Raw genomic sequence first — 41055 nt, forward strand, 5'->3', positions numbered from 1 at the left:
GCTCATGGCGGCCTCCATCACTGCCGTGCGCGGCCGCGCTAGTCGCTGACCTTGCTGCGGGACTGGTACAGCAGGTCCTGGTACTCGGGATGACGAGAGATCCAGCCCGCAAAGAAGGGGCAGGTGGCCAACACCCGCAGTCCCGAAGCGCGCGCTTCGTCAAGAGCGGTGCGGACCAGCGCGGACCCGACTCCCCTGCCCTCGTATTCCGCTGCGACCTCGGTGTGTACGAACGCGACGAGTTCCGTCGTACGGATGTACTCCGCGACGCCCGCGACCTTGAGCTCTCCGTCAACCCGGGCCTCGTACCGCTTCGCGTCGGGCAGGTCACTCACTTCGACAGCCATACGTCCTCCTCCTGGAACCTGCCCCCGCTCCACTCGACGGGAGACTCGGTCGGCCAGGCCACACTAACCCCATCCGGTTGACGCATCAACTTAATCACCCCGCAAACGCTCTCACGTGGCCACCACGACGTCCGCACCTCGCCCTTCACGGATGGACCGCCCGTCCCTGACGGCGGCTTTGCGCGAGGGGGCCGACTCACTGGAAAGCCGGTAGGGCCTCCTTGATGAGCAGCTCCAACGACTTGCGCTTTCCCTCGTGCGACAGGCTGGTGTTGACCTGACGGGCCGACATGCCGGACGGACATCCCGTGCCGCGTATCGCCCATGCGGCGCCTCTGGTTTGGGCCGGCCTTGTTGGCACCCTCGATGCGCTCTCGTCACCCTCGGAACGCCAAACCCCGGACACCCCGCCGACCGAAAGCGCGAGGCCAGAGGCGGAGCCTCAGGGCTTGCGGCCGATGAAGGCGAGCAAGCGCGTCTGCACGTCGGCGCTGTCGGGCACCTCCACCCGTGGGCCGTACTGCCCGCTCTTGCGGAGCAGGTCGTCGATCGGCAGCATCCCGTCGAGCAACTGGGTGCACTTGTCGGGATCGAGGCGCTCGTCCTGGCCGGTGGCCCGGGCCAGGTCCCAGGTGTGCATGAAGACGTCGGCGGTATAGAACCGGTCGACCGCCTGGTCCAGTGGGACCTCTCCGATGTGCTGGTTCCTCAGCACCTTCTTCGCTGTGGCCGGATCCTCGAGGAGGGCCTGCACCCCGTCGCTGTGCACCGTCCAGGCCGCCACCGGGTCGTCGTCCACCGACGGCCCCTTCGGCAGTTCGACTCCGGCGCCGGCCTTCAGGAAGTCCGGGAACCACTCGACGAGGTGACGCACCACATCTCGGGCGACCCAGCCCTCGCACGGCGCCGGGTTGTCCCATGCTTCTGGAGGCACACCGCGTACGCGGTCGGTGAATCCACGTGCGACGGTACGGTGCTCGTCGGCTGCGCTCGTCATGACCTCAAGCCCCTGTCTCGGTATGTCGGTCGGTCTTTCCGCTCTCGCTGCCGCGGAGCAGCTCGTCGAGCCGTTCGTGGCCTTCCCGGACGCCGCCTCCCATGCCGCTCGCGATCATCGCGTCGCGGGCCTCGATGGAGTCCATGAGCGACTTGGTGGTGACCCGGGTGCGGCCGCCGAGGTCCTCGAAAACGGCCGTTTCCAGGCTGACGCCGTCCGGGAAGCCCTCGAAGGTGAAGGTCTGCACGATGCGTTCGTCGGGGCGCACCTCGTGGAACACGCCGTGGAAGCCGTACTCGGTCCCGTCGTCCGCGCGATGCACATAGCGGTACGACCCACCGCTCCGCGCGTCGTACCGGTCGATCCACATGGTGAGTCGACGCGGGCCGAGCCACTGGACGACCAGGTCGGGATCGGTGTACGCCCGGAACACGCGCTCTGGTGGAGCGTCGAACTCCCGGGTGATCAAGATGGTGGGCAGAGCCGGGTCGGCCACGATCTGCGTACCGTCGCGGTGGCCTGTGTTCGTCGTGCTCATGATGCCGCTCCCTTCGCCGGTCCGCCCGTCATCGGCTGCTCGTCCATCTGCTCGAGGACGGCATCGAGACGGCGGAAACGGTCCTCCGCCTCGCGCCGGTAACGCTCGATCCACTTCGTCATCAGGTCGAAGACCTCCGCCTCAAGGTGGCAAGGCCGCCGTTGGGCGTCCCTGCTGCGACTGACCAGACCGGCGTCTTCCAGCACCCTGATGTGCTTGGACACGGCCTGCACCGTGACGTCGTACGGCTCGGCCAGTTCGTTGACCGTGGCATCTCCTGCGGCGAGCCGGGCCACGATGTCGCGCCGGGTCGGGTCGGCCAGCGCGGAGAACACCTGGGACAGTCGGTCGTCGGTCACCTCACACCTCACGTCTTCAACCAATTGGTTAAATACAAACCTACGACCGGTCGCGGAGCATTGTCAACCGACTGGTTGAATAGCGGAGCGGCTGGGGCTTGGCGGTCAGGCCCCCAGCCCGGTGGTAAGCGAGCGCTGCGGTCAGCGCGCCGAGTTCAGCGGCAGGACCTTGCGGTACGTCATCACCGCGATCAGCCCGACCACGGCGTGCATCACGAGCAGCGCCACCACGCCAGTCACCTCGCCTTCGTCGACCAGGAAGAAGTCAGGGACGGAGGAGACTACGACGACGGCCGGGGCGAGCCACCGGACCAACCCCTCGGGATTCCGGGAGACCTTGCCGACGATGCCCCACCCGAGGGCACCCAGCACCACCCCGAGCGCGGTCAGGAAGGTGTACGACGACGGCTTCAACGGCTCAAAGTCCTCAGGCGCGCCCATCTCGTGTGCCAGGACGGCGATGACCGCGTTCACCAGTGAGGACAGCACGATGGCGACGAGTACACCTCCGGCCACGACGCCCGGACGACGGCGGACGGGGAGCGACCCGGGACAACGGACATGGCAACTCCAGCTTGAGTAGGGGTGGTTCTTGTCGGAGCGCAGGGGGATGCCCGCCCCGGCGCCACGGACAGGGCCGTCCGGTTCAGCTGCTGGTTCCGCCGGTGTCGGCGCCTTCTCGCTGAAGGGGACTGACGTCCTCGGGGTAACGGCCTCCGGTGCGGCGAGACTTGGCCACGAGGTAAGCGGCAGCGGCGGCGAAGACCAGCAAGGCCGTCCAGTCGTTCAGGCGCAGGCCGAGGACGTGGTGGGCCTCGTCCACCCTCAGGTACTCGATCCAGAAGCGGCCGGCGGTGTACGCGGCGGCGTACAGCGCGAACGTCCGGCCCCGGTCGAGGTGGAAGCGGCGGTCGGCCCAGACGACCAGGGCCACCACGCCGAGGCACCACAGCGACTCGTACAGGAACGCGGGGTGGTAGGTGGCCAGGTCGGAGGTGGCCTCGGGCCGGTACGCGGGGTCGATCTCCAGAGCCCAGGGAAGGGTGGTGGCTCGCCCATAGAGCTCCTGGTTGAACCAGTTGCCCCAGCGGCCGATGGCCTGACCCAGCGCGATCCCGGGCGCGACGGCGTCGGCGAACGCGGACAAGGGGATCCCGTGGCGGCGGCAGCCGATCCAGGCGCCCACGGCCCCACCGGCGATGGCACCCCAGATCCCGATGCCCCCGTCCCAGACGTACAGGGCCTTGACCGGGTCGCCGCCGTCACCGAAGTACGGCGCGCTGGAAGTGACCACGTGGTAGAGGCGGGCACCGACCAGACCGAACGGGACCGCCCACAGGGCGATGTCCGCCACGGCGGCCCTCTCGCCGCCGCGTGCGGCCCAGCGGCGGCCGCCCAGCCATATCGCGGCGGCGATGCCGAGGATCACCATGAGCGAGTAGCCGCGCAGCGGCATCGGCCCCAGGTGGATCTCGCCGACTGAAGGGCTGGGAATGTAGGCCAGATTCACCGGAGTTTCCTCACAGGTCGCGCAGGTCGTTTGGGGCGCGCGGGGCACGCGCGAGGCGGTGGTGCGGACGGGCGGTTCTCGATCACCGGCCGATCCTCGCCCCGCGCACCGTTCGCGCACATCGACCACTTGGTACATTCCGCGCCCACCATCCGGTGGATCCCGACCGCACCGGTCGGTTGATTCGCCCGAGCGGGGCTGCGCCTACGCTGGTGGCCATGGCGAAGCAGCGGGAGTGGGAACGGTGGAAGGCCGTCGGGCAGCACACGTTCTTTCTCACCGTGCTCGCCCTGTTCGTCGTGGGTGCGCTGGTCGGAGCGAGCGTGACGATGGGCGGGGCGTTGCTGCGGGTCGGCCTGGCGGTGGGGCTCGCGGCCTGGTACGGGTACTGGGTGGTGCTGCGCGGCCGCGCCGATCGCCCGCCGCTGCCCTACATCGTCGGGGCCGCGGTGGCGTGGGCGGTGATGGCCGCGGTGGATCCGGCACTGTTGCCGACGGGCCTGGCCGTGCTGATCCCGTACTGGCTGCGGCGGGCCTGGTGGTCGGCCGCCGGGGTGCTGGTGCTGGGCGCGGCCTGGATGTGGCAGCGCTTCACCACAGACGGGTCCGTGGATGTGCGGGAGTTCCTGAGCTGCACGCTCGGCATGGCGGCGGCGGTCACCGTCGTCGGCTACATCGCCACCCTCGACCACGAGAGCCACAAGCGCCAGCGGCTGCTGGACGAGCTCACCGCCACCCAGGCCGAACGGGCGGCCGCTGAACGCCAGGCGGGCACCCTGGCCGAACGCCAGCGCCTGGCCCGCGAGGTCCACGACACCCTGACTCAGGGCTTCGCCTCCATCGCCATGCTGCTGGACGCCGCACGCGACGACCTCCCGCCCGGCACTCCCGTGGCCCGCCGGGTCGAGCAGGCCATGCGCACCGCCCGGGACAACCTCGCCGAAAGCCGCCGCCTCGTGCATGCCCTGCGCCCCGCACCACTGGACGGCACACACCTGAGGGACGCGGTCCGCGAACTGACCGCCCGGCTGGCCGAAGAGACCGGCATCGAGGCATATACGACGGTGACCGGGCGCCCGGCCGCCCTGTCTCCCGGTGTGGAGGGCGAGTTGCTGCGCGTGGTGCAGGAGGCGCTGACCAACGCCCGCCGTCACGCGCACGCGGCCAGCGTGTCCGTCACCCTCTCCTACCTGGACGACGTGCTGGCCATCGACATCCAGGACGACGGCACCGGCTTCGCGCCCGCCGCCCGCCACGCCGGAGTCGGACTGGCCGCCATGCGGGAGCGCGTCGCCGTCCTGGGCGGCACGTTCGCGGTGGAGAGCGTGTCCGGCGAGGGCACCACCATCGCCGTCACGGTGCCTGTTCCGGTACCCGAGCCGACCGTCGCGCCTTCGCCCGGCACCCCTGCCTCCGGCGACGTCGTCGGCACTGACACCGACACCGACACCGGCGCCGGCTCAGACACCGACCGGATGGTCCCGGCGCGGTGACCCCCACTCCTGCGATCCGGGTCCTGCTCGTCGACGACCACCCTGTGGTGCGCGACGGGCTCGCCGCCCTGCTCGGCACCCAGCCTGATCTCACGGTGGTCGGCGAGGCCGCCACCGGCCCCGAGGCGCTGCGTCGGACCGCCGAACTGGCCCCGGACGTCGTCCTGATGGACCTGCAGCTGCCCGGCATGGACGGCGCGGCCGCGACCGCCGCCATCCGCACCGCCCACCCGGACGTACGGGTGCTGGTGTTGACCACGTACGACACGGACGCCGACATCACCGCCGCCATCGACGCCGGCGCGGTCGGCTATCTGCTCAAGGACACCGGACGGGAAGAACTGTGTGCGGCCGTCCGCACAGCGGCCCGGGGCGGCGCGGCACTGTCCCCCACGGTGGCCGCCAAGGTGCTCGCTCATATGCGCGGCGAGAGGGGCGCGGGCCTGTCCGGCCGGGAACTGGAGGTCCTGTCCGCCGTGGCTCGCGGGCAGAGCAACAAGCAGATCGCCCGCGCCCTGCGCCTGTCCGAGGCCACGGTCAAGACCCACCTGCTGCACATCTACGCCAAACTCGACGTCGCCGACCGCACCGCCGCCGTCACCGCGGCCCTGGGCCGGGGAATCATCCGTATCGACTGAGCCGGCTCGTTGCCTGCCGGAAGACGTTGATCGCGACGAGCCCGGTGAGCATGGCGACGATGGTGCCGATCTGAAAGTAGGTCAGCGCCTTGATGCCGGTGAGCCCGACCTTCTTCAGGTCCGCGACCCCTGCGATGCCGCCGATGATCGTCAGGAACACGATCGGCCCGATCAGCATCTTCATCGCGGTGATGAACGTCGTACCGATCGGCTCGCTCGTTGCCCGGGGTATGCGTCATTGCAGCCTCCCTGATCGCGCGACACCGAGCCCGATCGGCACGCGCTAGCTTGAGCGACAGTGAACCGGGCCCTCGATCAGGGGTCCACGACCAAAAAACGATGCCCCGTATAGGCGGGGCCTATCTGTTCCTCTCCCGGGCCCAGCCCGACGGGGACGCGGTCAGTGGGCGGAGGGCGAGGCCTGCACAAGCCCGGCCTGATAGGCGATGACGACGAGCTGGGCGCGGTCGCGGGCGCCGAGTTTGGTCAGGGCACGCTGGATGTGGGTGCGTACCGTCAGCACGCTGATGACCAGGTCGTCGGCGATCTCCGCGTTGGACTTGCCGTGCGCGGCGAGCACGGTGACCTCCCGTTCCCGCGGAGTGAGCTCGTGCATTCGCTCCGGCGGCGCCAGGAAGTTGCCCGGAGCGGGTGCGGCGAGGAAGCGGGTGATCAGGGCGCGGGTCGCCCCGGGTGACAGGAGCGCCTCGCCGGAGGCGACGGTACGGATACCCGCCAGCAGGATGTCGGTGGTGACGTACTTGCCGAGGAAGCCCGAGGCGCCGACCCGCAGCGCTTTGGCGACGTACTCGTCGGTCTCGAACATGGTGAGGATCAGCACGCGGGTGCCCGCCAGGTCGGGGTCGTCGCAGATAGTGGCGGTGGCGGCCAGGCCGTCCGAGCCGGGCATGCGGATGTCCATGAGCACGACGTCGGGGTGGTGGGCGCGGACGAGGTCCACCGCTTCGTTGCCGTTGGCGGCCTCCCCGACCACCTCCATGTCGTCGCAGGAGTCGATCAGGAGCCGGAACGTGCCCCGCAGCAGGGCCTGATCGTCGGCGAGCAGGACGCGGATGGTCACGGGGTGGCCTCGTTTTCTTTCCGGTCTTCTTCCAGGGCGCGCAAGTGCAGCTCTTCTTCCGGGGCGCGGGGGTGCAGCGGGAGTGCGGTGGCGACTTCGAAGCCGCCGTCGGGGCGAGGGCCGGCGTGCAGGTCGCCGCCGACGGAGTGGGCACGCTCACGCATGCCCATCAGACCGTAACCGCCGCCCGGGACGGACGAAGTGCCGGCGGTTGTGTCGTTGGTGACCGAGATCAGCAGGCGGGAGTCGGAGTACGTGAGCCGGACGCTCGCCCCTTTGCCGGCGCCGTGCTTCGTGACGTTGGTGAGGGCTTCCTGGATGATCCGGTACGCCGTCAGGTCCACGCCCGGCGACAGGGACCGTGGTTCTCCCTTCGTGGTGACGGTGACCTCGACGCCGGCGGTTTCGCATGTCGCGATCAGCTCGGGGAGGCGGTCCAGGCTGGGGGCGGGTTCCAGGGAGTCGGCGTCGGAATCGCCGCTCTGGCGCAACACCCCTACCGTGGCGCGGAGTTCGAGCAGCGCGGAGGATGTGGTGGCCGTCAGCTCGTCGAGCAGCTTCTGTGCCTGTTCGGGGTGGGTGGTCGCGAGGTGGCGGGCGGTGCCGGCCTGCGCGTTGGCGACGGCCATGTGGTGGGCCACGGCGTCGTGGAGCTCGCGGGCGATACGCATCCGCTCCTCGGCGACCCGCAGCCGGGCCTCCTCCTCGCGGGTGCGCTCGGCGTGTGCGGCGCGCGCCTGCACGGAGTCCGTGTAGTCGCGGCGCAGGCGGTCCCGGCTGCCGCCGACCAGGGGCAGCATGAGCCACAGCACGGGACCGAGGGTGCGCAGCAGGAGCATCCCGGTCGTGTGCGTGTCGAACACGGCGGTGGCGACCACCACGGCCATGGTCAGGGCACCGTACACACGTGTGGTCCTGGGGTCGGTGCCGGCGGCCAGCCGGTACAGGGCGATCATCAGGGGTGCGAGCAGCAGGGGTGTCACCAGGTAGCCCAGAGCCACCGTGATCACCGTGCAGACCGTGGCCACGACGAGAGCACTGCGCGGGTAGGTGCGTGCCCTCAGCTGGGCGAGGCAGGAAACGGCTGCGAGGGCTTCGGCGGGCCAGTCCTCGCGTGGTTGGCTGACACCAGGGATGGCGATCGACGCACCGAGGGTCACGGTGCCGAGCAGCCCCAGGACCAGGACTACGTCTGTGACGGTGAGCCGACGCCCCGGGTAGCGCGCTCCAGGCTGGTGGTCATCTGTCTCTCCGGGTGAAGGGCCTGAGCCCGTGGTGGACGACATGCGGCACACAATGCCGCACGGGTCGCCCGTGGCCTACGCCACGGGCGACCCTGGGACGGCAGGGGCCGGCCCGGTCAGACGCGCGCCTCGACCGGCTCGTCCGGGGCCGGGTCCGGCTCGGGGTGGCGGTCCGTGGCGTCGGCCGGGCGGCGGGTGAGGGCCTCGCCCTCGACGTCGACGCGGGGCAGCAGCCGGTCCAGTCGGCGGGGCAGCCACCAGGCCTTGTCGCCGAGCAGGGCGAGGACGGCGGGCACGAGCGCCATCCGTACCACGAAGGCGTCGAGCAGGACGGCGGTGGCCAGGCCGAACCCGATCATCTTGATCATGGAGTCGCTCTCACCGATGAAGCCGGCGAAGACCGCGACCATGATCAGGGCGGCGGCGACCACCACCCGGGCGCTGTGCCGGAACCCGGAGACCACCGCCTGCTCGGCCGTTTCCCCATGGACGTAGGCCTCCCGCATCCGGGAGACGAGGAACACCTCGTAGTCCATGGCGAGGCCGAAGACGATGCCCACCAGGAAGATCGGCATCAGGCTCATGATCGGTCCGGTCTGCTCCACACCGAACAGGCCGGCGCCGTGTCCCTGCTGGAAGACCACGACGACCGCACCGAGGGCCGCCAGCACGGAGAGCAGGAAGCCCAGGGCCGCCTTGAGCGGGACGAGCACGGACCGGAAGACGACCAGCAGGAGGACGACGGCCAGGCCCACGATGGTCACCAGGTAGGGAACCAGGGCGGCCTGGACCTTGGCGGCGATGTCGATGTTCAGCGCCGTGGTGCCGGTGACCTCGAAGGACGCCCCGGCCGCGGACTCGATGGCCGGCCGTTCGTCACGGATGGTCTTGACGAGGGTCTTGGTTTTCGCGTCGGTCGGGCTGGTGGACGGCGTCGCCGTGAACACCGCGGTGTCGCCCGCCTTGTTGAAGTGGGGCTGCGCGACCGAGACGACGCCCTTCGTGTCGCCGATCTTCTCGCTGATCGCCGTCACGGCCGCCTTCGCGTCGTCGGCCCCCTGCGCGTCCACGACGATGGTCAGCGGCCCGTTGAAGCCGGGCCCGAATCCCTCGGCGAGGGCGTCGTAGGCACGGCGTTCGCTGGTGGAGGTGGGCTTGGCCTCGTCGCCGGGCATGCCCAGTTGCAGAGACGCCATCGGCACCGCGAGGGCACCGAGGCCCAGGACTCCCAGGATCAGCACGGGAACGGGACGGCGCCAGACGAAGCGGGCCCAGCGGGTGCCCAGATTGTCCTTCGCGTCCTGCCCGGTGTCGGAGGTGCTCCGCACGGCCTCCAGGTGCGGCACGGTGCCCTGCGCCGGCTTCGCCCTCCTGCCCCACCTGGCCTTGACCAGCCTGGCTTTCGTGACCGACCGGGTGTTCCAGCCCGGCTTCGCCTGCTTGCGCGCGGCGCCGGACAGCACCGCGCCCGGCCAGAAACCAAGGAGGGCCGGGACCATGGTCAGCGCGATGAGCACGCCGACGACGACCGCCCCCGCAGCGGCCAGGCCCATCTTGGTCAGCAGCGGAATGCCGACCACCGCCAGCCCGGCCAGCGCGATCACGACGGTGAGACCGGCGAAGACCACCGCGGACCCGGCGGTGCCCACGGCCAGACCGACCGCCTCCTGCGGGTCATGTCCCTTGGCGCGTTCCTCGCGGTAGCGGGAGACGACGAACAGGGCGTAGTCGATACCGACGGCAAGGCCCAGCATCAGCGCCAGGGTGCCGGTGCTCGTGGACAGGCCGAGGGCGGCGGCCAGGGTCGTGATCGTGAACATGGTGATACCGACACCGAGGATCGCGGTCAGCAGCGGCAGCCCGGCGGCGGCCAGCGAACCGAAGGTGATCAGCAGCACGACGGCCGCCATCGAGATGCCGATGATCTCGGCGATGCCGCCGGGACCGCCGCCGCTGTCCATCGCGGACCCGCCGGCCTCCACGGTCAGGCCAGCTTCCCGTGCCGGGTCGGTGGCCTTCTCCAGGGCAGTCCGGCTGGTGTCGGTGAGGTTCTCGGCCTTCACCTTGTAGGTGACGGTCGCGTACGCCGTCGAACCGTCCTCGCTGACCGCCTTCGACTCGAAGGGATCGGCGACGCCGGCGACCTGCGAGCCGTCACCGAGCTCGTCCACCGTCTGCTCGATGGCCTTCTTGTTCTCGGTCGCGGTGACCTTCTGCCCGTCCGGGGCCACGAAGACCACCCGGGCCGTCGCGCCGTCGGCGGCCGCCCCCGGGAAGCGCTCGCCCATCAGGTCGAAGGCCTTCTGGGACTCGATCCCCGGCATCGAGAACTCCGAGTCGGAGGCTCCCTTCGCCTGCAGAGAACTCAGCCCGACACAGGCCAGCACGCCCACCCACAACAAGGCGACGTACCAGCGCCGCCTGAAGGCCAGACGACCCAGTCGATAAAGAAAAGTAGCCACGGCAGGGAACCTCACATCGGATCTCGGGTACCTGCCAAGGCTGTCCGGAGGAGGGCCGCTCGGTCGTCGTGCCACTGCTGGCAGTTGCTTCTACCGAAATCGCAGCAGCGCCTACTGAAACCGCAGTACATCCACGGCCGTCCCCGCCCTGATGGCAACTCAGCGACTTGGCGATTTGGAGACTTGTCCCTCCGCTTCAGCGCGCTGCCCTCACCGCCCGCAGCACGGCTCGCGCCATGCCCCGCTCGCCGCGCTCGTTGGGGTGCATGGAGGCCGCCGGGGCCGCAGGGATCAGGGGTTCGATCCAGCGCACGTCCTCGTCCGCGCAGGCGTCGCAGCCGACGGAGGGCGTATAGGTGTCGACGTACCCGGCTCCGGCGGCTTTCGCCCTGTCCCGCAGCATGGCGTTGAGCTGCCGCTCCTTCTCCCGCAGGAAGCTCACATCGCCCGGCGCCAGGCCCGTCGCGCGTCCGCAGCCGCGGCCGTCGTCCGGCAGGATCGCGGGATAGCCGACGACGTACACGCGGGCCTCGGGCGCCCGGCGCCTGATGTCGCTCAGCGCGGCGGACAGCCGCCCGCCTGCCGCGCTGATCCTCGCCTCCACCTGGTCGGTGCCGTCGGAGACGTACCGCTTCCGGCACGGGGCGTCGTTCACCGTGTCGTCCGCGAAACGGCTCTCCATCTGGTACCGGACGCCGTCCTTGACGCACGCGGTGATCACCGAGCCGAAGCCGATGTCGTTCCCGCCGACGCCGACGGTGACCAGGCCGGTCGCGGCGGTGACGGCCGCCAGTTGGGCCGGATTGACCCCGTCGTCCGTGGACTGCGAGGCGGACAGGTCACCGACGGTGGCCCCACTGCAGCTGACGTCACGGAACTCCGCCGCGGCGATGCCGAGGCCGTCGGCGACCAGCGCCGGGTAGTTCCGGTCGGAGCGGTCGCACCCCGCGGGCCTGCCGTTCTGGTCGGGGATCTTCGGGCCGGCCGTTTAGGAGTCGCCCAGGGCGACGTAGGGCCCGCGTGGCGGTGCCAGGAGCGCCGACGCGGCGCCGCCGTCGCTGTCCCTGCTCACGGCGACCGCTGTGAGGAGCGCGGCGCATGAGGCGACCGCGGCCAGTCCGAGCGTGGTCCGGATCTTCATCTGAGTCTGCTGCCTCCCGGTGCGGGAGTCCGGGAGGGAGGCGCGTCGTGCGGTTCGCGCAGGCGCGCGCGGCGCGGTCGGTCTTCCCCGTCGGACGCCAGGCGATGACCGGCACTCGGCGCCCTGACCGCGGACGCGGCGCAGCCGGTCTCGGATACCGCCTCAGGCTCCCCGCACAAGTCCCTCCGCGTCGTCGTGCCCCTGTTGGCACTTCGCCTACTGAGGGTGCAGTACGCCAGCCACGACATGTCCTTCGCGTGCAGGCCGGACATCTCTCGGAGGCGTCTTGTGTCCTGCTGACTCGGCGCGCTGCTCTTGGCAGGCGGCAGCGCGGCGGCCGGTCCCGGGCCGTCTGTCCGGAACCGGCCGTCGGAGACCTGGCTGTCGGCAGCCTCCGCTGATCGCCGCCCCGGCGGCGATCAGCGGAGGCACCACGGCCTCGCCCCCGTCAGGCGCCCAGCGCCGCGAGCACCACGGACCTGGCCTCCTCCTGGACCTGGCGCAGATGGTCCGGACCGAGGAAGGACTCCCCGTAGATCTTGTAGACGTCCTCGGTGCCCGAAGGACGGGCCGCGAACCAGGCGTTGGCGGTGGCGACCTTGATCCCGCCGAGGGCGGCGCCGTTGCCGGGGGCCTCGGTGAGCACCGCGGTGACCGGCTCGCCGGCGAGGGTGTCGGCGGTGACCTGGCGCGGGGACAACTTGGCGAGCAGCGCCTTCTCCTCGCGGGAGGCCGGGGCGTCGACGCGCGCGTAGGCCGGGGCGCCGAAGCGGTCGGTGAGCTGCGCGTAGTGCTCCGAGGGCGTCTTGTCGGTGACGGCCGCGATCTCGGAGGCGAGCAGGGCCAGGATGATGCCGTCCTTGTCGGTGGTCCACACCGAACCGTCGCGGCGCAGGAAGGACGCGCCCGCCGACTCCTCGCCGCCGAAGCCGAGCGTTCCGTCGGACAGCCCGTCCACGAACCACTTGAATCCGACCGGGACTTCGACCAGCTGCCGGCCGACGTCCGCCGCGACCCGGTCGATCATGCTGGACGACACCAGGGTCTTGCCGATCCCGGCGCCCGCGGGCCACTGCTCCCGGTGCGAAAACAGGTACGAAATCGCCACGGCCAGATAGTGGTTGGGGTTCATCAGGCCCGCGTCGGGGGTGACGATGCCGTGCCGGTCGGCGTCGGCGTCGTTGCCGGTGGCGATGTCGAACCGGTCGCGCTGCTCGATGAGCGAGGCCATGGCGTACGGCGAGGAGCAGTCCATGCGGATCTTGCCGTCCCAGTCCAGCGTCATGAAGCGCCAGGTGGGGTCGGCGAGCGGATTGACCACCGTCAGGTCGAGCCCGTGCTGTTCGGCGATCCGGCCCCAGTAGGCGACCGAGGCACCGCCCAGCGGATCGGCGCCGATGCGCACGCCGGCGGCCCGGATGGCCTCCAGGTCCAGCACGTTCGGCAGGTCGGCCACATAGGTGCCGAGGAAGTCGTGGCGGCCGGTGCCGGGTGCGGCCAGGGCGCGGGTGTAGGGGATGCGCCGTACGTCCTTCAGGCCGCCGGTGATGATCTCGTTGGCGCGGTCCTGGATCCAGGAGGTCGCCTCGGAACCGGCGGGGCCGCCGCTCGGCGGGTTGTACTTGAAGCCGCCGTCGGCGGGCGGGTTGTGCGAGGGGGTGACCACCACGCCGTCGGCGAGGCCGGACGTGCGGTTCCGGTTGTGGGTGAGGATGGCGTGCGAGACCGCCGGGGTGGGCGTGTAGCCGTCGGCCTGGTCGATGAGGACGATGACGTCGTTGGCGGCGAACACCTCCAGTGCCGTGATCCGCGCGGGCTCGGACAGGGCGTGGGTGTCGGCGCCGAGGAAGAGGGGACCGTCGGTGCCCTGGGCGGTGCGGTACTCGCAGATGGCCTGGCTGGTGGCCGCGATGTGGTCCTCGTTGAACGCCGCCGCGAGGGACGAGCCGCGGTGTCCCGAGGTGCCGAACGCCACCCGTTGCCCGGGTTCGGCGGGGTCGGGGTGCAGCGCGTAGTACGCCGTGACCAGGCGGGCCACATCGATGAGGTCCTCGGGCCCGGCGACCTGCCCCGCTCGCGCGTTCTGCATTTCCCGCTCCTCCGCAAGGGTCGACCGTCTCGTGCAGCCTCATTCTCCCCTGCCCGGCCCGCCGGGACGCGCGCCGGGCACCGGTTGTGGCACATGTCCGGCGGGTGCGACGACACAGGTCGGCCTGCCGCTTCCCAGAACCGGCCCCTGGGGCACCATCAGCCCGTCAGGCTCGAAACTTCGTCTCTGACCAGCGGGAATGGTGGAGTTCGACTGGCGTGCCAGGGATCAACTGACGCCGCGGGTCCGACCAGCTCTTGTAGGAGTCTACGAAGAGCCTGCGGACGCTTTCATGTCTTTTACTCCTAGCTGATCCCACTCGGCCGGCTGTGTACTCCTCGCACAAGTTGCAACGAAGCAAGGCACGTTGCAACGAAGCACGGGATGAGCGTCGTGGACTTCCTCCAGCCTGCCACATGGGGGAAGCACTGGCCGCAGAGGCCCAGTACCCGGACGCGACGCCGATCGCGGGGCGGTACCGGCGTGATGGTCGAGATCACCGTGGACCACCGCCGGTCGACCACTCTGCCCGATCCTCCTGACATCTTGCCGAACGAAGGGGAAAGCCTTGACTGAGACGCTGTCCGGTCGGCACGTTGAGATCGCCTGGCCTGATCTGGGTATCACCGTTACCGCAGAACTCGACGATCGCAACACGGTGCTGGCCGAAGCTCTGTGGGAGGCGTTGCCCTACCAGAGTCTGCAGGGACACGCGCTGGTGGCGGGGCACCATCTGTATCACGTGGCGCCGATCCCTTCGCTGCTGCATCTGCCCGCATCTCACCGGTTTGATCGACGCGAGGCGCCCGACGGGACGGTGTTCTGTTCCGCGCTGCAGCATGTGGGCATCAAGTACGGCACGCTGAGCGAACCGATGCTCGCATCCCCTGTGGGCCAGGTCCGTCCGGAGGATATGGCGGGCCTGATCGAGGCCGGGCACGCGGTATGGGATTCGGTCTACTCGACGAAGAAGCCGGTCCTGGTGGAGGTCCGCAGGGCAGGCACGGGAGGCGGCCACCGCGTCCCCCGTCTGACCGCCGCCGAGCCCGACGCGAACCACCTGATCCACGACGTCCACGCCGAGACCGAGCAGATCTGGCTGTCCGAACCACCCGAACTCGCCGATCTGCACCGGGGATTCATCCCCTCCGGGGCCGGAAGCTTCGAGACGGTTCTGCCGACCCTCTTGTTCGTCAACGGTGAGACCCGCCCGCTGGGATATGCCACCTACGGCGGCCTGGTCCGCGCCGCGGTCCACGGCATGCCGATGGATTCTCTGCGGCAGATGGCACGCCTGCTGGTCGGTATCCCTGCCGAGTTCCTGGGCTACTGCGGCCTGGAGAAGCTGTGGGACTTCACCCAGCGCTTCCTGTCCTGCCTCGACCACCTCGACCGCGACGACTTCCTGGCCGTGGTGAGCCAGATGGCCCTCTACATCAACTGCTTGGGCGGCTGGAACCTGCACCTGTTCCCGTGGGACACCGGAGACCACCTGCGCCAAGAGCGCCTGGCTGAAGTGACTCAGCAGTCATGAGCGCTCTGCCCGAACGCACGGACGCCCTCGTCATCGGCGGAGGAGTCATCGGCACCTCGATAGCGTGCCATCTCGCCGAGGCCGGCGTCGGCACCGTCCTGCTGGAACGCGGCACGCTCGGATCAGGAGCGTCCGGGGCCACCGCGGGCGTCGTGCGTACCTACTTTCCCGGCGACCCCCACACCGGCAGCCTTGCCGTCCGAAGCATGGCGGCGTACCACGCCTTCACCGAACGGACCGGAACCCCCCTCGGCCTGAACCGCGTCGGCTTCCTGGTGGTGTTCACCGAAAAGCACCAGGTGGAGGAATTCCGACGTACCCAAGCCGCCCAGCAGGCCGCAGGAGTGAATGTCGAACTCGTGACCGCGGACGAAGCGGTGTGGCTCAACCCGCTGCTCAGCGAGCGAGGCGTCCTGGCGGCGGCCTGGGCGCCCGAGGCGTACGCCTGCGACCCCGCCGCAATCGTGCGCGGCTACGCCGCAGCCGCCCAGGACGCCGGCGCCATCCTGCGCACGGAAACAGCCGTCACCGGAATCGACCCCCACGGGCAGGTCCACACCACCACGGGCAGCATCCGCGCCGAAACCATCGTCTGCGCGGCCGGCCCCTGGTCGAGAACAGTCGCCTCCATGGCCGACGTCGACCTCCCCGTGACCACGTACCCCGTCGAACTGCTCCTCACCGACGCGCCCGACGCCCCGCTCACCACCCTGCCGATGACCCTGCACGCCTCCTCCGGCCTGCGGATCCGAGCCTGGAAAGACCGCCTTCTCGTCGGCATGGGCCGCCCCGCCCCGGATGAATCCCGGCAGGCGTGGCTCCAGCGGCTGTCGCACCAACTCAGCACCACCTACCCGGCCCTCGACGGCATCCGCCTTCATCGCGGGTGGAGCGGAGCCTTCGACGGAAGCCCGAACGGGACCGCCTTCATCGGCCGGCATCCCTCCCGTCCCTTCCTCTACGGGGCAGGATTCTCCGGCCAGGGACTATGCCAGGCACCCGCGGCCGGAGAGATCATCCGCGACCTCCTGGCCAACAAGTAACCCCGGACCGAAGGAAATTGTCATGATTGTCTTGGGGTGCAACGGCTTCACTCGCGTCTCGGGAATCTTCGCCGAGCACTTTGGCGCGGTCGGCTCCGAACGGCACTACCTCCTCGGCCACGACGCGGGTGCATCGCTGCTGGTGGACGGCGAACTGGTGGCCGCCGTGGAGGAAGAGCGGCTCAACCGGGAGAAGAAGACCTCCGACTTCCCGTTCAACTCGGTGAAATGGTGTCTTGAATACGCAGGATTGCGATTCTCCGACATCGACCTCATTGCCATCCCGTGGAACTTCTCCGCTGAGGTCTTGGACCGGATGCTGCTCGGCATCACGTCCACGCCGATGGCGTCCTCGGCGAAGCTGGATCTCATAGGTGACATCGGCAAGCTGTTCACCGAAGTCGTCAGCCACGATGCGATCCTCGCCGACTTCGCCGCACGCACGGGCTTCACTCCCGATCCGGACAGGGTGGTGTTCGTGCCGCATCACCTCGCCCACGCGATGACCGGCTACTACGTGGCCGGCATGAAGGACACCGCGTTCCTTGTCAGTGACGGCCGCGCTGAAGTGTTCTCGTCGCTGATGGGCGAAATCCGCGACGGCCGGATCCGCGTCTTCGACGAGTCGACCATCGCCGCCGAGTCTTCGATCGGGCTCCTGTTCGGCGCGATCACGAGATACCTGGGCTTCGTGCCCAACAACGACGAATACAAGATCATGGGCCTGTCCGGATTCGCCGAGCCCCCAGTACCGAACCCGTTCCTCGAGCACATCGTCGAACTGCAGGAGGACGGGCGATACACCTTCTGCAGGCCCCTTGAGACGGACAACCCCCGCAGCTTCGACCCCCTTTTCGAGCAGCATTTCGGTCCCGTGCAGGACACCATCGAGTACAAGGCCCGAGTGGCCGCCGCGGCACAGGAGATGCTGACCGTCGTCACCAGCCACCAGCTCCGCGCACTGGAAGCCAAGACGGATCTGAACCACTTGCTGTTCGAGGGTGGCGTGGCGCTGAACTGCCTCAACAACACCCCGCTGTTCGAGGGGTCGCGGTTCGACGACATGGACGTGAGCTTCGGCGCCAGCGATACGGGCATCACCATCGGCGCCGCGGTCCACGCCTGGGTCAATCACCCGGACAGCACCGGCAACGAGAAGTCCGCGCCGCCGGTCAGTCCGTACCTCGGACCGGAATACGACGACTCGGTGATCGAGCAGGCCCTACGGGAATCCGGCGGCCGAGTGGAGTGGACAAGGCTGAGCGACGACGAGGTCATCGCGCAGGTGGCGGAACTGCTCACCGAGAAGGTTGTCATCGGCTGGTACGAGGGCCGGATCGAGCATGGCCCTCGGGCATTGGGGCACCGCAGCATCCTCGCGAACCCGAAGTTCCCGGATATCAAGGACATCATCAACACCAGGGTCAAACACCGCGAACCGTTCCGTCCGTTCGCACCGATCGTGCTCGAGTCGGATGCGCCGAAGATCTTCGAAATGGGCCGCAAAACCCGTTCGCCGTACATGACGTTCGTGTTCCCGGTGCGACCGGAGTTCCATGACGTGATCCCCGGCGCGACCCATGTGGACGGCACCTCCAGGGTGCAGACGATCACCGCTCAGGACACCCCGCGGCTGGCAGCTCTGCTGCACCGGTTCACCGCACTGACCGACGTCCCCTGCCTGATCAACACCTCGTTCAACGTGGCAGGCGAGCCGATCGTATGCAGCCCGGCCGACGCCCTGAACTGCTTCCTCGGAACGGAGATCGATTACCTCATGCTCGGCAACTATCTCGTCACCAAGGCGGAGGCTTCCTCATGACCAACCAGACCTCACCCGCCCGCACCCCGCAGGACCTCAATGAGGCGATCACCGGCGGGATCGGCGACAGCCCGCTGCGGCCGGACGGAACACTCAAGGTAAGCGGGGAGTACGCCTACTCCTCGGACCTGTGGGCGGAGGACATGCTCTGGGGCGCGACACTACGCAGCCCGCACCCCTATGCGCGGATCAACTCCATCGACATCGGTCCCGCGCTCAAGCACCCCGGCGTGTACGCGGTGCTGACCCACAAGGACGTCCCCGGCGAGAACATCTACGGCCTGAAGGTCTCCGATACGCCGGCACTCGCCGAAGACGTCGTGCGCTACCAGGGCGAGCCGGTTGCCCTCGTAGCCGCCGATCACCCGGAGACGGCCCGGCGCGCGCTGGCGAAGATCGTGGTCGACTACGAGGTGTTGGAGCCGGTCACCGACCCGGAGCGGGCCGCGCACGACGACACGCTTCCCAGGCTGCACCCCGGGGGCAACGTGGTGCGCTACCAGCCGATCATCAAGGGCGACCCGGAAGCCAAGGCCGACGTCGTGGTGTCCGATGTGTACACCATGGGCATGCAGGACCAGGCGTTCCTCGGGCCGGAATCCGGTCTGGCCATCCCGGCCGAGGACGGCGGCGTCGACCTGTTCCTCGCCACCCAATGGCTGCACGTGGACCAGAAGCAGACTGCGCGGGCACTCGGGCTCCCGGTCGAGAAGGTGCGCTTCACCATGTCCGGTGTCGGCGGCGCCTTCGGTGGCCGCGAGGACCTGTCCATGCAGATCCACTGCTGCATGCTCGCGCTGCACACCGGCAAGCCGGTGAAGATGGTCTACAACCGGTTCGAGTCGTTCTTCGGACACGTGCACCGGCACCCGGCGAAGATGTATTACGAGCACGGGGCGACCAAGGACGGCAAGCTCGTCTACGTCAAGGCGAAGATGTACTTCGACGGCGGCGCGTACGCCTCCAAGACCCCGGTCGTGGTCAGCAACGCCACTTCGCTGGGCGTCGGGCCGTATGTGGCACCCAATGTCAAGATCGAGGGCTGGGGCCTGTACACGAACAATCCACCGTGCGGCGCGATGCGTGGTCTCGGCGCCGTGCAGCCGGCGTTCGCCTACGAGTTGCAGATGGACAAGCTCGCCAAGGCACTGGACATGGACCCGGTGCGGCTGCGTCAGCTCAACGCCGTCGAAGAGGGCTCGACCATGCACACCGGGCAGGTGCTGGACTCCCCCGCGCCGGTCGCCGAACTGCTGGAACGGCTCGAAAGGATTCCGCTCCCGCCGGAGACCCGGACCATGCCGGCTGACGTCCGGGACATGCCCGGCGGCGTCTCCAACATCACGCACGGCGAAGGCATTGTGCGGGGCGTCGGCTACAGCGTGATCATCAAGAACGTTTCGTACGCGGAAGGTGTCGACGACTACTCCACAGCGCGGGTGCAGTTGCAGGCCATCGGCGGTGAACCGGTCGCGATGGTGCACACCGCGGCGGCCGAGGTCGGGCAGGGCCTGATCACCGTGCAGCAGCAGATCGCCCGCAGCGAACTCGGCGTGGAGCGGGTGAACATCCACCCGACCGACACCAACGTCGGCGACGCGGGGTCGAGTTCGGCTTCCCGGCAGACCTACATCACCGGCGGTGCCGTCAGGAACGCGTGTGAAGCCGTCCGCGAGGTGGTCTTCGACCGGGTCGCCCAGCGTTTCGGCCAGAACCCCGCACATCTGTCGCTCTCCGGCGGCAAGATCGTTTCCGCCACCGGTTTCATCGCCGATCTCGTCGATGTGCTCGGCGACGACGTGATCGAGGAAACCAGGGAATACCACCACCTCCAGACATACGCGATGGACCCGGCGACCGGACAGAGCCGGCGGGTACACGTCCAGCACGCATTCTCCGCGCACCGGGCGGTGGTGGACGTGGACACCGACTTGGGTCTTGTCAAGGTCGTGCAGCTGGACTGTGCGCAGGACGTCGGCAAGGCGATCAACCCGGACGCTGTCGTCGGGCAGATCCACGGTGGTTCCACACAGGGCCTGGGCCTCGCCGTGATGGAGGAGATCCAGGTCAAGGACGGCAAGATCCGCAACCCGTCGTTCACCGACTACCTGATCCCGACCATTCTGGACACACCGCCGATGACGGTGGATGTGATCGAGAGGGCTGACCCGAACTCGCCCTACGGTGTGCGTGGTGTCGGCGAACCGCCCACGATTTCCGCCACTCCGGCGGTCGTGAACGCCATCCGCAATGCGACGGGGTTGAACCTGACCCACACCCCGGTCAAGCCCGAGCAGATCTGCAGCGTCCAGCCGTGACGACCTCCCGCGAGTGCCGTCGACAGCGCTGATCTGAACGCGGCACTCGCGGGCCTCACTTGTTGCCCGGGGGCGGAGTCCCGCCCGGGCAGAGCATCCGGGCAGTCCCCACCATCTCCCAAAGGAATGACCATGACCACGCACACCCAAGAAGCGAACGTCCAGGACTTCGAGCGCGCCTGGATGGAACAGGCGATCGGATTGGCCACCAACAGCGTGACGAACGGCGGCGGCCCGTTCGGCGCACTGGTCGCCAAGGACGGCGAGGTTGTCGCGATCGGGAACAACCAGGTCACCGCGACCCTGGACCCCACGGCGCACGCCGAGGTGAGCGCGCTGCGTGCCGCCTGCAAGCGACTCGACACCTTCTCGCTCGAGGGATGCGTCCTGGTCACCTCGTGCGAGCCGTGTCCGATGTGCCTTTCCTCCGCGCTGTGGGCGCGAGTCGACCGGATCGTCTACGCCGCCGATCGGCACGATGCCGCGGTGGCCGGTTTCGACGACCGCAGGTTCTACGACCTGTTCGACAAGAAGCCCGCGTCGATGTGGCCGATGCCGGTCGAGCGGCTGGACCTGCCGAACCGTACGGCGCCGTTCGACGCATGGCTGGCCAAGTCCGACCGCGTCGACTACTGACAGGGAGTTCTCGTGCCGATCCAGCGGAAGCACACCATGCACCACTCGACGATCCTCGACGCCGATCCGGACACCGTCTGGGCCGAGGTCCGCGACCCCATGAAGCTGGTGAAGATCGTGTCCGGACCTGCGGTGAAGAACGTGAGCTGGACCGAAGGCGGCGCGCTCGAACGGGTGCCGTCGCGCTACGACTTCACGCTCGCATTCAACGAAGGACTCGTCCAGCAGGAGGTCGCCGGACGCAACGAGGTGGAGCGGTCCTCCACTTACCGAGCCATCGCGCCAACGATGGGCATCTCCAACTACGCCGCCACTATCCGCGTCCGGCCGATAACCAACGATCCGGACCGCAGCTACTTCGAATGGTCACGAGAGCTCGCGATCACCGACGACGCGGACCCCGAAGTCGTCCACTCGGTCATCGCGATGATGGAGAACCAGACCAACTCCGTGCGGGACCATTTCGCGCCGCCGAAGAAATAGCCGGCCGGTGAACGAGGCGATCTCCGCGGGGCTCGCGGGGCGTGAGTGGGAGCCGTCGGGGTATGCGGCGGAGTTCGTTGCCGGGGCCGGAGGCGCGGCCGGAGCGGGAGGCGGGGTCGCGGCCGGAGCCGGGTCAGGGGTCGGGGCAGGGATCGGGTCAGGGGTCGAGCCGGCGGTCCAGGAGGCTGCTCCGGCGGCCTCCGGATGGCCGGCCGACCGGGGCACGCCGACGACGCTCGTGCTGCTGCGGCATGGTGAGACGCCGCTGACGTCGGAGAAGCGGTTCTCCGGCAGCGGTGGTTCGGATCCGTCGCTGTCGGAGGCCGGGCGGCGGCAGACCGAGGCGACCGCGGCGCTGCTGGCCGCCCGCGGCGGCGTGCAGGCGATCGTCGCCTCACCGCTGCGGCGCTGCCGGGAGACGGCGCAGGCGGTTGCCGCGCGGCTGGGCCTGGACGTACACGTCGAAGAGTGCTTGCGGGAGGCGGACTTCGGCGCCTGGGAGGGGCTGACCTTCGCGGAGGTGCGCGAGCGCTACGCGGATGACCTGACGGCGTGGCTGACGTCGCCGGCGGCGGCGCCCTCGGGCGGCGGCGAGTCGTTCGAGGCTGTGGCGCGGCGGGTGGCGGTGGCGCGGGATGTGCTGCTGGCACGGCATGCGGCGGAGACGGTGCTGGTCGTCTCGCACGTCGGCCCGTTGAGGACGCTGGTACGGATGGCGCTGGGTGCACCGGCAGAGTCACTGTTCCGGATGGAGCTTGCGGCGGCATCGCTGTCGGCGGTGGCGTACTACGCGGATGGGAACGCGTCGGTGCGGCTGCTCAATGACACGGGGCACCTTCGGTAGGCGGGGGCCTTTCGCGCGGTTCGCGGCCACGGTTTCCCGCGCTCTACGGGGAAGGTAATTGTGATAGTTGAACTGCGGCCCGGGTTGGGTTGCCCGGCCAGGCTCGGCGTCGACGTGCCGGCATGCCCCGCAAGGTAATTGGCGGCTCGTCGCAGCCTGCCGTGCGCCCGCGTTGACTGCCGGACCCCGGCGTCGGCCTGGCCCACCCCCGTTGGCTTGATCAGCAGCTTGTCCGCCATCGCGACGTGACTCATCACAGTTCTGCCACGTGGTGACTCCACCCGGGCCGATGCCGACCACGGCCGTCCCGTCTCGAAGGAGAACGACCGCGTGCCCATGCGTGCAGAACAGGTCCACGGCGTCATCGGCGTCGACACCCACCGCGACACCCTCGCCGCCGCGGCCCTGAGCCCGATCGGCGCCGTCCTGTCCACCACCGATTCTCCCGCCAACGCCCGCGGCTACCAGCGCCTGACACCATCCAGATCACCGGGCTCAACGAACCCAGCGCCCGCACGAACCGCGGCCGGGGCCGGTCAGGGGACCGTCCGAAGCCGTTCAGGGCGTGCGGACTGTGGACCCAGCCGAACGGCATGCTGCCCAGTCACGCGCCGCAGGTGCGGCACGTCATTGGCGAACCGCACGGCCCGCCTCGCTTGCTGCCCCTCGGCCGCCAGCCGGACCACCACACTCCGACGCCGATGCAGATCGATCTCGATCACCTGGCGGTCCTCGATCGGTGTACTTATCAGGCCTCCTGACCTCAGAGAACGGGAGAACGAGCCAGATGTGACAACCACAGCGTCGTCCGCACCCGGCCGGAACGGGAGGCACCGCTCCTACATCGCATCAGGAATGACTACTCCCCCTTAGTGCAACTCTGTGGTTGCACGTGGCGATATTGATGTGCAACCCTAGGGTTGCATTCGATGGCAGCGATGGAGGAGTCACCGCATGAGCGAGGACCAGATCGAACGCGAAACTCTGATCGCGGCGCCCCCGGAGCGGGACCGCCGCTTGACCACCAACACGGCCTCGCCGCCACACATCAGCGGCAGGCAGCGGTTGATCCTGTTCGTCCTGCTCGGTGCCGGGTTCATGCTGTCCGTCGACTTCTCGATCCTGAACGTCGCACTGCCGCAGGTCGGCGCGGGCGTCGGACTTGAACTGACCGGCCTCCCCTGGATCACCTCCGCCTACGCGCTGCCCGCCGCCGGCTTCGCCCTGGTGTTCGGCAGGATGGCGGACCTGTTCGGCCGCCGCAGGCTGTTCCTGTCCGGCATGGTCCTACTGACCGGGGCCTCGTTGCTCGGCGGCTTCGCATCCAATCCCGAGATGCTTCTGACCGCCCGAGCGCTGCAGGGCTTCGCCACCGCGATGACGATCCCCGCGGGATTGTCCCTGCTCACCACCACGTTCGCGGAAGGCGCGATACGCGACCGCGTCCTCGGCCTCAACGGCGCGCTGCTCTCCGCCGGCTTCACCGTGGGCGCACTGGTCGGCGGCACCCTCGTCAGCCTGCTGAGCTGGCGCGCCGCGTTCTTCATCAACGTCCCGGTCGCCGTCGTCATCCTCCTGATCACCCCCGCCCTGATCAGCGAGAGCAGGATGCCTGACCGGGTCAGGCTGGATCTGCCCGGAGCGGTGACCGTGACCGGCGGCCTGCTGGCCGTGATCTACGCGATCATCGAGAAGAACCTGCCCTCGGCCGTCGTCGGCGTACTGCTGCTGACCGCGTTCTGGATGATCGAGCTGCGATCACCCGCGCCGCTCGCTCCCGTACGCATCCTGAGGCGGCCCACGGTGAAATGGGGCAACTACGCCGGGCTCGTGATCTTCACCATGGAGCCCGCCATGATCTTCCTGACGACGATCTATCTGCAGCAGACCCTGGGCTTCTCCCCGCTGACCACCGGCCTGATCTTCGGCGTCCCGGGCCTGGCGGCCGTGGCCGCCGGGGTGATCGCCGGACGCTTCATCGGGCGCTTCGGCAGCCGCAAGGTCCTGACCGTGGGTATGTCCGTGCAGGGCCTGGCAACCCTCCCGCTGGTGTTCCTCGGCGCCGACCGCATGTGGCTCGCGATTCTGATCCCCGCGCTGTTCATCGGGTTCTTCGGGCACGTGACCTCCATCGTGGCGTACACGGTGACCGGGACCTCGGGTCTGCCGAACGAGGAGCAGGGCCTGGCCACGGGTCTGACCTCGATGACCCAGCAGGTGGCCATCACCATCGGTATCCCGGTCCTGAGCGCTGTCGCCGCGACGCAGAGCGTGGAACTGACCGGCATCCACCTCGCACTGAGCGTGAACGTGGCCGTGACACTCATCAGCGTGGTCTTCATCTGGTTCGGGCTGCGTCCCCGTGGCGGGACACCCATGCCGCTGAAGACCCCATGAGCGAAACGGCGGCAGGACCGCGTCAGCGCCCGGAGTCCCTGAGTCCCGCCGCCGTCGCGAACTCCCGTACCCCCTCTTCGGTCATTCGCAGATGGTCTCGGGACGTCTGACCGTTATGCGCACGTCGTAGCGGGTGGCGGGCCGCCGATTCTTCGAGCCGAGGGGTCTTCCAGGTCTGGTTCGTGGGTGATGAGCGTTGGACCAGTCGTGGCGACGACGCAGCTCCGAGCATGTGATGTTCCCGAGGTCTGGCAGGAGTTGGTCCGATGGGCCGATGCGAACGCAGGAACGCGAACGCCCTGCCCACCGGGATCAACTCGGGCAGGCCGCCCGCACAGCCGAGCCGGCTCACCGGTCCACTCGCCCTGCATGACAGCGTTCTGGCCCGACCGCCGTGCGGCCGGGCCAGAACGGGGATCTTCATGACGCTTCTAGCGCGGGGGCGGGGAGGCGAAGACCCACGCCGCGCCGGCCGTCGCGATGTTGGCGGCCGCGATGAGGAGGGGGTCCCGGTCGGAGGGAGCGCTTGAGCGGGTCGGTGCATCGGGTTTCGGGTTGACCTCGATGGCGGCGAAGGCGGGGCTCGTGGCCACGACCAGAGCGCCGGTGGCGAGGGTCAGGGCAGCGACACGGGATGCGAGCATATTGGAGCCGGTCCTTTTCTCTAGTGTCCGCCGGCGCGGTGGTGCGCAGGGGCGAGGTGAGTCGATCCTGCTGATGCCCGCAATTTCTGACGGATCATCAGAAAGTGGGCTGAACGACTGAAGGGAACCTGAAAGGTTCACACTCTCGGCCTACGCCACGCGGGCCCGTTCATCTGATGACGACCACGCCACTGGGCCACGTTCAAGGGGTTTCATCAAAGCTTCTTGGCCGTGAGCGATCTCGTTGGATGGCTTCTCACCAGCGGTTTTCGGATGAGTCCGAAAGGGGGTGTCAGGCGGCCAGGGTTCCTGCACCCTGAGAGCAACCATGCGTTCTGCGCACGCGCGGGGGCGTCGTGACGGTGGGCGGCCCGGGGAGAAGCCCCTGCCGTCCAGGCCGGAGCGGCGCGGTCCGGAACCGGGCGAAATGCCACGGTCCAGCCGACGTTGGGCACGGACGGCCGCAGACATGCCTGGCGCACTTCCGCAGCGCGCGCAGACCACCCTCTTCACCGTGCAAGGAGAAATAGATGGCCGCCCATAGGAAACTGTCTGTCGCCCTCGCTTCCGCCGCGCTGGCCGCGGGCTTCTTCGCCTCGGCGGGACCCGCTGCCGCCTCGTCGGCCGACGAGACCGACAGTGTCCGTATCACCGGGGAGACCCTGGCCGACGAGACCGACAGCGTTCGCATCACCGACACCCCGGATAACCGGGAATTCTGACACTACCGAACCGCCAAGCCCGTGGCCCCGCCGGACAGCGGGCCACGGGGCCACGGGGCCACGGGGCCACGGGGCCACGGGGCCACGGCTGCGTGAACGCGTCTACAGCCGCACCGGATTCTGGCCGGTGTTCCCTGAGCTCGACTCTGTCGGGGATCTTGGTCTCTCCCGGTGCGGCGGCATGATCAGTGGGCATGCTCGGGGCTGTGCTGTCCCGCATCGCCGCCGCCCATCCCCGCGTGACCAAAGCCTGGGTGGACGCCGGCTACCGCACCACCGCCCCAAACGCTCAGTCGGACGGCCGGGGGTGAGGTGGGAGTTCGCCCTGGAGGAGCGCGGTGCCCAACGGCGTGAGGGTGTGGATGACCTGGGCGCCGGCGCGTTGGCTGTGCGTGAGGTTGACCTCTCTGAGGGCAGCGATGTGTTCGCTGGCCGAGGAGGCAGAGATATTCAGGCGTTGGGCGAGTTCTCCGGTGGTGGCGGTGGTGTCCAGGGCGGCCAGCACACGTGCGCGGGTCCGGCCGAGCAGGGTGGCCAGAGCCTCGGGGCGGCGGTCGCGGGTGACCGCCGGTGCCCAGGCCGGGGGGTGGGCGACGGGGTAGGCCAGGACTTGCGGCAGGGTGGGATCGGCCAGGGCGATCGGAGTGTTCCAGCAGAAATGTGAGGAGATCAGTCGCACGCCGCGTCCGCCGAGGTGCACGTCCCGGTCCTCCGGGTAGCGCACGTGCAGCACGGGCGGCCGCCAGTCCATCAGGGGGCGGAAGGAGTCCAGCAGTCCGTGGACGCCGCGATCGTGCAGGACGCGGGTCCGCAGGGCCCGGTCGGCCTCGGTGGTCCTGGCCGTCCCGGTCCAGACAGGCGTGATGATCGTGCGGTGCACCAGCCGGAATGCCGTCGCGACCTCCTCCATCCGGTTCCGTTCGCCGCGGGCAAGACCGCCTGCCCAGCGCGGCAGCGGGTGGGTGTCGGCCAGTCGGTTCATCTCCTGGCGTAGCTGCAGTTGGGGGGTGGCTTGCAATGCCTCCAGCGCGGCTTCCAGGCCGTCGGCCGAGGCGCCTGGCGTCAGGAAGTCGGGCCAGTAGCCCGCCGAAGCGGGTGCCAGGGCGGAGAGCATCCGGACCGGGGCCGCCAGGTGATCCTCGGCCAGCCTGGCGCGGGCCTTGCGCCGCCAGGGGGCGAAGACCGGCAGGCCGCGCCGTGGCGCGGTCAGCTGGTGCAGGCCCAGCAGGGTCTCCCAGACCGGATCCGGCTCCCGGGCCAGTTGGACGCGGGCCAGGTCCCCGTCCGTGAAATGAATGCGCAGCACCTTGTCTCCCCGTGTGTTGGTCGCTGTTGGGACGCTTTCCGGCCGGTGTGTTCTGGATGACGCAGGCTGCCCGTCGCCGTGAGGAGCGGATTGCGCGGACAGCGGTGTTCGCCGCGTGCGTGGTGGATGTGGGCGATGGACCGCTGGTGCGGACTCGCGAGAGCGGAAGCCACGGGCCGTGTGGTCCGGCAGCGTTCGGCCCGTCCGTGGCCGTCACTCCGGCGGGACGTTGTCTCCGGTCCGGCCGTCCAAGGGCCCTTGCTGGTGGAGAGCCGGGTGTGCGCGGGTGCTGGGCGGCGTTCCTACCGGCACGCCGGGCCTCCCTGGGCGCCACCAACGCGGCCCGGCGGCAAGGCGGATAGGAACAGGGGCACCGACACGACGGTGGCGCAGGGGCCGTCGGCCGGAAGAAAGCCGGCGGGCAGCACACAGTTCACGCCAGAAGGCAGGCGTGTCTTCATTCCGTCTCCCCCTCGATCCACAGCTGTGACCACTCGGCTCGTCTCGGTGGTCAGCCCGGTCGGCGGAGTGGCCCCCACAGAGTCATACGAGGACATCGTGTTTGTCAGGGAGGTGAGTGATGAGAAAATACGCGTGATCGATGCGGTGGCCGCATGGCCACAGGTGGAGGACGTCTGCTGTGTCTGATTCGGTGGGACCAGCGGAGCCGAGCATCCATCAGCTGCGGCTGTTCCTGGCGCTGAGCGAGGAGCTGCATTTCGGCAGGGCGGCGGCACGGCTGCACATGACCCAGTCGGCGCTGAGCCGTCAGATACAGGATCTGGAGAGGCGGCTGGGCGTCCTCCTGTTCTCGCGGGACAGCCGCACGGTGTTCCTCACGGATGCGGGCCGTTCCCTGACGGTGGAGGCGCGCGCCACGGTAGAGGCGATGGGCCAGCTGCGCGTCCGCGCCGACCAGTGGGCCCGTACCCTCGCCGGGCATGTGGTGGTCGGGACTGTCGGCGCGGAGGCGGCGATGCCCTACACCCACGCGATCCTCGAGCACCTCCGCGCCCGCCATCCTCGGATCACCGTGGAGATACGCAGCCTCAACTTCGCCGAACACCTCGCGCAGTTGCTCTCCGGCACCATTGATATCGCTTTCCTCCGGCCGCCGGTGCCGCCGACCATCGAGCTGCTGGAACTGGCCACCGAACCCCGCGTCGCCTGCCTGGCGGTCACCGACCCCCTGGCGGACCGGGCCGAGGTCTGCCTCGCCGACCTCACGGACCGCGCCTTCGTGGACGTCCCCCCGGAGGTGCCCCGGCTCTGGTGGGATTTCTGGGCGGTGGACCCGCGCCCGGACGGCACGCGCGTGCGCTACGGCCCAGTCGTCTCCGACATGGAGGGGCTGCTGCTCGCGGTGGCCCAGGGGCGGGGAATGTGCTTCCTGCCTGCTGCAGCCCGGGACTTGTTCCCCCGCCCGGGGGTGCGCTACCTCGACGTGGTGGATCTGTCCCCGTCGGTGTCGGCCCTCGGCTGGCTGGCCCAGCATCGCCACCATCCGGGCGTACAAGCCATGCGGGCGGCCGCGGCCGCCGCCATCGCCGCCCCCGGCTGGGAGCACGGCCCGTCCCGCTGAGCATGGCCGACCCGTTCCCCGGCCGCGAGGGCTTCTCGGCCCGTGACGCAAGCGTGCTCGCAACTTCCCCGGCACCGGCACGCTGAGGAACGACCAGCAGCTCACAGGGGCGAACGGGTGATGTCGTATCACGACTGAAGCCGGACGCCCCGGCCGGCACGCATCCCCGTGGGAGGGCGGGCCCGACCCAGTGATGGTGGTCTCCCGGTGGCGCTCCCCCTCGCCGGTCTCTCAGGTCGCGACGGCCTGGACGGCGAGGACAACGCGGGCAACGCGTTGGGGGTGAAGGGGCTCGGCGAGGTCGTCCAGGTGGGTGTGGCGGCCGCGATCGGCAACGCGGTCTTCAACGCCACGGGCCGCCGCGTCCGCCAACTGCCCATCAGCGCCGAGACGTTGCTCTGAGCCGAGCGCCGGCCGCTGCGGAGCGGCCCAGCGCCCCGGGCACTCCTTCCTCGTCCGGCAGTCGGTCCCCCGTCCGGGTGCCGGACCCTCCAGGGCCGCCGCCGCGTGATGACGCTCCCCCGCGGCGCGGTGGGCGGCCCCTCATTCCCTGGCAGTGAGATGCCGACATTTTCTGGAGTCCATCTCAGAAAGGCCTCTGATGCAGCAACCCACACATCCTCGATCCCACAGGAGCCAGCGGTCTCGCTGGCTGTTGGTCGGCGGCACCCTGGTCGCGGCTTCGGCCTCGCTCTGGACGCTGGTCACGCCCGACGGCGCGACCGCCACTGCCACACCGAGCGCTACGTGTTCCGGCCTCGCCTCCGATCTGCTGGAGAAGCACAAGGTCAAGTCGGCGACTTCCGAGGTCGTCTCCGCGACGTCGGACGTTCCCGCCCACTGCCAGGTCGACCTGGTACCGGAACGCGCGATCAACATCCGGGTCGTTCTCCCGCTCAATGAAGCCGACGATGGCAAGGGCGGAACCGAGTCGGGCGCCTGGAACGGACGCGTCCTCAACATCGGTGGCGGCGGCTACCAGGGCGTCATCTCCGACCTTTCCTTCCCGCTGCAGCGTGGCGAGGTCGGCTCGAACACCGACACCGGTCACAACCAGGCTTGGTGCAACGCCACCAACTCCAAGACCGGTCTGACCAACGCGCAGCCGGACTGCGGCCTGGTCGGCGGCGGCTTCGTCCTCGACCCACGTGGCAAGCTACTGACCTCGCAGGTCAAGGACTTCATCGATCGCAGCGAGTACGCCCAGACGACCTGGGCCCTCAAGCTCACCAAGAGTTACTACGGCGAAGATGCCCGCAGGAACTACTGGGTCGGCGCATCGACCGGCGGTCGACAGGGCTGGCAGATGGCCCAGAAGCACGGCGATCTCTACGACGGCTTCCTCATCGGCTTCCCGGCCATGAACTGGAACCGTTTCCCCGTTGCGGAAGCCTGGCCCGCCATCGTCGTCCACGAACTGCTCGCCTCAAAGGGCCTGGCACCCGCCAAGAGTGACGCAGCGAACGCGGCCGCCGTCGCCGCCTGCGACAGCCAGGACGGCGTAAAGGACGGCGTCATCGCTGAGCCTCGTCGCTGCACCTTCGACGCCCGTGACGTCAGGGGCCTGACCCCTCAAGAGGCCAAGGCCGTCAACCTGATCTGGGACGGGCCCCGCGACGCGCACGGCAACCGCCTGTGGGGCGGCATCACCCGTGGAACCCCCTTCTCCACACTGCTGCCGGGCGGCAATGACATGAACCCGATGATCGACACCTGGATCCGCCACTGGCTCAAACAGGACGCCAACTACGACTGGCGCTCCCACCTGACTATCAAGAACTTCCCCCAGACATTCGAAGCCGCCTGCCGCAAGTTCGCGGGAATCGCCTCGACCGACAGCACCGACCTGTCGGACGTCCGCCACAACAAGGGCAAGATCCTCTACTTCGTCACCACGAACGACCCTCTGATCGTGCCCTTCGGCTCCTACAACTACCAGCAGCGCCTGTTCGACCGGTACGGCGTCGAGGGCACCCGTTCCTTCGTACGAACCTTCTACTTCCCCAACGTCGGCCATGAGCCCCCGTCTCTGACCGGCTCAGCCCCCGCCAAGTCCCAGCTCCTCGACGCTCTCGAAGCCTGGACCGAACACGGAAAGGCACCGGAGTCCTTCAACCAGAACGACACGGCGGCGGGCGTCAAGCGGACCATCTGCGCCTACCCCGACACCACCAAGGCGGCCGGCGCCGGCGCAGACTGCCAGACACAGACCAAGGTCTCCGCTGACCTCGCCGACGCCTCCCGCACCGTAATGGACCGTCGCTGACCCCAGTGACTGATGAAGGAAGGGGCCGCGCCCACATCGCGCGCGGCCTCTACGGCGTCCCCACCCCGCAGCGGTCGCACGTCGCCCTGAAAGTCGCACGTCGCCCTGAAAAGGGAATACAACCGAATGTCACCCACGACCGACGGCCGACCCCACAAGCTGCCCTTGGTCGCCCTGGTGCTGTCCGCCGGGACATTTCGCATGGGCACCACCGAATTCGTCATCGCACGCCTGCTGCCCGAGATCGCCGACGATCTGAATGTCAGCGTGTCTCAGGCAAGTCTGCTGATCACGGCGTTCGCGGCAGGCATGATCGTCGGCGCACCGGCGATGGCTATCGCGACGCTGCACCTGCCCCGGCGCTCCACGCTGATCCTCGCGCTCGTCGTCTTCGCCCTGGGCCACCTGGTCGCCGCGCTCAGCTCGTCCTTCGCGCTCGTGCTCGCGGCCCGCGTGGTGACCGCACTGGCCACAGGGACCTTCTGGTGCGTCGCCGCGGTCGTGGCCACGACCGCGGCAGGGCCGGCAGCGACGTCACGGCCCTGGGCATGCTCCTGGGAGGTCTGACCGTGGCCACCGTGGCGGGCGTACCTCTGGGCGCGTGGCTGGGGCAGCTGTCGGGCCGGCGCGGGCCGTTCTGGGCGCTGGCCGCGCTGTCGGCCGGCGCGGCGGTGGTCATCGGCCGGTACATCCCTGCCGACGAGCGGCGCGAAGCGCCTTCTGTCCGGGCCGAGTTCGCCGCGCTGCGGGATGTTCGGGTCTGGCCGACGCTGAGTTCCATGACGCTGCTGATGGGCGGTGTCCTGGCGACGTACACCTGCATCTCGCCCCTGCTCACCGAGCGGGCCGGGATCCCCGCTGGAGCCGTGCCCGTGCTCCTGACCGGCTACGGCCTGGGCTCCCTGCTGGGTACCACGGTCGGCGGGCGCCTGGGCGACCGTCGACCACTCGCCACGCTCATCACGGCCGCCACCATGACCACGCTGGTGCTGCTGTTGTTGACCTCGCTCTCCCCGAGCCCCGTGGCGGCCATCGTCCTGGTGACGCTCATGGGGATGACCGGCTTCGCCCCGACCCCGGTGCTCGGCGCGCTGGCCCTGCGCTTCTCCGGTTCCGCGCCCACCCTCTTCTCCGGCCTCAGCGGCTCGGCGCCCAACGTGGGCATAGCCATCGGTTCCTGGACGGCGGGCCTCGCCCTGACCTCACCGCTGGGGCAAGCGGGGCCCTCGCTGGTCGGCAAAGCGGCGGCCGTCCTCACCCTCGTACCGCTGACGGCCCTCGCGCTGATGCGCGCCACCCGCTCCGAGACGTCCCCACCTCAGCCCCTAGCTGCCGCAGACCAGTCGATCGGGTGCGGCACTCAGGACATTGGCTGACGCGGCGCTTGGCTCGTCCCACGCGCGAGCAACAGGTCACGCTCGCGGACCGACAGAGCCTGAGGTACAGCCCGGCGGGGTCACCGTCGGTGTGGGCGCGACACCGGTCAGCGGAGGGACGAAGAGGGCGACATGTTCTGGTCAGAGGCCCAGGAGGCGAGGATGCGCAGCTGCTCGTGGGTGGGAGAACCAGGGGCGGCGGTCCAGACGGTCAGGTGCTGGTCGGGATCGGTGTTGGCGGTGAGGGTGTCCCAGTCCAGGACGAGTTCGCCGACGACCGGATGGTTGAGGGTCTTGGTGCCCACGGTACGGGCCGCGACGCGGTGATCGCCCCACCACTGGGCGAACTGCTTGTCACGTGTGGACAGTTCACCGACCAGCTCGATCAGACGGGGATCCTCGGGATACTTCGCCGCCTCCATCCGCACCTGCGCCACGGCGATCCGCGCCGAGCCCTCCCAGTCGGCGTACAGGCCGCGCATCGCCGGATCGGTGAAGATGAGCCGCGGGTAGTTGCGGTGCTTCTCCGGAATACGGGAGAAGTCGATGACCAGCGCGGCCGCCAGCGCGTTCCACGCCAGAATGTCCCCGCGCCACCCCTGCACGATGGCCGGGGTGGCGGTGAGGTCGTCCAGCACGCGCTGCAGTTGGGGCTGAACCTTCTGCCTGCCGTGGCGCCGGGTGCGGGCGGTGGTGGTCTTGCCCGCGAGCTGGAAGAGATAGCCCCGCTCGTCGTCGTCCAGGTGGAGGACGCGGGCGATGACGTCCAGCACAGGAGCGGACGCCTGCATACGGCCCTGCGCTTCCAGGCGGCGGGTTCTTTTCACGGATTCCAGTGCATTGACTCAGATACTCGCTCGAAGCGCCGGGCGGCCAGTTCCTGCCTCCGGATCGCCCAGTGAAGTGAAAAGCCTTCCCTGCCCTCGATGCTGGGTTTCCAGTCCGCCAACAGTGCCCAGTCCTTGAGGTCCCCGGTCTCATCCGAGGATATCGCAGCCGACTCTACGGGGTTCACGTCCATGGATTCCTCCAGGGCGTACCCGCCCACTTGCACCCACCCGCCGCGGGGGAAGTCACGGCCGTCCACGTTCCACAAATCCGAGTGGATGCTCGCGTAGGGAGCCCAGGGAAGGTCCTCGCCCCGCCAACCATGGTCCGTGGCCTTCGCCTTCGAGCTGTGGAACGGCAGGGACACATCGGCGGCCATGTGCAGTTCACCCTGCGAATATTGCTCTGTTATCTCCAGACAATCCGGATCCTCATCGTAGTACTCGAAGGTAATTTCCCGTTTTTCGACGGCCGCCCCCTCGGGGACGTACATCACTTGACCGCCACCGTCCAGGTCGGGGAACGCGAATAGCAACAGACGACCGTCGGGCGGCAGTAGAAGCCCCGTCACCTTTTCGGGCAGATCTGCACAATTGAGCGAGGCGACGAACGGAAACTCGGGGTCTGGTGCGCCGGGGGGAAGCAGCAGGGGGCCGCCATAGCGGCCCACGACGGGCCCGTCCCCGTCCAGCGTCAGGGTCGCACAAGGGAGGGCGGCACCTATCCACTGTTCCACGACGTCGGAGGGGATATTCCGCCTCACCATCTCCGCACGGTACCGGTCCAGCTTGTCCAACATCTCAGGCGTCATGCGGGAACTATAGTGTGTCAGCTCACGCCATACACGCGGTGCGCAAACCCTGCGATCACCGACGCCCTGGCCGAAGCAGCACGCGCCCAGATACGCGCTCCACCTCGAACACCCCGACAACGCCCTCATACTGAACGCCAATTGCTGCGACGACTCGCTTCCTATGCGCGGTGTCGACAACGTCTGCCGTTATATGCGCGAACGCCAGATTGCTCTCGCGCTCCAACAAAGTTGCATAGGCCCTGCCGGACGGCGGTGATGAGGTCCTCAGGTTCGGCGAACGCGCGGTTGGCCAGCGTCGTGCGACGGAGGACGGACCAGATTCCCTCGACAGGGTTGAGGTCGGGTGCGTAGGAGGGGCAGCTGGTAGACGGTGAGCCAGTCGTGGGCGGCGATGTAGCGGCGCATCCCTGCTGCCAGGTGGGTGTTGAGGCTGTCCCACACCAGCACAATCCGGTCGCCGAGTTGGTGGTGGGCGGCCCGTATGAGGTCGCGGTAGTAGGTCCAGGCGAAGCTCTTGCGTCCGTCCGGACGGGTGTCTGGCCTCGGCCGGTAGATCAGCTGGGACGGTTGTTCGAGTTTGTAGCAGGCCAGGTGGCGATGGATGGGCGGCGGGAGCGACCGCGGACCCGCTCGATTGGTGTGTGGCTGCGCCGGGACCAGGTGCGGGTGGTTGGCGGCGTCATCGAGCAGACGGCCTCGTCCTCGAACATGAGCCAGGTGTCGAGCGCCGCTGCGGTCATTCCATGTGCGGCCAGGTCTCCTTCGCCCAGCCGGCCACCGTTTCCTCATCCCGCCCGACGGCCTGGCGCGCGGGGACCTGGCAGGTCCGGCCGTGTCGCTTGAGCAGGGCCGTGACGCCCTGAATCGTGTAGCTCTGGTGGCACCGGCGTTCGATGAGGGTCTTGATTCGCGTCAGAGTCCAAATCTGCCAGTGCTCGCGTGCCTCCTGCCGCCCACGCCTTCCGCCGGCGTTGCACTGAACGAACGGTGACTCGGAGGTCACGTGCGACAACAGTGGTGTCGTCTCCTAGGGCGAAACACTCGGCCGCCTCTCGCCGCAGCCGCTCACGAGACGTCCAGCGCTCGGCGGTCAACCCGCCCCCCGGCGTCCCTCATCTCATACAGACGGCACACCGCCGGGACCATCAACTGCCAGCCCCCACGACACCACGCTTCGAAGGTCAGTAGATGCAGGCAGGTGATTGAGCGTCAAACGCATTGTCAGTGCCTCCCCATAGAATGAGGACATCACTCGGGGAGCCTCGGAGGGGGAGCAAAAACGTGTCCGCAAACAAGATCCAGCACAAGGTGAATCACGTTGCGCTGGTGGTGGACTGTTCGGGTTCAATGCGTCCGCACCAGAGTCAACTCATTCGCGTTGTGGACGAGTTCGTGGCGGGGTTGAAGGCCGAATCGGACAGCCTCGGCCACGAAACCAGGATCAGCCTCTACTCCTTCGACCACAAGGTGGAGAACCTGGTCTGGGACATGGACGTGAAGCATCTTCCGTCCATGCGGGGGCTGTATCAGGTCAACAACGGCGCTACGGCCCTCATTGAGGCTTCTCTGAAGTCCCTGGACGACCTGGGCCATATCTGGGAGGAATACGGTGAGCACAGCTTCCTCCAGATCGTGGTGACGGACGGCGAGGAGAACGCCTCCGGCGGCGACAGGCGGCACGACGGCGACATGGCCATCCTTGGCCCCTGGCTCGACAGGATCACGGCGAAGATGAGCGGGCTTCCGGGCCACTGGACTTCCGCGATCCTCGTTCCGAACTCCCTGGCCAAGCGGACCGCCCAGAACTACGGTTTCCCGGCCGGAAACATCGCCATCTGGGATGCGGATTCCCAGAAGGGCGTCGAGGAGGCGATCGGCACCGTGCGCGCTGCCGCCACCAGCTTCCTCCGCGGGCGAGAGCAGGGAGTGCGCGGAACGAAGAACCTGTTCACCGTCGGTCAGGACATATCGGTTGACGAGGTGCGGTCGAAGCTCGAACCGATTCCGGCCGACAAGTACCGGCTCCTGAAAGTCGATAAGGAGGTCGAGATTCGCCCCTTCGTCGATTCACATCCGGGCGTGACGTACGAACGTGGTTCGTGCTACTACCAGCTGGGCGCCCGGGCTCAGGTTCAGCAGAACAAGGAAGTCATCGTGGTCGAGAAGGACACCGACCGCGCCTATACGGGAGACGCGGCGCGCAGCCTTTTGTTCGGTACGGGTGTCCAGGGGACCGTCTCCGTGAAGGCCGGGAACAACCCTAAGTTGGAGGTGTACGTACAAAGTCGTTCGGTGAATAGGAAGCTCAAGCCGAAGACTCGTCTGCTCATCATGCTCTGAAATCAAAGAGCGACGAGCGGGGACTCGGGAGCAGCCTGCTCCCGTTGCTCGACACCGTCGTGAGCAACAGATGTCGCCCCGTGCGGTCACCGACGGCACGGGGCGGCGCGAAGGCCGGGGTTTGTTCACGGACACAGAGTGTTTTCCAACCTGCCGGTGAGGATGGGCAGTTGGGCTGACAGACAAGTGAAGCCCCTGGTAGATGGGTGTCCCGGTCGCGGCGCCTGAGCACCGGCCAGCAGGCGCTCCTCACCCTCGCCCACCTGCGTAACGGTCACCCGTACGCCCAACTCGCGGCAGGATTCGGGATCGGAACCACCACTGCCTACCGCTACGTCACCGAGGCCGTCGAGGCCCTGGCCGCCCACGCCCCACGCTGACCCAGGCGATTCGTACAGCATCCGCGAAGGCGCTCGTGCAGCTGGACGGGACTCTGCTGCCGATCGACCGGATCGCCGCCGACCGGCCCTTCCACTCCGGAAAGCACAAGAAGCACGGGATGAACGTGCAGATCCTCGCCGGTCCGTCCGGCCGTCTGATGTGGGCTTCACCGGCGCTGCCTGGCGCCGTCCACGACCTCCGGGCCGCCCGTGAGCACGGCGTCATCGACGCCCTCGCCGAGGCCGGCGTCACGTGCTGGGCGGACAAGGGATATCGAGGTGCCGGGGGCATGGTCCGGCTCCCTGCTGGAGCCGCTGGGAGACGCTTTCCGCGGGCCGGCAGGCGGTCAACCGGTCCCACGCGAAGATACGGGCCCTTGCCGAGCAGGCCATCGCCACCCTGAAGTCCTGCCGGCTCCTGCGGAAGCTCCGCTGCTCGACCACTCGGCTCACCAGCCTGGTCCAGGCTGTCCTCACGCTCGTGATCGTCACGCATGAGACACCCGTAATGATCACCAAGCCGGTGCCCGCACCGCTATCTGCCCCTCACGCCAAAGACCCGTACAACCACGGGACTTGAGGCCGCCTGGTTTCAGCATGTGAATGTTCCGGCTTGCGAATTGTGCGAGAGGTATTGACGCTGATCACCGGAACCCTATTATCCAGTTGCTCGATACTTCGACCCATGTTCGCCATACCGAACACTCCAGGGCCGCACCACACCGCCTCCGGACAGCCCCTGACGGGCCAAATCGGAGTCGCTTGCTCAAGGATGACGAGGTCCTTATGCACAGACGTAGTTTCAGTCTCAGACGCCCGTCCACGGTGCTCGCCGCCGCGGTTGCGGCCCTGGCCGCGTTGGCGGCGCTACTCGTCGCCAGCCCGGCTCAGGCAGCCACCACCAGTGACGTGCGCGGTGTTGATTCCGGCCGGTGTCTCGATGTGGCGGGATTCAGCCAGACCGACGGCGCGAACGTGCACATCTGGGACTGCCACGGTGGAACCAATCAGCAGTGGACGTTGACGGACAGCAACCAGCTGACCGTGTACGGCAACAAGTGCCTGGATGTCCGGGGCGGCGCCACCACGTCCGGGACCCCGGTGCAGATCTGGGCGTGCAACGGCAGTGACAACCAGCAGTGGCGGGTGAACTCCGACGGCACGATCGTCGGCGTGCGGTCCGGGCTGTGCCTGGAGGTCTCGGGCTGGGGTAAGGCCAACGGCGCGGGGGTGCAGATCTGGTCGTGCCACGGCGGCAACAACCAGAAGTGGACCGGCCTGTCCGGGGCGAGCAACGCGTGTGCTCTTCCGTTGACCTACCGGTGGACCTCGTCGGGTCCGCTGGCGCAGCCGGCGAACGGGCAGCTCGCGCTGAAGGACTTCACCACCGTGAAGTACAACGGCCAGAACCTGGTCTACGCAACCACCTCCAACGGAACGGATTGGGGCTCGACGATGTTCAGTCCCTTCACGAACTGGTCGGACATGGGGGCGGCCACCCAGACCCAGATGACCGACGGCGCGGTGGCGCCCGAACTGTTCTACTTCGCGCCCAAGAACATCTGGGTGATGGTGGACCAGTGGGGTCTGGTGCCGCTCTACTACCGCACGTCCAACGACCCCACCAACCCCAACGGCTGGTCCGCCCGGCAGCCGCTGTTCACCGGCAGCCTCCCCGAGGGCCCCGGGACCCGCAGGGACGCCCCGATCGACGCGACCATGATCGCCGACGACCAGAACATGTACCTGTTCTTCGCCGGTGACAACGGCAAGATCTACCAGGCGAGCATGCCGATCGGGAACTTCCCCAGCAGCTTCGGCTCGTCGTACACGACGGTCATGAGTGACACGGAGAAGCTTCTGTTCGAGGCGCCGGAGGTCTACAAGGTCAAGGGCCAGAACCAGTACCTCATGATCGTTGAGGCGCAGGGTACGCACCGCTACTTCCGCTCGTTCACCGCCTCCAGCCTGAACGGTCCGTGGACCGTCCAGGCCGGCAGCGAGAGCAGCCCCTTCGCAGGCCAGGCCAACAGCGGTTCCACCTGGGCCCAGGGCGTCAGCCACGGTGACCTGGTCCGCGACAACCCCGACCAGACCATGACCATCGATCCCTGCAACCTGCAGTTCCTCTACCAGGGCCTCCTCAACGACACAACGGAACCCAACTACCTGAAACTGCCGTACCGGCCGGGCCTGCTCACCCTGCAGCGCTGACCCGCCTGATCCACGGTGATCGCGATGTGGTGCGGTCCGCCGATGCGTGGACGAGCTGTCTACGGCGTGGGCAACTCCACCTACTGACCGATACTCACCGCCTTGAGGAACCCCAGCCGCGCGTCGGCCGGGGTTCCTCTCTTTCGTGGGCTTTCATGCCCTTGAGGGTGGCCATGGCCTGCTAGCCGAGACAGCGAATTTTGGCGTGGGCGATGTTGTGGCGGCGCTACCACCGCTTGAGGCGCCGGCCGCGAAACGGTACCCGGACGGGTCCGCCGACGCCTTGATACGCCACGTGCATGCCGTGACGCTTGTGTTTCCCGGAGTAAGGGAGTGTCAGCGGCGATGCGGTCGATCGGCAGCAGGGTGCCGTCGAGGATGACGAACGCCTTCTCCCGGATCGTCTGCATCGACTCAACCAGGGACGGAGCGAGGGTGGCCAGGGCCTCGACGGCTTCACGTATGTAGCGGTAGACAGTCGCGATCCCGATGCCGAACCCGGCGGCCTGCTGGGCTTAGGTGTCACCGCACCGCAGGTGGGCCAGGGCGAACAGGGCCTGTCGCGAGGCGGGAAGGCGTCGCCACCGCGTCCCGATGTCCTGCCGCCTGGCCGTCAGTCGTCCGGTCAGGAACCGCCAGGTGCGGCTGGACAGATCAATCGAGGACGGGCAGACAAGCACACGAAGCTCCTGGCAGACACGGATGATCTCGGTCGAGGACCCGCCTACCAGGAGCTTCGTCGTTGTGCGGGACGGTCCAACTCGTGGTCAGCACCGCCAGATCGGAAAGGCTCAGTTGCAGTTGATCCGTTGCCCGGTCTCGAGGCTGTAGTTCGCCCACACCATCGCATTTGCCGTATTGGGGCCGTAGTCACCGTCTGCCGCCACGCCAACCCTTTTCTGAACGGAGATGAGCGCTGACTCGGTAGCCGGCCCGAAGATCCCGTCCGTGGCCAGCCTGTATCCGTAGCAGGAATTGAGATTCTTCTGCAGGGCGGTGACCCCCGAGTTGCTCATCCCGCGGTCCATCCAGCAGTTGCCCGTGTTGGCGACGGTGGCCCAGGGCATGTACTTGTAAGAGGTGGGATTGGTGACGTTGTTGTAGAGAGTCACCCCACGGCCGCACGGGTAGTCAGCCGCGGCGGTCGCGGACGGCGCGGCGGCGAGTGCGCTGCCGGTGAGGCCCGCCAGCAAGGCTCCTGTGGCCACGAACGATCTGATGCGTACGCGTCGGATCTTGATCAACGGTGCTCCATCTTCCAATTGTCGGACAGCTTGAGCCTCATCCATCCTCGGTCCGACCTGGCGTGATGCAGGCAGAGGATGACCTGGACAAGGCTCGTGATGCGAGTGTGTGACGCCCCATTTTCTGGCCTCGCCCATGGACCTTAGGGTCATCAAGGGCTTCGGACTTTGTCATCCGTGCAGGGAACTTTGTCAGTCGTGCACCGCCTCAAGGTGACGTCGCATCAGGTGAGGGCCCTGCGTCTGCCCGTCGAAGCCGTTGCGCAGCGAGAGAGAATCCCGCCAAACTGGCGGCGGGAACCGTCCGTGTCTAGGGGGACTTGTGGGGGAACGGGCCGAGGCGCTGTCAGGCCGGCTCTATGA

36 protein-coding genes and 5 pseudogenes (1 of these 41 cut by a window edge) are annotated in these 41055 nt (G+C 68.4%); 20 read left to right on the forward strand and 21 right to left on the reverse strand.

The features are described 5' to 3' along the window. From GAS53_RS25065 to lgt, 7 genes are all read right to left on the reverse strand, one after another. Positions 1-6: the 5' portion of a (4Fe-4S)-binding protein gene (locus tag GAS53_RS25065; RefSeq protein WP_151479956.1), read on the reverse strand. Its footprint begins 405 nt before the window's first position; 6 of the gene's 411 nt are visible here — the first part of the coding sequence; its start codon is at positions 4-6; its stop codon lies off the left edge, out of view. 32 nt (positions 7-38) lie between these two features. Beyond that, positions 39-347, reverse strand: coding sequence for a GNAT family N-acetyltransferase (locus GAS53_RS25070; protein WP_151479957.1), 309 nt, complete (start codon positions 345-347; stop codon positions 39-41). A 442-nt stretch (positions 348-789) separates the two neighbouring features. Further along, complete coding sequence (locus tag GAS53_RS55300; protein ID WP_192583266.1) at positions 790-1344, reverse strand: TIGR03086 family metal-binding protein; 555 nt, start codon at positions 1342-1344, stop codon at positions 790-792. Positions 1345-1348: 4 nt separating this feature from the next. Beyond that, positions 1349-1882, reverse strand: coding sequence for an SRPBCC family protein (locus tag GAS53_RS55305; protein ID WP_192583267.1), 534 nt, complete (start codon positions 1880-1882; stop codon positions 1349-1351). Then, entirely contained in the window at positions 1879-2241 is a 363-nt protein-coding gene (locus GAS53_RS25080; protein WP_151479958.1) for an ArsR/SmtB family transcription factor, read from the reverse strand. Before GAS53_RS25080 ends, GAS53_RS55305 begins: the two co-directional genes overlap by 4 nt. A gap of 141 nt (positions 2242-2382) precedes the next feature. Next, the gene (locus tag GAS53_RS25085) at positions 2383-2994 is read right to left on the reverse strand and encodes a DUF6069 family protein (protein WP_404829283.1); all 612 of its coding nucleotides are present in this window, start codon (positions 2992-2994) and stop codon (positions 2383-2385) included. Next, entirely contained in the window at positions 2888-3751 is an 864-nt protein-coding gene (gene lgt, locus GAS53_RS25090) for a prolipoprotein diacylglyceryl transferase (protein WP_192583268.1), read from the reverse strand. The genes GAS53_RS25085 and lgt overlap by 107 nt, the downstream gene beginning before the upstream one ends. 218 nt (positions 3752-3969) lie before the next feature. Here lgt and GAS53_RS25095 point away from each other — a divergent pair, with 218 nt between their 5' ends. Continuing rightward, positions 3970-5244 carry a sensor histidine kinase gene (locus GAS53_RS25095; protein WP_151479961.1) on the forward strand — a complete coding sequence of 425 codons (1275 nt, stop codon included), beginning with the start codon at positions 3970-3972 and terminating at the stop codon, positions 5242-5244. Continuing rightward, entirely contained in the window at positions 5241-5882 is a 642-nt protein-coding gene (locus GAS53_RS25100) for a response regulator (protein ID WP_151479962.1), read from the forward strand. The genes GAS53_RS25095 and GAS53_RS25100 overlap by 4 nt, the downstream gene beginning before the upstream one ends. Here the strand turns inward: GAS53_RS25100 and GAS53_RS25105 are convergent. The 7 genes from GAS53_RS25105 to pgm form a co-directional block, all read right to left on the reverse strand. Next, on the reverse strand, positions 5866-6066 hold the full coding sequence (locus GAS53_RS25105; protein ID WP_263974161.1) for a cation:dicarboxylate symporter family transporter: 201 nt from the start codon (positions 6064-6066) through the stop codon (positions 5866-5868). The genes GAS53_RS25100 and GAS53_RS25105 overlap by 17 nt on opposite strands. Before the next feature lie 216 nt (positions 6067-6282). Next, complete coding sequence (locus GAS53_RS25110) at positions 6283-6963, reverse strand: response regulator transcription factor (protein WP_151479963.1); 681 nt, start codon at positions 6961-6963, stop codon at positions 6283-6285. Next, positions 6960-8249, reverse strand: a complete 1290-nt coding sequence (locus tag GAS53_RS25115) for a sensor histidine kinase (protein ID WP_192583269.1) — start codon at positions 8247-8249, stop codon at positions 6960-6962. The genes GAS53_RS25110 and GAS53_RS25115 overlap by 4 nt, the downstream gene beginning before the upstream one ends. A gap of 74 nt (positions 8250-8323) precedes the next feature. Further along, complete coding sequence (locus GAS53_RS25120) at positions 8324-10669, reverse strand: MMPL family transporter (RefSeq protein WP_151479964.1); 2346 nt, start codon at positions 10667-10669, stop codon at positions 8324-8326. Positions 10670-10865: 196 nt separating this feature from the next. Continuing rightward, on the reverse strand, positions 10866-11642 hold the full coding sequence (locus GAS53_RS25125; RefSeq protein WP_318722825.1) for an SGNH/GDSL hydrolase family protein: 777 nt from the start codon (positions 11640-11642) through the stop codon (positions 10866-10868). A gap of 15 nt (positions 11643-11657) precedes the next feature. Beyond that, positions 11658-11810 carry a hypothetical protein gene (locus tag GAS53_RS58030; RefSeq protein WP_318722824.1) on the reverse strand — a complete coding sequence of 51 codons (153 nt, stop codon included), beginning with the start codon at positions 11808-11810 and terminating at the stop codon, positions 11658-11660. A 448-nt stretch (positions 11811-12258) separates the two neighbouring features. After that, positions 12259-13899: a phosphoglucomutase (alpha-D-glucose-1,6-bisphosphate-dependent) gene (gene pgm / locus GAS53_RS25130; RefSeq protein WP_151479965.1), complete on the reverse strand. Its 1641-nt coding sequence runs from the start codon at positions 13897-13899 to the stop codon at positions 12259-12261. Positions 13900-14467: 568 nt separating this feature from the next. Between pgm and GAS53_RS25140 the strand changes: the two genes are divergently transcribed. From GAS53_RS25140 to GAS53_RS25180, 9 genes and pseudogenes are all read left to right on the forward strand, one after another. Next, positions 14468-15433 (forward strand): cucumopine synthase-related protein, encoded by a 966-nt coding sequence (locus tag GAS53_RS25140; protein ID WP_151479966.1) that lies wholly within the window; start codon positions 14468-14470, stop codon positions 15431-15433. Further along, a complete protein-coding gene (locus tag GAS53_RS25145) occupies positions 15430-16476 on the forward strand; it encodes an NAD(P)/FAD-dependent oxidoreductase (protein ID WP_151479967.1) in 1047 nt (348 codons plus the stop codon). Before GAS53_RS25140 ends, GAS53_RS25145 begins: the two co-directional genes overlap by 4 nt. A gap of 22 nt (positions 16477-16498) precedes the next feature. After that, positions 16499-18298 carry a carbamoyltransferase family protein gene (locus GAS53_RS25150; protein WP_151479993.1) on the forward strand — a complete coding sequence of 600 codons (1800 nt, stop codon included), beginning with the start codon at positions 16499-16501 and terminating at the stop codon, positions 18296-18298. Next, complete coding sequence (gene pucD, locus GAS53_RS25155; protein WP_151479968.1) at positions 18295-20616, forward strand: xanthine dehydrogenase subunit D; 2322 nt, start codon at positions 18295-18297, stop codon at positions 20614-20616. The genes GAS53_RS25150 and pucD overlap by 4 nt, the downstream gene beginning before the upstream one ends. Before the next feature lie 132 nt (positions 20617-20748). Continuing rightward, entirely contained in the window at positions 20749-21252 is a 504-nt protein-coding gene (locus tag GAS53_RS25160; protein WP_151479969.1) for a nucleoside deaminase, read from the forward strand. A 12-nt stretch (positions 21253-21264) separates the two neighbouring features. Further along, positions 21265-21735 (forward strand): SRPBCC family protein, encoded by a 471-nt coding sequence (locus GAS53_RS25165; RefSeq protein WP_151479970.1) that lies wholly within the window; start codon positions 21265-21267, stop codon positions 21733-21735. A 202-nt stretch (positions 21736-21937) separates the two neighbouring features. Further along, positions 21938-22579: pseudogene (locus GAS53_RS25170) on the forward strand (histidine phosphatase family protein); the annotation flags it as partial. A 330-nt stretch (positions 22580-22909) separates the two neighbouring features. Next, positions 22910-23053 (forward strand): annotated as a pseudogene (locus GAS53_RS58800) (IS110 family transposase); the annotation flags it as partial. A gap of 480 nt (positions 23054-23533) precedes the next feature. After that, entirely contained in the window at positions 23534-24976 is a 1443-nt protein-coding gene (locus GAS53_RS25180; protein ID WP_151479972.1) for an MFS transporter, read from the forward strand. A 431-nt stretch (positions 24977-25407) separates the two neighbouring features. Here GAS53_RS25180 and GAS53_RS25185 read toward each other — a convergent pair whose 3' ends face one another. Next, positions 25408-25620, reverse strand: coding sequence for a hypothetical protein (locus GAS53_RS25185; RefSeq protein WP_151479973.1), 213 nt, complete (start codon positions 25618-25620; stop codon positions 25408-25410). A 530-nt stretch (positions 25621-26150) separates the two neighbouring features. Here GAS53_RS25185 and GAS53_RS25190 point away from each other — a divergent pair. Then, entirely contained in the window at positions 26151-26342 is a 192-nt protein-coding gene (locus GAS53_RS25190) for a hypothetical protein (RefSeq protein ID WP_151479974.1), read from the forward strand. 289 nt (positions 26343-26631) lie between these two features. Here the strand turns inward: GAS53_RS25190 and GAS53_RS25195 are convergent, their stop codons facing one another. Next, complete coding sequence (locus GAS53_RS25195) at positions 26632-27648, reverse strand: winged helix-turn-helix domain-containing protein (RefSeq protein ID WP_151479975.1); 1017 nt, start codon at positions 27646-27648, stop codon at positions 26632-26634. Between the two features lie 640 nt (positions 27649-28288). Between GAS53_RS25195 and GAS53_RS25200 the strand changes: the two genes are divergently transcribed. The 5 genes from GAS53_RS25200 to GAS53_RS25215 all read left to right on the forward strand — a co-directional run bounded on the left by GAS53_RS25200 (position 28289) and on the right by GAS53_RS25215 (position 32872). Then, positions 28289-29230 carry a LysR family transcriptional regulator gene (locus GAS53_RS25200; RefSeq protein WP_225859068.1) on the forward strand — a complete coding sequence of 314 codons (942 nt, stop codon included), beginning with the start codon at positions 28289-28291 and terminating at the stop codon, positions 29228-29230. A 207-nt stretch (positions 29231-29437) separates the two neighbouring features. Then, positions 29438-29632 (forward strand): hypothetical protein, encoded by a 195-nt coding sequence (locus GAS53_RS25205; RefSeq protein ID WP_151479977.1) that lies wholly within the window; start codon positions 29438-29440, stop codon positions 29630-29632. A 199-nt stretch (positions 29633-29831) separates the two neighbouring features. Beyond that, the gene (locus GAS53_RS25210; RefSeq protein ID WP_151479978.1) at positions 29832-31496 is read left to right on the forward strand and encodes a tannase/feruloyl esterase family alpha/beta hydrolase; all 1665 of its coding nucleotides are present in this window, start codon (positions 29832-29834) and stop codon (positions 31494-31496) included. Between the two features lie 126 nt (positions 31497-31622). Beyond that, a complete protein-coding gene (locus GAS53_RS56500) occupies positions 31623-32063 on the forward strand; it encodes an MFS transporter (protein WP_225859069.1) in 441 nt (146 codons plus the stop codon). Continuing rightward, positions 32045-32872 carry an MFS transporter gene (locus GAS53_RS25215; RefSeq protein WP_225859070.1) on the forward strand — a complete coding sequence of 276 codons (828 nt, stop codon included), beginning with the start codon at positions 32045-32047 and terminating at the stop codon, positions 32870-32872. The genes GAS53_RS56500 and GAS53_RS25215 overlap by 19 nt, the downstream gene beginning before the upstream one ends. A 107-nt stretch (positions 32873-32979) precedes the next feature. On the opposite strand, the gene GAS53_RS25220 is transcribed toward GAS53_RS25215, so the two are convergent. The 3 genes and pseudogenes from GAS53_RS25220 to GAS53_RS58805 form a co-directional block, all read right to left on the reverse strand. Beyond that, positions 32980-33663, reverse strand: a complete 684-nt coding sequence (locus tag GAS53_RS25220; protein WP_225859078.1) for an MmyB family transcriptional regulator — start codon at positions 33661-33663, stop codon at positions 32980-32982. A gap of 32 nt (positions 33664-33695) precedes the next feature. Further along, positions 33696-34511: a DUF1963 domain-containing protein gene (locus GAS53_RS25225; RefSeq protein WP_192583270.1), complete on the reverse strand. Its 816-nt coding sequence runs from the start codon at positions 34509-34511 to the stop codon at positions 33696-33698. 236 nt (positions 34512-34747) lie between these two features. Continuing rightward, positions 34748-35608 (reverse strand): annotated as a pseudogene (locus GAS53_RS58805) (transposase); the annotation flags it as partial. 187 nt (positions 35609-35795) lie between these two features. On the opposite strand from GAS53_RS58805, the gene GAS53_RS25240 reads away from it, so the two are divergent. The 3 genes and pseudogenes from GAS53_RS25240 to GAS53_RS25250 all read left to right on the forward strand — a co-directional run bounded on the left by GAS53_RS25240 (position 35796) and on the right by GAS53_RS25250 (position 39448). Next, positions 35796-36854, forward strand: a complete 1059-nt coding sequence (locus GAS53_RS25240) for a vWA domain-containing protein (RefSeq protein ID WP_151479980.1) — start codon at positions 35796-35798, stop codon at positions 36852-36854. A 209-nt stretch (positions 36855-37063) separates the two neighbouring features. Continuing rightward, positions 37064-37727 (forward strand): annotated as a pseudogene (locus tag GAS53_RS25245) (transposase family protein); the annotation flags it as partial. A 293-nt stretch (positions 37728-38020) separates the two neighbouring features. Further along, positions 38021-39448: a non-reducing end alpha-L-arabinofuranosidase family hydrolase gene (locus GAS53_RS25250; protein WP_151479981.1), complete on the forward strand. Its 1428-nt coding sequence runs from the start codon at positions 38021-38023 to the stop codon at positions 39446-39448. 94 nt (positions 39449-39542) lie between these two features. Here the strand turns inward: GAS53_RS25250 and GAS53_RS56505 are convergent. Together GAS53_RS56505 and GAS53_RS25260 are read right to left on the reverse strand one after the other, a co-directional pair. Beyond that, positions 39543-40128, reverse strand: a pseudogene (locus tag GAS53_RS56505) (transposase family protein). A gap of 111 nt (positions 40129-40239) precedes the next feature. Continuing rightward, a complete protein-coding gene (locus tag GAS53_RS25260; protein ID WP_192583271.1) occupies positions 40240-40692 on the reverse strand; it encodes a peptidoglycan-binding domain-containing protein in 453 nt (150 codons plus the stop codon). Between the last annotated feature and the right edge of the window lie 363 nt (positions 40693-41055).

This window comes from Streptomyces albicerus, from assembly GCF_008905045.1.
Classification (GTDB): Bacteria; Actinomycetota; Actinomycetes; order Streptomycetales; family Streptomycetaceae; genus Streptomyces; species Streptomyces albicerus.

Coding starts and splice junctions, on each gene's coding strand:
- GAS53_RS25145 (WP_151479967.1), top strand. CDS start 15,430: ATGAGCGCTCTGCCCGAACGCACGGACGCCCTCGTCATCGGCGGAGGA.
- GAS53_RS25180 (WP_151479972.1), top strand. CDS start 23,534: ATGAGCGAGGACCAGATCGAACGCGAAACTCTGATCGCGGCGCCCCCG.
- GAS53_RS55305 (WP_192583267.1), bottom strand. CDS start 1,882: ATGAGCACGACGAACACAGGCCACCGCGACGGTACGCAGATCGTGGCC.
- GAS53_RS25150 (WP_151479993.1), top strand. CDS start 16,499: ATGATTGTCTTGGGGTGCAACGGCTTCACTCGCGTCTCGGGAATCTTC.
- GAS53_RS25185 (WP_151479973.1), bottom strand. CDS start 25,620: ATGCTCGCATCCCGTGTCGCTGCCCTGACCCTCGCCACCGGCGCTCTG.
- GAS53_RS25070 (WP_151479957.1), bottom strand. CDS start 347: ATGGCTGTCGAAGTGAGTGACCTGCCCGACGCGAAGCGGTACGAGGCC.
- GAS53_RS25210 (WP_151479978.1), top strand. CDS start 29,832: ATGCAGCAACCCACACATCCTCGATCCCACAGGAGCCAGCGGTCTCGC.
- GAS53_RS25115 (WP_192583269.1), bottom strand. CDS start 8,249: ATGTCGTCCACCACGGGCTCAGGCCCTTCACCCGGAGAGACAGATGAC.
- GAS53_RS58030 (WP_318722824.1), bottom strand. CDS start 11,810: ATGAAGATCCGGACCACGCTCGGACTGGCCGCGGTCGCCTCATGCGCC.
- GAS53_RS55300 (WP_192583266.1), bottom strand. CDS start 1,344: ATGACGAGCGCAGCCGACGAGCACCGTACCGTCGCACGTGGATTCACC.
- GAS53_RS25225 (WP_192583270.1), bottom strand. CDS start 34,511: ATGACGCCTGAGATGTTGGACAAGCTGGACCGGTACCGTGCGGAGATG.
- GAS53_RS25215 (WP_225859070.1), top strand. CDS start 32,045: ATGCTCCTGGGAGGTCTGACCGTGGCCACCGTGGCGGGCGTACCTCTG.
- pucD (WP_151479968.1), top strand. CDS start 18,295: ATGACCAACCAGACCTCACCCGCCCGCACCCCGCAGGACCTCAATGAG.
- GAS53_RS25105 (WP_263974161.1), bottom strand. CDS start 6,066: ATGAAGATGCTGATCGGGCCGATCGTGTTCCTGACGATCATCGGCGGC.
- GAS53_RS25220 (WP_225859078.1), bottom strand. CDS start 33,663: ATGCAGGCGTCCGCTCCTGTGCTGGACGTCATCGCCCGCGTCCTCCAC.
- GAS53_RS25095 (WP_151479961.1), top strand. CDS start 3,970: ATGGCGAAGCAGCGGGAGTGGGAACGGTGGAAGGCCGTCGGGCAGCAC.
- GAS53_RS25190 (WP_151479974.1), top strand. CDS start 26,151: ATGGCCGCCCATAGGAAACTGTCTGTCGCCCTCGCTTCCGCCGCGCTG.
- GAS53_RS56500 (WP_225859069.1), top strand. CDS start 31,623: ATGTCACCCACGACCGACGGCCGACCCCACAAGCTGCCCTTGGTCGCC.
- GAS53_RS25250 (WP_151479981.1), top strand. CDS start 38,021: ATGCACAGACGTAGTTTCAGTCTCAGACGCCCGTCCACGGTGCTCGCC.
- pgm (WP_151479965.1), bottom strand. CDS start 13,899: ATGCAGAACGCGCGAGCGGGGCAGGTCGCCGGGCCCGAGGACCTCATC.
- GAS53_RS25160 (WP_151479969.1), top strand. CDS start 20,749: ATGACCACGCACACCCAAGAAGCGAACGTCCAGGACTTCGAGCGCGCC.